This window comes from Candidatus Hydrogenedentota bacterium (assembly GCA_019695095.1).
In the GTDB taxonomy this organism is placed as follows: domain Bacteria; phylum Hydrogenedentota; class Hydrogenedentia; order Hydrogenedentales; family SLHB01; genus JAIBAQ01.
Genome location: JAIBAQ010000001.1, coordinates 1 through 57671, shown reverse-complemented (window position 1 = coordinate 57671; position 57671 = coordinate 1). Strand labels below are relative to the sequence as shown.

Annotated in this window: 45 protein-coding genes (1 of these 45 running past the window's edge); 33 read left to right on the top strand and 12 right to left on the bottom strand. The window is 58.0% G+C overall.

The annotated features are described in order from the left end of the window. Positions 1-1681: the 5' portion of an alpha-galactosidase gene (locus K1Y02_00225; GenBank protein MBX7254752.1), read on the bottom strand. 329 nt of this gene lie to the left of the window's left edge; the window shows 1681 of its 2010 coding nt (coding positions 1-1681); the start codon lies at positions 1679-1681; its stop codon lies off the left edge, out of view. A 162-nt stretch (positions 1682-1843) separates the two neighbouring features. Between K1Y02_00225 and K1Y02_00220 the strand changes: the two genes are divergently transcribed. The 8 genes from K1Y02_00220 (at position 1844) to K1Y02_00185 (ending at position 11522) form a co-directional block, all read left to right on the top strand. Further along, on the top strand, positions 1844-2740 hold the full coding sequence (locus K1Y02_00220) for a CPBP family intramembrane metalloprotease (protein MBX7254751.1): 897 nt from the start codon (positions 1844-1846) through the stop codon (positions 2738-2740). Positions 2741-2893: 153 nt separating this feature from the next. After that, complete coding sequence (locus tag K1Y02_00215) at positions 2894-3577, top strand: hypothetical protein (GenBank protein ID MBX7254750.1); 684 nt, start codon at positions 2894-2896, stop codon at positions 3575-3577. A gap of 326 nt (positions 3578-3903) precedes the next feature. Then, the gene (locus K1Y02_00210; protein ID MBX7254749.1) at positions 3904-4254 is read left to right on the top strand and encodes a hypothetical protein; all 351 of its coding nucleotides are present in this window, start codon (positions 3904-3906) and stop codon (positions 4252-4254) included. Position 4255: 1 nt separating this feature from the next. Then, complete coding sequence (locus K1Y02_00205) at positions 4256-4762, top strand: hypothetical protein (protein MBX7254748.1); 507 nt, start codon at positions 4256-4258, stop codon at positions 4760-4762. Between the two features lie 225 nt (positions 4763-4987). Further along, on the top strand, positions 4988-7210 hold the full coding sequence (locus K1Y02_00200) for a regulator (protein ID MBX7254747.1): 2223 nt from the start codon (positions 4988-4990) through the stop codon (positions 7208-7210). Between the two features lie 60 nt (positions 7211-7270). After that, complete coding sequence (locus tag K1Y02_00195; GenBank protein MBX7254746.1) at positions 7271-9958, top strand: PAS domain S-box protein; 2688 nt, start codon at positions 7271-7273, stop codon at positions 9956-9958. Then, positions 9958-10341: a response regulator gene (locus K1Y02_00190; protein ID MBX7254745.1), complete on the top strand. Its 384-nt coding sequence runs from the start codon at positions 9958-9960 to the stop codon at positions 10339-10341. Before K1Y02_00195 ends, K1Y02_00190 begins: the two co-directional genes overlap by 1 nt. Continuing rightward, positions 10338-11522 (top strand): SpoIIE family protein phosphatase, encoded by a 1185-nt coding sequence (locus K1Y02_00185; GenBank protein MBX7254744.1) that lies wholly within the window; start codon positions 10338-10340, stop codon positions 11520-11522. The genes K1Y02_00190 and K1Y02_00185 overlap by 4 nt, the downstream gene beginning before the upstream one ends. A gap of 32 nt (positions 11523-11554) precedes the next feature. On the opposite strand, the gene K1Y02_00180 is transcribed toward K1Y02_00185, so the two are convergent. Then, entirely contained in the window at positions 11555-12925 is a 1371-nt protein-coding gene (locus K1Y02_00180; GenBank protein MBX7254743.1) for a sulfatase, read from the bottom strand. 274 nt (positions 12926-13199) lie between these two features. Here K1Y02_00180 and K1Y02_00175 point away from each other — a divergent pair, with 274 nt between their 5' ends. The 7 genes from K1Y02_00175 to K1Y02_00145 all read left to right on the top strand — a co-directional run bounded on the left by K1Y02_00175 (position 13200) and on the right by K1Y02_00145 (position 22465). Then, positions 13200-14624, top strand: coding sequence for an L-fucose/L-arabinose isomerase family protein (locus tag K1Y02_00175; GenBank protein ID MBX7254742.1), 1425 nt, complete (start codon positions 13200-13202; stop codon positions 14622-14624). A 19-nt stretch (positions 14625-14643) separates the two neighbouring features. Then, complete coding sequence (locus K1Y02_00170) at positions 14644-15672, top strand: Gfo/Idh/MocA family oxidoreductase (GenBank protein ID MBX7254741.1); 1029 nt, start codon at positions 14644-14646, stop codon at positions 15670-15672. 21 nt (positions 15673-15693) lie between these two features. Beyond that, entirely contained in the window at positions 15694-16659 is a 966-nt protein-coding gene (locus tag K1Y02_00165) for an ABC transporter permease (protein ID MBX7254740.1), read from the top strand. Positions 16660-16819: 160 nt separating this feature from the next. Further along, positions 16820-17689, top strand: coding sequence for an ABC transporter substrate-binding protein (locus K1Y02_00160; protein ID MBX7254739.1), 870 nt, complete (start codon positions 16820-16822; stop codon positions 17687-17689). Positions 17690-17826: 137 nt separating this feature from the next. Then, positions 17827-19068, top strand: coding sequence for a putative glycoside hydrolase (locus tag K1Y02_00155; protein ID MBX7254738.1), 1242 nt, complete (start codon positions 17827-17829; stop codon positions 19066-19068). Positions 19069-19283: 215 nt separating this feature from the next. Beyond that, the gene (locus K1Y02_00150) at positions 19284-21269 is read left to right on the top strand and encodes a 2-oxoisovalerate dehydrogenase (protein ID MBX7254737.1); all 1986 of its coding nucleotides are present in this window, start codon (positions 19284-19286) and stop codon (positions 21267-21269) included. An 8-nt stretch (positions 21270-21277) separates the two neighbouring features. Beyond that, positions 21278-22465 carry a 2-oxo acid dehydrogenase subunit E2 gene (locus K1Y02_00145; GenBank protein ID MBX7254736.1) on the top strand — a complete coding sequence of 396 codons (1188 nt, stop codon included), beginning with the start codon at positions 21278-21280 and terminating at the stop codon, positions 22463-22465. On the opposite strand, the gene K1Y02_00140 is transcribed toward K1Y02_00145, so the two are convergent. The 6 genes from K1Y02_00140 to K1Y02_00115 form a co-directional block, all read right to left on the bottom strand. After that, a complete protein-coding gene (locus tag K1Y02_00140) occupies positions 22462-23748 on the bottom strand; it encodes an MFS transporter (protein MBX7254735.1) in 1287 nt (428 codons plus the stop codon). The two genes, K1Y02_00145 and K1Y02_00140, sit on opposite strands and share 4 nt — an antisense overlap. A 270-nt stretch (positions 23749-24018) precedes the next feature. After that, positions 24019-25290, bottom strand: a complete 1272-nt coding sequence (locus K1Y02_00135) for a Gfo/Idh/MocA family oxidoreductase (protein ID MBX7254734.1) — start codon at positions 25288-25290, stop codon at positions 24019-24021. A gap of 160 nt (positions 25291-25450) precedes the next feature. Then, positions 25451-26164, bottom strand: a complete 714-nt coding sequence (locus K1Y02_00130; protein MBX7254733.1) for a single-stranded DNA-binding protein — start codon at positions 26162-26164, stop codon at positions 25451-25453. 92 nt (positions 26165-26256) lie between these two features. Continuing rightward, positions 26257-26733, bottom strand: a complete 477-nt coding sequence (locus K1Y02_00125; protein ID MBX7254732.1) for a hypothetical protein — start codon at positions 26731-26733, stop codon at positions 26257-26259. Further along, a complete protein-coding gene (locus tag K1Y02_00120; protein ID MBX7254731.1) occupies positions 26730-26993 on the bottom strand; it encodes a hypothetical protein in 264 nt (87 codons plus the stop codon). Before K1Y02_00120 ends, K1Y02_00125 begins: the two co-directional genes overlap by 4 nt. Further along, positions 26971-27666, bottom strand: coding sequence for an RNA polymerase sigma factor (locus K1Y02_00115; GenBank protein ID MBX7254730.1), 696 nt, complete (start codon positions 27664-27666; stop codon positions 26971-26973). The genes K1Y02_00120 and K1Y02_00115 overlap by 23 nt, the downstream gene beginning before the upstream one ends. A 510-nt stretch (positions 27667-28176) precedes the next feature. Here K1Y02_00115 and K1Y02_00110 point away from each other — a divergent pair. The 6 genes from K1Y02_00110 to K1Y02_00085 all read left to right on the top strand — a co-directional run bounded on the left by K1Y02_00110 (position 28177) and on the right by K1Y02_00085 (position 35542). Beyond that, positions 28177-28719: an NUDIX hydrolase gene (locus tag K1Y02_00110; protein MBX7254729.1), complete on the top strand. Its 543-nt coding sequence runs from the start codon at positions 28177-28179 to the stop codon at positions 28717-28719. A 12-nt stretch (positions 28720-28731) separates the two neighbouring features. Next, positions 28732-29307, top strand: a complete 576-nt coding sequence (locus K1Y02_00105) for a nicotinamidase (protein MBX7254728.1) — start codon at positions 28732-28734, stop codon at positions 29305-29307. Continuing rightward, positions 29304-30770, top strand: coding sequence for a nicotinate phosphoribosyltransferase (locus K1Y02_00100; protein ID MBX7254727.1), 1467 nt, complete (start codon positions 29304-29306; stop codon positions 30768-30770). Before K1Y02_00105 ends, K1Y02_00100 begins: the two co-directional genes overlap by 4 nt. A gap of 90 nt (positions 30771-30860) precedes the next feature. Further along, positions 30861-32786 (top strand): NAD(+) synthase, encoded by a 1926-nt coding sequence (nadE, locus tag K1Y02_00095; GenBank protein ID MBX7254726.1) that lies wholly within the window; start codon positions 30861-30863, stop codon positions 32784-32786. A gap of 115 nt (positions 32787-32901) precedes the next feature. Beyond that, positions 32902-33378: a DinB family protein gene (locus K1Y02_00090; GenBank protein MBX7254725.1), complete on the top strand. Its 477-nt coding sequence runs from the start codon at positions 32902-32904 to the stop codon at positions 33376-33378. Positions 33379-33790: 412 nt separating this feature from the next. Next, a complete protein-coding gene (locus K1Y02_00085; GenBank protein MBX7254724.1) occupies positions 33791-35542 on the top strand; it encodes a sodium:solute symporter in 1752 nt (583 codons plus the stop codon). A 71-nt stretch (positions 35543-35613) separates the two neighbouring features. Here the strand turns inward: K1Y02_00085 and K1Y02_00080 are convergent, their stop codons facing one another. Then, on the bottom strand, positions 35614-37389 hold the full coding sequence (locus tag K1Y02_00080; GenBank protein MBX7254723.1) for a hypothetical protein: 1776 nt from the start codon (positions 37387-37389) through the stop codon (positions 35614-35616). A 207-nt stretch (positions 37390-37596) separates the two neighbouring features. On the opposite strand from K1Y02_00080, the gene K1Y02_00075 reads away from it, so the two are divergent. The 10 genes from K1Y02_00075 (at position 37597) to K1Y02_00030 (ending at position 51333) form a co-directional block, all read left to right on the top strand. Beyond that, positions 37597-40065, top strand: coding sequence for an alpha-galactosidase (locus K1Y02_00075; GenBank protein ID MBX7254722.1), 2469 nt, complete (start codon positions 37597-37599; stop codon positions 40063-40065). A 725-nt stretch (positions 40066-40790) separates the two neighbouring features. After that, positions 40791-41471: a hypothetical protein gene (locus K1Y02_00070; protein ID MBX7254721.1), complete on the top strand. Its 681-nt coding sequence runs from the start codon at positions 40791-40793 to the stop codon at positions 41469-41471. Between the two features lie 160 nt (positions 41472-41631). Then, a complete protein-coding gene (locus tag K1Y02_00065; GenBank protein ID MBX7254720.1) occupies positions 41632-43008 on the top strand; it encodes a hypothetical protein in 1377 nt (458 codons plus the stop codon). Positions 43009-43336: 328 nt separating this feature from the next. Further along, positions 43337-44668 (top strand): Gfo/Idh/MocA family oxidoreductase, encoded by a 1332-nt coding sequence (locus tag K1Y02_00060; protein ID MBX7254719.1) that lies wholly within the window; start codon positions 43337-43339, stop codon positions 44666-44668. A gap of 103 nt (positions 44669-44771) precedes the next feature. After that, positions 44772-46658: a Flp pilus assembly complex ATPase component TadA gene (tadA, locus tag K1Y02_00055; GenBank protein ID MBX7254718.1), complete on the top strand. Its 1887-nt coding sequence runs from the start codon at positions 44772-44774 to the stop codon at positions 46656-46658. 12 nt (positions 46659-46670) lie between these two features. Beyond that, entirely contained in the window at positions 46671-47702 is a 1032-nt protein-coding gene (locus K1Y02_00050) for an HDOD domain-containing protein (protein MBX7254717.1), read from the top strand. Positions 47703-47869: 167 nt separating this feature from the next. Beyond that, positions 47870-49267 carry a cysteine--tRNA ligase gene (gene cysS, locus K1Y02_00045; GenBank protein ID MBX7254716.1) on the top strand — a complete coding sequence of 466 codons (1398 nt, stop codon included), beginning with the start codon at positions 47870-47872 and terminating at the stop codon, positions 49265-49267. 157 nt (positions 49268-49424) lie between these two features. Continuing rightward, complete coding sequence (locus K1Y02_00040) at positions 49425-50003, top strand: sigma-70 family RNA polymerase sigma factor (GenBank protein MBX7254715.1); 579 nt, start codon at positions 49425-49427, stop codon at positions 50001-50003. Then, positions 50000-50626, top strand: a complete 627-nt coding sequence (locus K1Y02_00035; GenBank protein MBX7254714.1) for a hypothetical protein — start codon at positions 50000-50002, stop codon at positions 50624-50626. Before K1Y02_00040 ends, K1Y02_00035 begins: the two co-directional genes overlap by 4 nt. Next, a complete protein-coding gene (locus K1Y02_00030) occupies positions 50623-51333 on the top strand; it encodes a hypothetical protein (protein ID MBX7254713.1) in 711 nt (236 codons plus the stop codon). Before K1Y02_00035 ends, K1Y02_00030 begins: the two co-directional genes overlap by 4 nt. A gap of 486 nt (positions 51334-51819) precedes the next feature. Here K1Y02_00030 and K1Y02_00025 read toward each other — a convergent pair whose 3' ends face one another. The 3 genes from K1Y02_00025 to K1Y02_00015 form a co-directional block, all read right to left on the bottom strand. Further along, positions 51820-52602: a hypothetical protein gene (locus K1Y02_00025; GenBank protein ID MBX7254712.1), complete on the bottom strand. Its 783-nt coding sequence runs from the start codon at positions 52600-52602 to the stop codon at positions 51820-51822. A 155-nt stretch (positions 52603-52757) separates the two neighbouring features. Next, on the bottom strand, positions 52758-54086 hold the full coding sequence (locus K1Y02_00020) for an ammonium transporter (protein MBX7254711.1): 1329 nt from the start codon (positions 54084-54086) through the stop codon (positions 52758-52760). Positions 54087-54348: 262 nt separating this feature from the next. Then, complete coding sequence (locus tag K1Y02_00015) at positions 54349-54690, bottom strand: P-II family nitrogen regulator (GenBank protein ID MBX7254710.1); 342 nt, start codon at positions 54688-54690, stop codon at positions 54349-54351. A 651-nt stretch (positions 54691-55341) separates the two neighbouring features. Here K1Y02_00015 and K1Y02_00010 point away from each other — a divergent pair. Together K1Y02_00010 and K1Y02_00005 are read left to right on the top strand one after the other, a co-directional pair. After that, positions 55342-55947, top strand: coding sequence for a hypothetical protein (locus K1Y02_00010; GenBank protein ID MBX7254709.1), 606 nt, complete (start codon positions 55342-55344; stop codon positions 55945-55947). Beyond that, on the top strand, positions 55947-57380 hold the full coding sequence (locus K1Y02_00005) for a hypothetical protein (GenBank protein MBX7254708.1): 1434 nt from the start codon (positions 55947-55949) through the stop codon (positions 57378-57380). The genes K1Y02_00010 and K1Y02_00005 overlap by 1 nt, the downstream gene beginning before the upstream one ends. Positions 57381-57671: the final 291 nt, after the last annotated feature.

Below are 57671 nucleotides of genomic sequence, written 5' to 3'. Positions count from 1 at the left end.
CCGTTCGCGCGATTGCTTCCGGCACTACAGTTTCGTCGAACGTCTCCGGCGTTCCTACGCCCAGGGGACCGAGGATATTGCCTGCTGTCATCGCGCTTCGGAATTCGTAGCTGGGCTCAAGCGCGAAGTTGCCGCAGCCGTGGAACGGAATCCACCGCCACAGGCCCGCGTTTTGAAGCTGGTCCGCCGCAGGAGCAGGCTTCCCGGAGCATTGGAGGTCGCTGTGCCACAGCGGCAAACCGCGCATGCACGTCTCAAGGTCGATACGACGGCCTCCGCTGGCGCAATTGTCGATGACCAGCCCTGGATGCCGGCTCCGCAACTCGTCCCACATCCAATAGAGTCCCTCAATGTAGTGGTTTTCGGTGATCCCCTGCCGATTGGCTTCGTCCTTTGCCCGCCAATACGACAACGGTTGGATGTTGAAATCGCAGCGGAACCAATCGATTTGGGCCTCAGTGACCTGCTTATCGATGTACTCCATCAACCATTGGCGCGCTTCCGGGTCCGCGAGGTTGTACAAACCGCTGCCGTCGCCCTTGGTCGAGATTACGTACTGGGGCTTCGTGGTGGCGATTTTCGTGCCGGGAGCGACGCGTTCAGGCTCGAACCAGAGCAGATATCCGAGTCCCGCGGCGCGCGCCGCATCGCCGACGGGCTTAAGTCCGCGCGGGTACTTTGCGAGGTCCGGTTCCCAGGTTCCCGTACCTTCGGGAAAGCCCTTTGGATACCACTGTTGCGGGTCCATGTCCGACCAGAAGACTTCCGCACCTCGTTTGGCGATGACGGGCATGGTCCGGACATGGGGTCCTTCGTACGAACCGTCGGGGTCGGTTACGGTAACGCTGGCACAGATCGGCGGGAACACGAGCTTGTCTCCGCGCCGTGGAACGTAGTGAGCAAGCAACGTTCTTCGCAGCAGGTTGTTCCCCAATAGAGGGTCATTGCCTTTCCAAAACACAAGCAGCATGCGCGGCGTGCGCACCGACTCGCCGGGGTGGAGAACGAACTTGGTGGTCTGTTGACCTGCCTGAACGCGAAACGTGCCGTCCGAGTCCCGAAGGAAGGCGGCATTCCATTGGCCCGACCAGCCAACGGCCAACGTGACGCCATGTCCGTGGGCGTCCAGCGTGAAGAACGGAAGATGGTCTTCAGACGAACGGCCGGCGCTGGGAGAAAACGCCAGCGGTTCGCGGCGGTCTGGGGCGAATACGTCTTCGACGGGAGCAAAGCTCTTGTCTGAATTGCTGTCGCCAAGCGAATGATGGACGGTGACTTCGCCGTTCATGCCCGCAAACGCGGCGTCGAGGGGAAGCAAATCCTCGATAAGGGGCGTATCGGCATTCCCGGTGTTCGTTACACGAGCGACCCATTCCACAACCGGGAGCTTCTCGAACGTGGTGATTTCACAGGTGACGCGCAATCCCGTCTTGGGGTCGGTGAAGACGCGAGTGACGCGGCCGTGCTCCTCCGATTGCGCATGATCCCACGAAGGCAAGAACTCGCTGGAAGGTTTGTGTGCGTAACGGAATGCAAACGCCGTATCTTCACCGGTGCCACGCAGCAGGTGAGTGTCGGACCAAGTAACCATCGCCGAAATATCAGCCGTACGGGCAACCGTATCTGGGTACACCGGCAAGCTAAGTGCCAGAAGAGCGGCAAAAGCACGAGCTATCGTCATTCCCTATCCCCCCTTTTCAATCGAAGGTATACGCGTGGTTGCCTGATTTTGTCCGATTCGGACGCTAGTATACGTTCAACCTATGCAACGTTGTTACGTCCGATTGCATCCAAGGATCAGGCCGCCATACACCGTTGCGGGGGAAACTCGGGGGCAAGAACTGTGAATCGCAGGGGTCTCGTCGCATTTCTGCTATTGACCTTCGGAATGACCTATTTCTACGAAGGGTGTCTCATTGCCGCCGGGGTAGGGATGAATTTCGGGGCGTCATCCAAACTTCCAATGGCCCCTCCATACGCCGCGCTATTGGTTGGCTTGGCCATGTGGATACCTGCATTGTCTGCGGCTGTCGTTGTCCGTCTTGTCACCCGTGAAGGGTTTGGAGCACTGAATCTTCGTTTCGGATCCTTAAAGCCCTATCTCTTTAGCATGCTCGTTGTGCCAGCCTGTTTCTTCATAATTTACGCAGTATCCAGTGTTTTTGGCATCGCCTCTCCGGATTGGCAATTGACTGTATTCAAAAGCATGTTGACGGAGCGGGGTATGAGTGAGCAGGCGTTTCCGCCGGCAACCGTCATTCTCCCCGGAATCTTGACGGCGAGTATCCTGATGGGGCCAGTTCTCAACGGTCTCTTCGCTTTTGGCGAAGAGCTTGGCTGGCGAGGTTACTTGCTGCCTAGGCTCATGCCGCTGGGTAAAAGGAAGGCCTACCTGATCGTAGGCGTTATCTGGGGCCTATGGCATGCTCCGCTCATCTTGGTTGGCTTCAATTACCCCGGATACCCAATTCTCGGAATAGTTGCCATGGCGTGCATGACAACCTGCTTTGGCGTATACGTCAACGAATTGACGCTGCGCCACAGAAGCGTCTTTCTCGCGGCTTGGATTCACGGGGCATTCAACGGGCAAGCCTATGGCATATGGCGGTTACTCTTCCCCGACGTAAACCCGATCATAGGCGGTTTTACAGGCGTAGTGGGCATGGTCACTTGGCTTGTGGTTGGAGTCGGTTTGTTCTACATCGCGAAACGGAGAAACGCTAACGAATTGCCGCGCTAACGGGCGCGACCGGGAACGCTGTGGACCTCGATTCTGTTTAAGCAGCTGGCAGCTATTCAGGTGTTTGGGGGCTGGAGTGATTGCCGATTGCAAAGGATTCAACCCTGTGCTAGATTGAGGCGTCCGAGGGGATTCAAAAGGAGGCGTAGGGTTATGGAATGCCTGGTATGTCAGATCCGGAGTTCGGTTGGGTTCTGCGCCGAATGCCAAGGGTTGCTTTGCGAGACGTGCGGCGTTCCTTGCGAGCAATGCGGCAGTCCGTCATGTCCCACCCATATTCATGAGACGCGTAGCGGTAGAAAGCTGTGCATAAAGTGCTATGAGGACCGTCAGGCGAAGCGCGCACAGGCCAAAGCCGCGGCAGAACGCGCCCATGACGACGAGGCAGTCCCCGCCCAGGTTACCCCGGAGGTTGCCGAGGTGGCCTTGGTCGGCAGTGCCAGAAAGATGCCGCAACCCTGGCAAGTGAGTCTGTATATCGCCTCGGCCGGTCTGCTTGCCGTATTGTTGATGTTTGTCTTCCCCTCGTTCCGGCGCATTCCCCTTGGTCCTACCTCCTACATCCCGACGCCGTACGTGATGCTGCTGATTCCGCTCATCGCGGTGGTGTGGGCGACAGTCGGGATTATTCGAGTCGAGTTTTTCCGTGACCGTTCGAAGTGCTTCATCGGAATTGGGCTGGCTGTGCTGACGCTGATACTGTCGGTAGTTGCCGTGCGCACCGATCCCGCAGCGGCCGCTCAAGCGCAGGTCAAATCCATGGAAGAGGTCCGCAAGCAAATGACGCCAGACCAACTGAAGGATTGGCGCGAGAGAACGCTGAAACGATACGAATAGGTTCTAACCATGATCGGTCTCGCCGACATCTACATCTGGGTACTGCAGAACAAGTGGTGGTTGGCAGGGCTGGTGCCTTTCGTCATCGTTATCCTGCTTGTGCGATCCGCCAGTGTGAAGTAGTTGCGGCGAAGCGCCGGCTGGCGTAGTGCCCGCGCCTCATCTTTTGCATTATGCCCGCCCGCACCGTAGGATCATGGGCAGAAGTTCAACTCTGGAGAATTGCCATGAGGTTTGGAATAGCATTTCTATCCGCAGGGCTCGCATTGGCGGCTTTGCTGACCCCCGGTTGCGCCCGCAAGCTCCATTCGGAGCAGGAACGCAACATGACACTGGGTATCGTGCAGAAAGAGATCCACATGGGCATGACGTCGGTCGAAGTGGCCGAGGCGTTAGGTTCGCCCAACATGGTGCGTCGCGACAGCGAAGGCAAAGAAACCTGGATCTACGACAAAATCGCGACCGAGGCGTCGTACAAGAACTCCAGTTCGAACGCGGGCGCGGGACTGAATGCGGCGGGCGTGCCCGGCAACGTGCTGGTACTTGGCAACGTCAACGCGGGACGCTCGAAGAATCGCGGTTCATCCGCAACGACGCAGAAGACCTTGACCGTCATTATCCGCTACGACAAGGACGACAAGGTCGAGTACTTCACGTACCATTCGAGCACCTTCTGATATGCGCAGCCGAATCGTATCAATCGCCGCCCTTGTCGGAACGGTGCTGGCCGGTGCGGGTTGCCTGTCCGACGGAGGAAGTCCTCCCCCGCCCACGCAACTTGAACTGCGCGGTTTCCAGACACGCGAGTACGACACGCAGGACATGCGCCTGGTCATGAAGGCTATGGTGAATGTGCTGCAGGACATGGGATTCATCATCAACAACGCGGACACGCAGCTTGGCCTGCTATCCGCAAACAAAATGACCGACATCGCCCACTCGAAACGGGAAATCAAACGCGCGCAGAAGAAAGAAGAGCTATTGTCGAAGACGCTTGTGTTGGACTGCACGGCCAACGTGAGTGCATTCGGCAAGCAGTCGCGCGTTCGCGTCAATTTCCAGCAGCGTGTATTGGGCACGAACGGCGCGACGATGTCTGCCAGCCCCATCACGGACGCCGCCTTCTACCAGCAGTTCTTCGCGCAGGTCGACAAAGGGATCTTCCTGCAGCAAGAAGGAGTGTGAAGGGCCCGTCCTGATTCTCGACGCTCGTGTGCCACAATCCCGCAATTTGCGCCGGCGCAAATTGCTCACGTGCAAGATCTTGAGGTTATGCCATGAGGATTTCTCGCGAACTCGTTCCGTTTGCGGAGAACCGCCTAGTCTTTGACCGCAAGTCTCGCAAACGCTCTGGTTACGAGACAAGTTAAGTGTTCGTGAGAAATCCGGACTATCCAGGGAGGACTCCGCATGTCTCGATTCCCCGCGCTTTTTGTGTGCCTTCTCGCAATTACCATAACACCCCATTCTATGGCAGGAGGGGGACCCGAACCCGACGTGCCCTACGTACAGGAGTATCACGAGCGGTATCCCCTGGCTACTCCCGATGAGAACGACGTACGAGCCATCGCGGTCGACACAAGCGGCTCCGCGTGGATCGCCACCAAGATGGGTGTGCGGGTATTGCGCGATGGGGCATGGAGCAATATTGGCGGCAAGGGCGACATCGGAAAGACATTCGATGTCGCTGCCGGCACGGATGGATCCGTGTGGGTGGGAGCGTGGGATGGCCTGTACCGGTTTTCCAGTGAGACGGTCGAGAAGATCGATGAAGTTAAAGGCCCCGTTGCTGCTATTGGTCTCAATCAAGACGGTTTGATTGCCGCTGGAATCGATGTGATCTGGCGCTTCGACGGGAAGAAGTGGAAGCGAATTGAAGGACCCTGGTCCGGATCCCCGCGCGCCGTGTGCCCCCTCCCCAATAACGGTTTCCAACTGGGAACGACGCATGGCCTGTTCGAACGGTCGCTGAAGGGCGATTCGGTACTTGTCCGCGAGAACGAGTTGGTATCGGGTTTCGTACAGGCACTTGCGATGGGCGCCGATGGCCGTCTGTGGATAGGGCAACTCGGCGGCGTTGATGTCTACCGTAACGGTCAACGCCTCAAACACCTCACGGCTGCGGAAGGTCTGCCCAACTACAACGTGCGCGCGCTGGCTATCGCGCCAGACGGCGCCGTGTGGATGGGTACGGAACTGGGCGTTGTGCGCTATGACGGGACCTGGTCTTTGCGTCACGGACTCCGGTGGCTCGTGAGCAACGACGTCCGCGATCTTGCGGTGGCCTCGGACGGGGCCGTGTGGGTGGCCACGGACAAGGGCGTCAGCGCGATAAAGCGTAGAGACATGACGTTGGCCGCCAAGGCCGACGAGTTCATGAAAGTATGCCGGGCGCGGCATATTCGCGAGCCGGGAATCGTGCGGCGTTGCGCATTGAAGGTACAGGGAGACGTTTCGACTTCGCAGTTCATCGACGACGATAACGACGGTTCTTATACGGCCTACTATTTGGTCATGCAGGCATTCCGCTATGCCGCGACGAAAGACCCCGATGCACGTGCCGAGGCCAAGCGGGCCTTTGATGTACTGGTCCTGTTGCAGCGCGTCACGGGTACCGAGGGTTTCTTCGCGCGCACGATCGTGCCCGTCGATTGGGGCAAGGTGAACGATGCGAATGAAGAAGTGACCGGGGACGTGATTGCCGAGCGCAGGGTTCGGGAAGCCCGCTGGAAGCAGGTGGACGAGCGCTGGCGGCCCAGTGCGGACGGGAAGTGGCTGTGGAAGGGCGACACAAGCTCGGATGAAACCGTTGGCCATTATTTCGGCTACTTCTTCTATTACACGCTGGTTGCGGACGATGCCGAGAAGGAATACGTCCGCCAACACGTGCGTCGTGTGACGGACCACATCGTGGATGGCGGCCTGGTGCTTACGGACATCGACGGCACACACACGCGGTGGGGCGTTTGGGCGCCCGAACGGCTCAACCACGATCCCAATTGGACTGCGGAGCGCGGGATCAATTCCATGGAGATTCTGTCATTCTTGAAAGTTGCTCATACGATAACGGGTGACGCGAAGTACGACCGGGTATACCGCGAACTCATCGAGAAGCACGGCTACGCCAAGAATGCCAGCAACTGCAAGACATTCATTCTGTCACAACGAACGCATATCGACGATGAGTTGTTGGCGATGACGCTGCCAGGATTGCTGCTTAGCGAGAAGGACCCCACGTTGCGGGAGTACTACCTTCGCGGTCTTGAACAATGGTACAGCGGACTCAAGGACGACCAGAGCTATTGGTTCGACTTTGTATACCGTCTGTGCTCCGGACGCGACACGGACGTGAAGCAATCTGTCGAGTACATGCGCGACGCGCCACTCGACCTGATCGAATGGACCATGGACAACACCTCGCGCGAGGATTTGCGCCTGGTGCGCCGTCCGGAAATAGACCCGTTGCAGACCGATCGCCTGGTGCCGCCCAGTGAACGGGCCGTCGCGCAATGGGACCGCAATCCCTGGATCGCTGTGCAGGGAATGGACGGCTACTCCGAGGCCGAAGGCGTGGCTTGGCTAATGCCGTACTGGATGGGCCGCTGCTACGGGTACATCGCCGAGCCGAAGTAGTCTGGCACTGCTTCGCAAACTGCCGTGAATGGGGTACAATACCCGTTCTTAGGCTGCCGAATGAACGATAAGGCTGGTATTTTGTCTAGCGATTCACACATTTCTAAAGATAGCCAGGCGAGGGCTCATGCGCTCGCGTTGGAGCAACGTTTACGCTCGCAAAACAGCGCGCTGGTCGAGTTGTCGAAGGTCAACGTGTCGGAAGACAAGGATCCCGAGGCAACGTTACGCGCCTTGGTTGAAGTGGCCGCGCGGACCCTGGATTGCGATCGCGTCGGTATCTGGAGATACGAACGGACTGCGGGCCAGCTCTACCAAATGGCTCTGTTTCAACGCTCCACGGGTGAATTTACTTCGGGGGCGGTGCTTCGCAGAACAGACTACCCCGCGTACTTCGCGGCAATTGATGAGGACTTCACGATTGTCGCGCATGACGCACATGCCGACCCCCGGACCGCGGAGTTCTCGGTCTCTTACCTGACCCCGCTCGGCATTTCGTCCATGCTTGATGTGCCCATCTGGGATCGCGGCGAAGTCATTGGCGTCGTGTGTCACGAGCACGTGGGGGCGCCACGCGAGTGGCAATCCGACGAGGAGAACTTCGCGCTCGCCATCGCCAAGTTTGCGGCAATCGTGCTCGATACGGCCTCGCGGGTCGGAGCGGGGTCGGTTCGACTGCGAGAATCCTTGCAAGAACTACCGGATCAGGCGCTCGACCACACGCTGGTTGTCGATCACAATCATCGAATTACATATGTTACGCCAACTATTCAGCGCGCCTTGGGCTATCGAACCGAAGAGATGCTGTACAAGCACCTCGACACCTACGTACACCCCGATGACTACGCAACGCTGAACTCGGCGCTGCTGCCTCGCCTCGAAAGCCCGGCCACCTCGCATTTCCTGGAGTTCCGCCTTCGACACCGCGAGGGAACCTGGCGGCACATCGAATCCGTGAGCGTGAACCTCATGGGTGACCCGGATATTCAAGGCATTGTGCTGCACTTCCGTGACGCCACGGAACGAAAAGTGTGGGAGAAAGCCATTCGCGAGAGCGAACAGCGGAACAGTGCGGTCATTGAGAATGCGCTGGACGCATTTGTGTCGATGGATGAATCGGGCATTGTAACGGGCTGGAATGGGCAGGCGGAGGTTGTGTTCGGATGGCCAAGGGAGAGCGCCATCGGCAAGGATCTCAGTTCCCTGATCGTGCCGGAGCGCCTACGTCAGGCGCACGTCGACGGTTTCAAGCGATTCTTGCAGACGGGGAACACGGAGCGGATGCGCCGTCGCGTGGAACTTACCGGGCTGCATCGCGATGGTCACGAGTTTCCGGTCGAATTATCGGTCACACACAGTCTCGTGGGCGGATCGCACACGTTCAGCGCGTTTCTTCGGGATATCTCGGAACGTAAAGCGACGGAGAAGGCTCTTCACGAAAGTGAAGAGCGATTTCGCACTCTAGTCGAGCATGCGCCCGAGGCCATTGTGGTGATTGACGTGGAGACACTGAAATTCGTCGATGCAAACCACAACGCCGAACGGCTGTTCGGACTGAGTCGTGAACAACTCATGACGGTGGGGCCGCTGGAAGTCAGCGCAACCGAGCAATCGGTTGGAACGTACAATAGTGAGTTGGTGCACGACCGGATTCGCCAGGCTTTGTCGGGCGAAAGCCCGAAGTTCGAATGGAATTGCAGGAATGCGAGTGGCCGGGGGATCCCGTGCGAAGTCAGACTCGTTCGGCTGCCGGCCACGGGGCGACAACTGATCCGCGGCAGTGTGACCGATATCAGGGAGCGCAAGTGGGCGCAGGAGTTGCACAAAAACTACAGCCTCACCCTGGAAGAGCAGGTAGCTGCCCGGACACAGGAAATCGAGGCGAAGAACCTTGAACTCGAAGCCACGCTTGAGAAATTGCGCCAGACGCAGAGCCGCATGATCATCCAAGAGAAGATGGCTTCCTTGGGCGTACTGACCGCGGGAATTGCACACGAAATCAAGAACCCGCTTAACTTCGTGAACAACTTCGCCGAGCTCACGGTCGAGTTGGTCGACGAAGCGCGTGTGCTCCTGGAGAAGCACGGAGAAAAGATCGCCGGTACGGACGGCGAAGCCTTGTTCGAATTGTTCAACGACATTTCGCAGAATGCGGCGCGAATTCGTGAGCACGGCCGCCGTGCCGACGGCATTGTGCAGAGCATGTTACTGCATTCTCGGGGCAAGACAGACCAGCGGCGCCCCGCCGATTTGAATGCGATCGTGACCGAGTTCGTAAAGTTGGCGTATCACGGTATGCGCGCCCGAGATGCTTCGTTCCGCGTGAAGATCGACATGAGACTCGACGATACAATTCCGCCGATTCCCGTCGTGTCGCAAGACATTAGCCGCGTCGTGCTCAACCTCGTCAACAATGCGTGCTATGCGGCCTATGAGCGAAAGCGCGCCACGGGCGGTGAGTTCGCGCCCGAAGTCATCGTGCAGACGACGAACAAGGCCGACAGCGTGGAGTTTCGCGTGCGCGATAACGGCGTGGGGATTCCGGAGGACATCCGGGAATCCGTGTTCACGCCGTTCTTCACAACAAAGCCCGCCGGTGAGGGAACGGGCCTTGGACTGTCGATCTGTTACGACATCGTTGTAAGCGAACACGGAGGACAGATCGCGATCGACTCGGAAAAGGGATCGTTCACCGAGGTTCGCATCACGCTGCCGAAAGAACTGCCCGATGTGGGAGGGGGGATATGATTAAGGTACTGGTTGTCGATGACGAGCACGACATCGAGACCCTGTTTCTGCAGCGGTTTCGCAAAGAAGTGAAGTCTGGAGAAGTCGAGCTGCACTTCGCGTTTTCGGGCGAAGGCGCGCTTCAGTATCTGGAACAAGACGGCATGGCGGACCTGGTGCTGATTCTCTCGGACATCAATATGCCGGGAATGAACGGCATTGAACTGCTTCGCCGTATCAAAGAAACGAAACCCCACCTCACGGTGTATATGATTACCGCGTATCATGACGATACGAATTACCAGGCCGCCATGACGGCAGGCGCGGACGGCTATATAGCCAAGCCGATAGATTTCGATGGTTTGAAAGTGAGAATTCACGAACTGATAGAGCGACAGGGATGATAGCTGACTCTACACCCATGAGAATTCTGGTCGTCGACGACGAACCGGATCTGGAAACGCTGATACGGCAGCGGTTTCGCGGGAGAATCCGCGAAGGCCGCTACGACTTCCTCTTTGCGCGAAACGGAGTCGAGGCGTTGGATAAATTGCGGGACGACGAGTCCATCGAAGTCGTGTTGACCGATATCAACATGCCGGAGATGGATGGATTGACCTTGCTGTCTCACTTGGCGGAGTTGGAAGCGGTCCGCAAGTCGTTGATCGTGTCCGCGTACGGCGATATGGAGAACATTCGCGCCGCCATGAATCGCGGCGCTTTCGACTTCATCACAAAGCCTATCGATTTCAAGGATCTTGAGATTACGCTGGAAAAGACGCGCCAGGAACTGCGAACAATGAAGCTTGCGCGCGAGGCACGCGAGAACCTTTCCGCGGTGCAGCGCGAATTGGATGTGGCGGCGCGCATTCAACAGGCTATTCTCCCGCAGATATTTCCGCCCTTCCCCGACCGAACCGAATTCGATATCTACGCGGAGATGATCCCCGCGCGACAAATCGGCGGTGATTTCTACGACTTCTTCTTTATCAACGAGCACCGGTTGGGGATTGTCATCGGCGACGTGGCGGGCAAGGGGATGCCGGCGGCACTGTTCATGGCGGTCTGCCGCACCTTGCTGAAGGCGACGGCTGTTACAGGGATGACCCCAGGCGACTGCCTCCGGCACGTGAACACGCTGGTGTGCGCCGACAACGGCGCAGGACTTTTCGTGACGTTAGTCTACGGTATTCTCGATACCCGAACGGGGATCGTCGAGTACAGCATTGCGGGCCACTTGCCACCCATTCTGATTGGCGGAGGCGGCATGGCGCGCGAGTTGCCGCGTACCGGCGGTCTTGTGCTCGGAGTTGCCGGCGACGCGGTCTATGTCACAGACACGATCAAGCTCAAGCCACATGAAGGTCTGTTGCTCTACACGGACGGCGTGAGCGAGGCCATGGACAAGTCACACCGGTTGTTTTCCGAGTCCCGTTTGCTCGATACCGTGACGCGTCTTCAGGCGCAGACACCGGACGTACTCATCGAGGGCATCGTGTCGGAAGTGCGCGCCTTCACGGACGGTTATCCGCAATCAGACGATATTACCTTGCTTGCCCTGAAGTTTCTTGGCACGCAAGGCTAGGCGGGCGAAGCTGCGCTGTGACTATCGGTTTGTCAAGCGTCTGGTGATTCGGATTCATTCCAAAGCCCGACGGGACGCACGTTCTTGCCCACCGTGGCGGTACGGGCGTCTCCGAGATCTTCGCGGGCTTGCTGCAGAAGACCTCGCAAACGCTCTGCGATTTCAGGGTGATCGCTAATGACCGACTTCTGTTCGCCGGGATCGGTGCGCAGGTTGAACAAGGCTTCCGGGGATTCGATATCCTTCGCAGGCAATCCCCGGATTTGTTCTTCGCGGAGAGGAGTTGCCACGCGAAGCTTCCAATCCCCGCTACGCACAGCATCGAGCTGGTTACCGTTGTAATAGAAGAAGGCTTCGTGAGGCGTCTTGGCGTTCGCCTCTCCCGATATGAGAGGCAGGATGTCCTTACCATCGATTGTGCGGTCGGTTGGAACGGCCGCGCCTGCAATTCCTGCGAATGTAGGCAAGATGTCCATAGTTGTCGCGAGTTCGTGACAGACGGAACCCGCCGGAATATGTCCCGGCCAGCGCATGATGCAGGGCTCGCGCATGCCGCCTTCAAAGGTTGTCCCCTTGCCCGCGCGGAATGGTGTCGCGTGTCCACCGTCTTCGCCTTGTGAATACCAAGGACCGTTATCCGACGTGAACACAACCAGCGTGTTACCGTCAACGCCTGCTTCAGTCAGCGCGTCCAGCACGGTTCCCACACTCCAATCGATCATTTCTATGACATCGCCATAGAGCCCACCCGCAGACTTGCCGCGAAACCGATCCGAAACGTGCAACGGCGTGTGCGGCATGTTATGCGGCATATACAGAAAGAATGGACACTCCTTGTTTTCCCGAATGAAGCGCACGGCCTCTTCGGTGTATCGCTCGGTGAGCGTGTCTTGGTTTGCCGGTTCCTCGACGGTCTCCTCGTTCCGCATGAGCGGACTTGGCTTCATGTCGTTGCTGTAAGGAATGCCAAAGTACGAGTCAAAACCATTACGTGTGGGAAGGAACGGCGGCTTGTGTCCAAGATGCCACTTGCCCACGCAGGCCGTGGCGTACCCCTTGCTCTTCAGAAGCTCGGCGATAGTGACCTCATCAGGATTCAGTCCGCAGGTCATGTCTGGGAAGATGACGTGTCCGCGGCCTTTCTTGCGGGGCATTTCCGCCATGCCGACACGCTGCGGGTAACACCCGGTCATGAGTGCCGCGCGTGACGGCGTGCATACGGGCGCGGCGGAATAGAAATCGGTAAACCGCATGCCTTCAGTGGCCATCCGGTCAAGGCGAGGTGTCTTGATGTCCGGCGCGCCGAAACAACCCACGTCCGCATAGCCCTGGTCGTCTGTAAAGATGATAACGAAGTTTGGCGGTCGTTCTGAGGCGGAAGCCTGGAGGAGGCTTGAAATCATGGCGGTACCGCAAGCGGCCCCCGCGACACGGCGTAGAAACTCGCGACGAGGCATTTCAACGTTATTGGTAGGATTCATGTCTCGGGGCCTCCTGTCTCGAACAAAGAGCATAGCACGCGAGGTCCGGGAATGCGCGTGGGAGGGGGTGGCGGCAATGCCGGATTACCTGTCCGGTCTACAAGTTGCCTGGGGAAGGTTCGGCGGATACAATGCCGGGATTGGGCGTGCGGAAAGCACAGGGGAACCCACCCGGGTCGGAAGGAGATATCTCACCATGCCAGGCAAGACCAACGTCACTTTCGGTTTGATCGTCGGAAACCGGGGATTCTTCCCGGATGAGTTGGCCCGCGAAGGCCACGCTTTCATGACTAAGTTATTGAAGAAGCTGGGCTACGGCGTCGTTGTCCTGTCGGACAAAGATACCAAGTACGGAAGCGTAGAAACGTGGGACGATGCCAAGAAGTGCGCCGAGCTTTTCAAGAAGAACAAAGACAAGATCAACGGTGTAATCGTTACCCTTCCCAATTTCGGCGATGAGCGCGGGATTGCCGATTCGTTGAAGCTGTCCGGACTGGATGTGCCCGTCCTTGTGCATGCGTGGCAAGACGACGCGAAGAAAATGTCGCTGAAGCACCGTCGCGACTCCTTCTGCGGCAAGATGAGCGCGTGCAACAACCTGCGGCAATATGGCATACCCTATTCGCTGACGGCGCGTCATACGCTAAATCCGGAGACGGAAGAGTTCGAGAACGAATTGCGCACGTTCGCGGCGACGTGCCGCGTGGTGTGCGGATTGCGCAACTGCCGCGTAGGCGCGGTGGGCGCACGGCCTGCGGCATTCAACACGGTTCGCTACAGCGAGAGACTGTTGCAGGAATCGGGTATCAGCATCGAGACACTGGACCTGTCGGAAGTGTTCGGGCGTGCGGCGCGGCTTAGCGACACCGATGCCAAGGTGAAGGCGCGGATCGAGGCCATCAAAGGCTACACAAACACGAAGGGCGTGCCGAATCCTGCCCTCGTGAAGATGGCGAAACTGGCACAGGTCATCGACGAGTGGAAGACAGCACTCGACCTTAACGTGACGGCGCTCCAGTGCTGGACCAGCATGGAGGAATTCTACGGTATCGTCCCCTGTACCGTGATGAGCATGATGAGCGATCAGCTTTCGTCGTCCGCGTGCGAGACGGACGTGGCGGGCGCCATCAGCATGCACGCGCTGGCGCTGGCATCGCAGACCCCGAGCTTCCTGCTCGATTGGAACAACAACTACGGCGACGAGCCCGACAAGTGCGTGTGTTTCCACTGCTCGAACCTGCCCAAGAGCTGCTTCCACGAAACGAACACCACGATGATCTACCAGGATATCATCGCCGGTACGGTGGGCAAGGACAATACCTACGGTTCGCTGCAAGGCCGTATCAAGGCGCACCCGATGACCTATTGCCGCATGAGCACGTTCGATACCTACGGCATGATCCGCGCCTACGTCGGCGAAGGCGCGTTCACCAACGACGCGCTCGACACCTTTGGCGGATTTGGTGTCGCGCAGGTGCCCGATCTGCAGGGTCTGCTGCAGCACATCTGTCAGAACGGCTTTGAACACCACGTTGCGGCCAACCACGGTCAAGTGGCCCGCGCTGTCCATGAGGCATTCACCGTCTATCTCGGTTGGGACTGTTACTGGCACCAGGCTTAACGGAACAGGAGCGCGAAGCATGAGTACTCTCGGCGTTGGAGTTGTTGGTGCAGGGTGGGTCGCGGGCGAGTACATTCGCGCGGCAGACGCCAATCCCGATACGAAGCTGATAGGCATCTGTGCGCGCAAGGAACGGGCCGCGCGCGACAAGGCTGCGGAGTGCGGAGCGAAGTGCGACATCTTCACCGACCTTGACAAGATGCTGGCGCTTCCGGACATCGATATCGTCGTCGTCGCCACACCGCCAAACGTGCACCGTGAGCAGGCCGTGGCAGCCGCGGATGCCGGCAAGCATCTCGTGCTCGAGAAGGCCATGTCAACGACGCTGGAGGACGCGCGCGCAATTCGCGACGCCGTGGCCAAGGCGGGCGTTAAGTCGGTCGTGAGCTTTGTGCTGCGTTGGAATCCGTTGTTCGAAATCATCAAGACGCAGCTAGCGGACAACGCTATCGGCAGCGTGTTCCTGGGCGAAGTGGATTACTTCCACGGCATCGGCCCCTGGTACAAGCAGTTCGCGTGGAATGTGAAGAAGGAAGTGGGCGGAAGCTCGCTGCTTTCGGCGGGTTGCCACGCGATGGACGCGCTTCGTTGGTTCATGGGCGGCGACATCGTCGAAGTGTTCCAGTATTCGGGCGGCGGTAAGTATGGCGATTTGGCAGCCTACGAGTACGACCCAACCTCGGTGACCATCTGCAAGTTTGCCGATGGGCGCATGGGTAAAGTGGCCTCGTGCATCGAGTGCATTCAACCCTATGTGTTCAACATCAATCTCGTTGGCACGCAGGGGACGATACGCAACAACCTGCTCTACTCGAAACCGAAGATGCCGGGCCAGACCGGTTGGGCCACGATTCCAACCATCATGCCCGACAGCGGCGATGTGACACACCATCCGTTCCAGATCGAGTTGAGTCATCTGCTTGACTGCATAAAGAGCGGCAAGGAATCCCACTGCAACGTCGCTGATGCATACAAGACGCATGAGGTGTGTTTCGCGGCGGATCTATCGGGCAAGGAGGGGCGCCCGGTGAAACTGCCGTTGCCGTAGAAAAGCCCAAATCGAAAGAATATGAAGCGATTCATTTCGAAGAACCTGTTGATCCTTGTCATGGGGGCGGTGTGCCTCGTGCTGGCATGGTACTCGCCCAAGTTCATTACGGAAGGAAATCTCCTGAACCTGATTCGGCGCATCAGCGCCGAGACTGTCACGGCGGTTGGTGAAACGCTCGTCATTCTCACGGGGGGAATCGATCTGTCGGTCGGCAGCGTGGCCGCGCTTTCGGGCGTGGTGTCCGCCAAGGTGATGCGCGATATGCCGGGCGCGCCAGTGATTGTGGGGATTCTCGCTGGAACATTGATGGGACTTGTCTGCGGAGGCATCAACGGCGGGCTGGTGACCAAAGGGAAGATCCCTCCATTCATCGCTACGCTGGGCATGATGCTGGCAGCGCGTGGCGCAGCCCATTTGCTCACCGGAGGTAGCAGAATCTCCGGTCTTCCAGCCGGCATCGATCTGCTGGGTGGTAGGCCGGTGGACTGGTTGCCACTGCAACAAGTCTCGTGGTTTCCGTTCCTTGTAACGTTGCTCTTTGTTGCCCTTTTCGCGGTTGTGCTATCTCACACTCGGTTTGGACGCCAAGTGTATGCCGCTGGTGGCAACTTGGTCAGTGCCCGTTTGTCCGGGGTACCCGTGGATAAAGTGCGATTTGCGGTGTACGCGTTGTGTGGAGCGCTCGCAGGATTTGCCGGTGTCATGATCGTCGCGCGGACCGGCGTGGGCGACCCCACCATGGCCGAAGGTATGGAGCTGGATGCCATTGCCGCGTGTGTCGTGGGTGGAGCGAGCTTGATGGGCGGTGAAGGAGGGGCTTTCGGAGCCCTATTCGGCGCGCTCATCATTGGGGCGTTAATCAATCTGTGCCAATTGAATGGCATGAGCGACGAATGGCAACGCATTGTTGTCGGCACGCTCATTGTCGTTCTCGTGTTTTTCGACAACATGCGAAAGCGTCGAAGCGGAAAGCTTATCGACTAGCAGCCGACTTCGCTGACCGGGAGGCGATACGATGAAACATCTACTAACCGTCGTGGCAATTGGTTTGGCCGTTCTTGGGTGCACCCCGCAACAACCGGGCAGCGACGCCGGCTCTGTCGCCCCTTCGCAACCTGCCGGCGGCGCGGAGAGCACCGGCGAGATGAATTTCGCGGTAGTCCCAAAAGGTCTTACCCATCAGTTCTGGTTGACGGTCAAGAAGGGCGCCGAAACGGCTGCCTCCGAGCGTAACATCAAGATGACGTGGCTTGGACCCGAGAAAGAGACGGACGTCGTCAAGCAGATCAACATTATCGAAGACATGCTCGGCAGCGGCGTGAATGGGATTGTCATGGCGGCCTGCGATCAGGATGCGCTGGTGGATGTAGTCAAGCGCGCCTCCGAAAAAGGTGTCACCGTCGTGACAATCGATTCGGGTGTCAACTCGGACATCCCCGTGTCATTCGTCGCGACCGACAACACCGCCGGGGCCTCTGCAGCCGCCAAGGAACTTGCTCAACTCATTGGAAATGAAGGCGAAGTTGGCGTCATACCGTTTGTAAAGGGAGCCGCGACGTCTGAATTGCGCGAGCAGGGTTTCATGAAAGGTATCGCGGAGTTTCCGAACATCAAGGTCGTATCGGTGCAACATTGCCAGAGCGATGTCTCCAAGGCCATGAATATCACCGAGGATATGCTCACGTCCAACCCAAATCTTAAGGGGATCTTCGCCGCCAACGAACCAGCAGCCCTGGGTGCGGCTCAGGCCATCAAAGCGGCGGGGAAGGCCGGTCAGATTAAGATCGTTGCTTTCGATGCGTCGGACGACGAGATTAGTGCGCTGAAGGAAGGGACGATTCAGGCGCTCGTAGTTCAAAACCCGTTCAAGATGGGCTACGAGGGCGTCAAGGCCGCGTATGACTACATCAAGGGCGAGAAGGTGGAGAAGCGTATCGATACCGGAGTGACCATTGTCACGCAGCAGAATCTGAACGATCTCGAGGTTCAAAAGCTGCTGAATCCGCTCGGTTAGCGTTGGAATAGGTGGTAGCCGTTACATTCTGGTGACGTAGTGTCTCGTCCCCGCTAACGGCCCGCGATAAACCTATGCCAACTTCAGGCTTCACAACCCGCGAGTCGTGCGCTTTCTGGCGTTGCGTTTCATGTCTCATGCTACTCTTCGCTGGTATTGCCCTGTCCGCATTAGCGGAAGATACGGTTCCTTTACCGAAGACAATCCCCGATCCGTGGGGAATGCTGGTACTGCCAGCGCCGTGGCTCTTGCCGGAACCCGGGTCTGTTACGGACATTCCCGGCAATCCATTCCCATGCCTTCCGAAAAAAGCCTCTCCTATCGCAGTTCGTGCGCTGTATCTGACAGGCTGGACCGTGGGAATCCCCTCACAGCTCAAGCACTATGCGGAGCTCGCCGACAAGACGGTGCTGACTGCGTACGTGGTGGATATCAAGGACATGGACGGTCACGTTGGATACAAATCCGCCGTGCCCAAGGTCGTTGAATACGGCGCATTCGAGAAACGCTATGATCCGCTAACAGTCATTGAGACCTTTCACGCGCACAACCTGCGTGTGATAGGCCGCGTGGCCTGTTTTCGCGATCCGGTTGCTTCCGCGAAGGAACCCGACATGGCCCTGAAGACGAAGAACGGCAAGTTGTGGACGGATGTCAAGAAGTCGAGCTGGTTGAATCCGTATAACGAAAAGGCGTGGGAGTATCTGGTCGACATTGCGAAAGAGGCGTTGACGCTTGGCTTCGACGAGATTCAGTTCGACTATGTTCGCTTTCCGAGCGACGGCCCGGTGCATACAATCGACTATGGAAAAGACCCAGGCCCCAAACACGAGGCCGTAAACGGCTTTCTCTCGTATGCGCGCGAACAAATGCCCGACGTCGTCATTTCGGCCGACGTGTTCGGGATCATGTGCGTGAGCGCCGGGGATACCGAGGATATCGGGCAGTACCTTGAATTGGTCGCGCAAAACGTTGACTACCTCTCGCCCATGGTGTATCCGTCGCACTATGCCAAAGGGCAGGTGATTCAGAGCAAGAAGTACGCGTCGCCTGACAAGAGTCCATACGCAGTCGTCAAGGGAACTTTGGATACGGCCCAGGAACGTATCAAGGCCGTTCGCTGGTGCGAGACTGCTCGCATGCGGCCTTACCTCCAGGATTTCACGGCGTCATGGCTGGGCTCCGGTCACTACATGAACTACGGTGTTGACGAAGTCCGAGCGCAAATCAAGGCAGCAAAAGACGCGGGTTATGCCGAATGGATCTTCTGGAACGCCCAGAACCGTTACACGGAAGCCGCCTATCTTCCCGAGAAAGCAAAACCAGGCGAGAAGACGGCGGAGATCGATACGTCATCCGCGAGCCGCGAAACCGAATAGCCGTCGGCTCGGCAGGATGTCTGCATGCAATCTGATGTAAAATCCATGGATGATTCCAAGGGGCGTTCTGTCCTGCGAGAATCATCACGGTACTAACGATTGACGCGGGAATCGTCGGCGACAGATTGAATCCAATGTGCGGAGTGGTACCGAGCACTGGATACACATGCCTGCACCCAAGAATTCGCAGGCATTGACCATACGACAGGGGAGTTATGCAGACGAAACCAACGGGGGATCGCGGGGAGGGGTTTCAGCGGCTGGACTATCTACGCTTGATGGTCGAGTCGCGCGAAGGCGATCGGCGAGAAGGCCTCCTGATGCGCCAGAGCAGGGGGTGGTTTCAGGTCTCCGCGTGGGGTCACGAGGCGCTGGGCGCTTTAGCGTGGTCGCTGCGGCCGGGTGACTATGTGTTTCCATACTACCGTGATCGCGCGATTGCGCTCGCGCGCGGGATTACTACGCGAGAGCTGGCCTTCGCCTACTTCGCGACGGCGGATTCCAGTTCGGGCGGACGCACCATGCCAAGTCACTTCAGTTCGCGCTCGTTGAACGTGTTCAGCGTCGCGACGCCGACGGGTTCCCAGTGCTTGCCTGCCACGGGTGCCGCGTGGGCGTTGAAACGTGCGGGTGGCGGGGGAGTAGTGCTGTGCACAATCGGCGATGCCGCCACGCGTCAGGGGGAGTTCTACGAAGCGGTGAGCATGGCCCTTCAAGAGAATCTGCCCGTAGTCTTTCTTGTGGAAGACAACGAGTTTGGAATCAGCACCCGAACAGCCCCCATGAATCCCTACACGCTGCAAGCGCTTGACATGGCGCATTGCAGGCGAATGGATGGCCGCGACCCCGATGCCGTGTACGCGTTGGGGCAGGAAGTCTTTGAAAATGCCCGAAGCGGCAAAGGGCCTGCGGTGCTGTGGCTCGAGGTGGACCGGCTCTGTTCGCACACCTGTTCGGACGATCAACGAATCTACCGATCCGCCGAGGAACTGGAGATCGTCGCGCAGCGTGATCCAATAGACACATTTGCCGGCAAGCTCATGGCTGAAGGTGTTGTTACCGAGGGCGCGTGGGCTGACATGAAACGCGCGATCGCCGAATCCGTCGACCGTGATTACCAGGCTGCCGAGAAAGCCGCGCCGCCAAATCCCGCACAGATTTGCGATCATGTGCTTGCTCCTGCCGCCACGAACGTTCCCGCGCCTCTCGCGCCGCTGGATGGTTCCGCGACGATGGTGTCCGCTATCAATCAAACGTTGCGGCAGGCGCTGAAGCAAAACGTAGAAGTCGTGTTGTTCGGCGAAGACATCGAAGACCCGAAGGGCGGAGTCTTCGGTCTGACAAAGGGTCTGTCCACCGAGTTCCCCGGTCGCGTTGTGAATTCTCCGTTGGCCGAGGCAACCATCGTGGGACTGGGCATTGGCATGGCGGCGGCCAGAAGTCGCCCCGTCTTTGAACTGCAGTTTGTCGACTTCATTGGACCGGCATTGAACCAACTCACGGCGCATGCGTCGTCGCTTCGCTGGCGCACGATGGGAGAGTGGACCTGTCCGTTGGTCGTGCTTGCACCCTACGGCGCGTATCTGCCCGCAGGCGGCATGTGGCATAGCCAGAGCAACGACGGATTGCTGGCGCATATCCCCGGTCTATGCATCGCGGTTCCAAGCACACCTGCCGACGCGTCTGCTTTGTTATGGACTGCAATCCACGGTGAAGACCCAACGCTCGTGCTGTTGCCCAAACATCTGTTCCGGGCGCGGGCCGCGCTTCCCTTGACGCCGGAGCATCTTCCGTTTGGAAAAGCAGCCGTGCGCCGCGAAGGCAACGATGTGTCGATTGTGACATGGGGCAATTGCGTCGAACTGGCGCTCGAAGCGGCGGAACGCGCCGCGCCCCAAGGTGTTTCCGTCGAGGTTGTAGACCTGCGTACGCTCGTCCCGTGCGACTGGCCGGCGATTGAGGCAAGTCTCGCAAAGACAGGCAGGCTCGTTGTAGTCCATGAAGACACTCGCACTACCGGCTTCGGACAGTCGATCATCGCGGAAATGACGAGCGCCACGGAGCGATGGGAGTTGTTCTTGGCCCCGCCGCAATTGGTCACCAGGCCGGATATCCCGGTTCCGTATCATCCAATCCTGGAAGAGGCAGCCTTGCCGAGCATCGAGCAGGTGCTTGATGCCGTCCATACAACCATGACGTGAGGTGCATTGTGTCGCTGTACGAACTGAAGATACCTCAATTGGGCGAGGGCTTGCGCGAGGCGCGCATCGTGCGGTTGTTCAAGAAGCCGGGCGACCGCATCCAGCGCGACGAACCCGTGTACGAAATGGAGACGGATAAAGCCGTTTCGGAGATCGAGAGCCCGGTCAGCGGCGTGCTGGAATCGTGGTGCGTGCAGGCCGACGATATTAAAGCCGTGGGCGATGTGGTGGCGCGCATCCATGTCGAGCAGGCCGAGCAAGCAAACGTGGCGCCCGAACGGCCTTCAGCGTCCGTGTCTGCAGCGGAGCCGCAATCCAAGTCTCTGCGAAACGCAATTCCTCCGAGGACGCGCGCCTACGCACGCGAAAAAGGACTTGAGGAAAGCGAGCTGGCGCAGATTCCATTCGCGGGAAACAGGTTGTTGCCCACGGATATCGACCAGTATCTCTCAGAGCGGAAGAGCGAATCTTCCGTTTCATCTGCCGGGCCCGAATACGAAGAAGTCCCCATGTCCACGCGGCAGCGAACGCTGTTCTACCGGTTATCGCGCGCTCAGCAACAGGTTGTACCCGGGACCATCGAAGTCATCATTCCATGGCAGCCCGTTGAAGATACCTATCAGCGATTCAAACAGGATTCACAATCCTCTTCAGATGAACGCCCGACGCGTTTCCTGCTGGTCGCGTGGTGTGTTACGCAAATCATTGCGAAACATCCGAAGTTTCGTTCGGTGGTTGTTGACGTGAACCACCTGCGCCGTTACCGGCATGTGAACTTGGGAATTGCCGTAGCCTTGCCCGACGACGAACTCGCGACGGCCGTCGTCGAGAAAGCGGATGCGCTCAGCTTTGCGGCATTTGTCCGGGAAAGCCGTATCCAGATTGCGCGCGCACGAGCAGGGAAAGACCAAGCGGCAGACTCGGTCGTGCACATCTCCCTGTCGAGCATGGAAGCCTACGGCGTCTACACGGCGGCGCCCGTGGTCGTGCCGCCGTCCGTCGCGACTTTGTTCCTTGGAACACCACACATGATGATGGTGGAGCCCGGGCCCAAAGGACCCTCTTTCGAGCGTGTCGCGCACATGACGATGACGTTCGACCACCGGATCATCAACGGTGTTGCCGCCGCGCGATTTCTCAACGAGATTCGGGATCGTGTCGCCGCGTTGCCGAACGCGGGTCTTTCCTTGAGTTAACGCGACGGGGCTTGGCGGATGTTGGGCAGTTTGAACTGAAAGACAAGTGCGCCGATAAGCCCGCCCACCGCGCTAATCCACATGGTCGGATTGTAGTCAAGCCATTGCACCAGGAATACACCGGCCACACTAATGAATATAGACGGGGGTGCGGACAACAGCGAGACTGTGCTGAAGTAGGCAGTCCGGTCTCCGGGGGGCGACATCTTCAGAAGAAAAGTCGGCCATCCGTTATTGATAAGACTGCCGCCCAACGACAGTATCGGGATGCAAATCACAAAGAAGGGCACGCTGTAGCACTGCGTGAGAAATGCCGCGCTGAATGCGACAAGCAGTGACGAGAGCACAAGCGCGGGCTTTGACCCGAAATGGTCGATGATTCTACCTGAGACGTAATTGGTCACCATGTCCGAGACGCTAAACAAAATAACGGGCAGCCACATCAGCGAGTCCGTCAAATCGCACCGAGCGATAAACATGGCCGTGATGTAGGTTCCCGTGAAGAATCCAAAGGATCGAAACGTGCGGCCGAGCACGATCCACCTCACGCGCGTATCTTCTCGCCAAATCTGCAGAGTCCGGACCCATTCCTTGGCGAATCCGGTATTAGGAGCCTCCCGGGTCGTGGGTGTCATGACCTCTCGAAAACGCGACACGCCATACAATGAGCCGAACAAGAGGAGCACGCCAATCCATCCGAGAATGGTGTAGTTGTTGGGATACGATGAAATCCGATTGACGCCCCATACCAGAATTGTTGCAACCAACCCCGACGCGGCTCCAAGCAAGCTGCGCATCCCCATCAACCGTCCCCACCAACGTTCCCGAGTCCCGTTGGTGATCATCACCATGAACGTCGGCGTGGCAATCCCGCCGATAAAATTGCTGGCCAGCCACACGGTGGCAAGAATCCACAACAACGGAGCGGGTTTCCCGTGAAAGAACATTACGCCAAGCGGGACCATCAAGAAGACGAGTCGCTGAAAAATGCCTACTGTCACGCAGAACGGCAACATTCGGCGTTGACCGGACATTAACGTCGCGCCAATGGGTCCGCTAAGAGCAACGATGAGCGTGGAGATGGTAAACAACCCCAAATAGGAACTGTCGATTCCCGTCTGCTTGAACAAGAACGGAATCAACGTCATGGGGCCGATCATATTGGTGGCCATGATGTAGAGGGCGCATTCGAAGGAACTTATCCAGTAGTTCCAGCGGTGCACCGAGAGCGGAATCGTGTCCATCGTGGAAGGACTGGGAATGGAATCTTTGTCGTTGCTCATGTCGCGTTTTGCTATCCCGGATTTCTCACGAACACACTTGAACCTATCTCGTAAGCATTGTGCTTTCGAGACTTATGGCGAAAAACAGAGAGGTTCTCCGAAGACAGTGTGTGTTCGCGAGAAATCCTCATGGCATAGCCTCAAAGTCATGCACGTGAGCAATTTGCGTCGGCGCTCAATCGCGCCGGTGCAAATTGCGGACTATATGGTTCGGGGGCGCGACGGACTTACCCGCTCGCGCCCCCAGTGTGTGTATTCGAGATACCCAGCCTAAGCCAGCACTTGCCGGTTGCGGCGAGAGTCCCAACGCACCATCCGGTGCTTAAACCAGGAAAGATTGCCCATGTTCACGGCCACCACGCCGTAGAGTCCAAGCTCGGGCGGGCAGTTCAGCGCAGCGCCGCTGCGGATGGCCGCGTGATGATTCTTGTGATGCGGCACAATGTCCTCGCCGCCGGTTTTCTTGTGCGATTCGAGTACCTTACCCGATTTCTCCTCGATGATGTCCCAACCGGTCGATGTGAACACCAATGTGGCTGCGTGGCCACGAATGCAGTGCGGGTTGGCGTACTGATTGGCCATGGTCCCCAACACGTGAACCGACATGCCGGGCGTAATCCCTTTCACGGCGGGATACTCAAGCAGCATCTCGAAATTGTCAGGCAGATCGCGTCCATCGGGCCACAGGTAGATTCCGCCCATTCCCACGGCTCTCTCTGGGAAGGTCAAGTCGCACGCGCGAATCAATCGCGTGATGCGGTGAATGAACAGGTCGGTGGCAATCCCGCCGGAATACTCACGGTAGCAGCGCCAATCGTGATAGCGGCGCGCGTCCCACGGACGCTTCTTCGCAGGCTTCAACCACGCGTCCCAATCGAGATCGGCAGGCTTTGGATCGTCGGAACTAGCGCCCGTGCGCCACGGGCCCGCTTCCTTGGCGTAATTGCGCACGTAATCGATTTGCGCTTCAACCACCGGTCCGAGTTTCCCCGCTTTGATGGCTTCGTTTGCGCTCGAATAACTGTCGTCAGCCGTCGCCTGCACACCCACCTGAAGCTTCAGACCAGTCTCCTTCGCCTTCTTCACAACCTTTAACGCGTCTTCAATGGTGTGGGTCAACGGCTTCTCGCAATAGACATGCTTGCCTGCTTCAAGCGCCGCGAGCGTAAGATAGGCGTGAGCATGTTCCGGCACCGCGACCAGCACATAATCGAGGTCGCTCATGGCCAAAACTTCTTGGTAGTCCTGAGTGATTTTCGGCTCGCCTGCTCCTGCCTCCTTGAGTTTGCGGCTGAAAGTCTCGGCGCGCGTCTTGTAAATATCGCACGTCGCCAGGAATCCCAGATTCTCCTCTTCGCGAAGCGCGATCAACGCGCCCAGATGTGCGCTGGCCATACCGCCGCAACCGATGAAGGCCATGTTCAGCCGGTCATTTGCGCCGACAACCCGCGCATAGCTCTTGGCGGAAAGTGCCGCCGCCCCCATGGCAATCGCCGTGGTCTTCATAAAATTACGACGAGACAAAGCGTTCTTAGTGCTCATTGAATTCAAACCTTTCGTGCGGCTGGTTCGTTCGTACACCCCGGAATATTATTGCGCGCTGTGCCGGGGGATACAAGTGAAGAAGACTGGTCCACGATTTCGTTCGGACTCAATCATGGTCCTTGACGCAAATTGCGGGTTAGCGTGCGTGACCCTTTCGTCAGCCGAGCCATATCCCGTCCGCAAGCAACGCTTTTGTTACTTGTTCCGCCCAGCCCCGGTTTGCAGCGGGACTTGCTGGACTTGGGTGGGGAATCCTGCCAATCGTAACGTTTGCGCCCGCCAAGGCTTCCCGGGCCCTCGCTTCCGCAAAGGCGCCGACACCGTAGACACGGCCTGGACCTAGTGCTTCCACAACGTGCCGAAGCGCTCGGTCGCAGGCCGCATTGACCGCAGCACGCTCCGGCGCAGGCAACTTGTCCGGGGTGAAGTTCCGTCCGCTCTCCTCCATGAAGCAGAGGGGGCAGTAGTTCCACACAAAGAAGCGGGCAAAAAAGGACTCAGGCGCACCGAATGTGTCTCGTGCCCACCCCCATAGGCGCGACCCACTCACTTCCCTTCTCCTGCAGGCAAATCCGTCGATAGGCCGCTTGGGGTGCTCGCGTACAGGCTTACCCACCGGCTCGTCGATGCCCATCCAGTCGCGCACAAGCACGACATCGCCAAACGGCACCCCGGTCTGTGCCATCCCGAATGGACCCGGATTCATGCCCAGAAAGAGAGCCTCTTTTGGCGCGTTTCCGTAGCGTTCAAGATAGCGATTGTGCGGTGCGCGGGCATATTCGAGTGGATTGTAGACATGTGTAATCGGCGCGGAGAACCGGAGTTGGCGCAGGTCATCGGTCAGGGTATTTGAGATGTCGGGTAGTCGCATGGCGGGAACTCTACCAGAGACGGTACTTCTGGTTCGCCTCAGACCCAGGAGAGGCGATGCACGAGACGGGAGACGAAAGGAAGCACTGACTATCAATGCGGAGGAGGGGGCGGGCCAAATGCATCCGGTGGCAGAAGGAAGGGTGGCATTAGTCTGCTGTGCATTGAATCGAATTTCTCTTTCCAAACGGCAGCTTGTTTTTCGTCAAGTACGGCGGCGATCTCATTACGAACGGACTGCCAATGGGCTTCCATCTTTGGCTGGCCTTCCGAGATGAGTTGCATGAATTCCTGCCGTTTCTTCTCAATTATTTCTTCGACCTTCGCGCGCTGCTCCGGCGTCAAGTGCACGTCGCTATCGATGCGATCCACGACTCTTGCATACGCATTTTCGGGGTGCTTGAAACGGTAGGTCACCATGGCGTGGATCGAAAGTACCGCTCCACCCGCCCCTACCAGCACGCCCGATGCGAAGATGACGAAGCCCAACAGCAAAGAAACAGCTCGTCGCCCGCCCTTACGCGGCAAGGCTGCCGATGGGATAGACTCAGGTTTGGATGCCTCGCTCATAGCGCCGCCTGTATCGATCCGAAGAGGACCGTCATTGGGCTAACCAACGTCTGCCATGCGCTCAGCGCGGGCAGAACCACCAGCGCAGCCACGGCGACTGCGACGATGGCTTCCCACGTCAGATCGCGTTCGATGCCTCTGCGGCTAACCGGCGTCTGGGCGCGGATGCTCTGCATTACGCGGCCGCTCACGTCGAATGCGGGAGGAGCCGCGCGACGCGACTGCTTCACCATCTCATCAAATGAGTCCGGGTGTTCCATCTCGCTTACTCCTCTCTCGCGATTCCAACAGCTTCTTCAGCCGATTTCGCGCTCGAAACGCCTGAACGCGCACCAACGAATGACTCCATCCGGTGACCTCGGCAATCTGACGCGTGTCCAGTTCCTCAAGATATAGTAACGTAAGTACCAGCCGATCGCGCGGACTTAATCCGTCGAGAATTCGGTGAAGCTCATCGCCCTTATCGTCAGATTCCGCGCGGACTCCCCGCGACATTGGCAACGAATAGGCATATTCTTCCGCCTGAATCCGGCGGTGCGCCCGCTCTCGGGCCTCCCGCTTCCAATGATGATAACCTACCCGCGTGGCAATCTTGCGCAGCCAGTGCAGGAATGGAGCGCTCGCCCGAAACGTATGCAGACTGAAATACGCCTGAACGAAGGCCTCGTGCACAAGTTCTTCGCACACGGACGGATTCCGCGTGAAGCGCCACATGTAAGCCGCCAGCACCCCTTGGTAACGGCGTACTATCCGCTCATAGGAGTCCGCGTCGCCTGCCAGCACGGCGGCGATATCGCGCAGGTCCTCTCCGTCTACAGGCCTGACTTCGCTATTCGTGTCCAGACTCTCCACAGAGGTTTCAGCCCGCGCCGTTTTGTCGCACCGGCCCCATCCTTGCGGCGCCCTCACTGCAATCTGGCCAACACTATACATGGCCATTCTCCGACTTGACCATTAGCAGCCCGTAAGGTGCCCCGGCCCGCTACGCCTTCCGGCGAGTCCGGCATGAATCCCATGCACGACACCTCAGGTCATCTTGTCTGTCCGGTACGGGAATCATCCCATCACTCGGCACATCCTGTCTGCGCACCTCTTACGCTGTTTCCGCTTATTCAGGTGGAAACTGGGCGGCGACGTGTTACAGGGCAGAGTGGCAGCCCGCTGTAACAACTCCTGGAACTCCTGCCACTCGTATAGGCAGAGGACGGTAGCAGTCAGCCGCCCCAGGTGAACGATTACAAGGGCTTGTACCGACGAGGGATAGCGCCGGATACAGGCTTGATCGGGCCTACATCCCGCTCCATACCCAAGAAGCGCCGCCAGCCGCGGGTGGAAACCCTAGCCTATCCAGCCGATGCAACCGGTCGGCGGCGCTTCCCCATTCTCCCATTCGTATTTTCCCTGTTGTATACTCCGGTAAACCGCAACACCACAGGTTATCCGATGTATACGTATTCCCATCCACGCCCCATCATGGCGGCCGATTCCATCGTTTTCACGCTCAAGGACGGTGCCGTCCAGATCGTATTGATTCGGCGCGGCCACGAACCCTATGAGGGATGCTACGCCCTGCCGGGCGGGTTTGTGAACGAATACGAACCGCTGGACGTTGCCGCCGCGCGCGAATTGCGTGAGGAAACCGGGCTGACGGGAATCCCCATGTGTCAATGGAGGTGTTTCGGCGACCCTGGTCGTGACCCGCGCGGCTGGACGGTAAGCGTGGTGTATATCGCCGTGATCGACCACCGTGCCCATCCATTGCAGTATGGCGACGACGCGGTGGCGGCGGACTGGTATCCCATCGCGGCAATGCCACCGCTCGCGTTTGACCACGACGGTATCGTGCGCTACGCTCTTGATTGGCTGCGCATAAACGCGGATCGTAATGAATTCATGACAACCTATTGGCCATCGAGCTTCGGTGCGGGTGAGACGTCTGCTTTCCGGGACTGCCTCGAAATCGCATCGCAAGCCTTGGGTCAATGAGCGAGGTGATTCATGCGTATCGGTGCAGAAGACGCCCTCATAGTCACTGACATCCAAAATGACTTCTGTCCCGGCGGAGCACTGGCTGTCGCGAATGGTGACGCCATTGTGCCGGGCGTGAACGCCCTCCTGCCGCGATTCAAGTATCTTGTGTATACACGCGACTGGCATCCCGTGGATCATTGCAGTTTCAGCGATGTGCCTCAGTTTATGGATAAGAGCTGGCCTGTGCATTGTGTCCAAGGCACAATCGGAGCTGCATTTCATCCCGCCCTCGAGGTGCCGTCGCGCGCATGGATCGTCAGCAAGGGCCACAGGACCGACAAGGAAGCGTACAGTAGCTTCCAGGATTCGGACTTGGCGAACCGCCTCAAGGGGAAGGGCGTCACCAAGGTATTCGTATGCGGAATTGCGACGGATTACTGCGTGAAGGCCACGGCGCTCGACTCCCGAAGAAACGGTCTGGAAACCATCGTGATCGAAGACTTGTGCAAGGGTGTGGACGTGCCCGAGGGCAGCGTCGCCACCGCGCTTGAGGAATTGCGCGAAGCCGGTGTGACTATATGCCGCTCGGAGGAACTCGAATGACGGAATCGCCGGATCCCTGGTTGCGGCGCGAAGGTATCGCTTTACTCACCGATCTGTATCAACTGACCATGATCGCGGGCTATCGCAAGGAAGGCCGCGCCGATCTTCCCGTTTGCTTCGAGTACTTCTTTAGAAGCCTGCCCACGCATGCCGGGTTCGGCGTAGCGGCGGGCCTGGGGCCCTTTCTCGACTATCTTGAGAATCTGCGCTTCACCGACAGCGACATCGCGTATCTGCGTTCGTTGAACATCTTCGACGAGGACTTCTTGGGGTATCTGCGCGAATTCCGGCCCACGTGCACGGTGCGCGCCGTTAGTGAAGGTACCCTTGTCTTCCCTTCGGAGCCAGTCGTTCAGGTTGAGGGCCCCATTTTCGAAGCGCAACTGCTCGAAACGGCGTTGCTGAACTTCTTCAATTACGAGACACTCATTGCGACGAAGGCCGCGCGCGTTTGCCTTGCCGCCAACGGCGATCCCGTTATGGAGTTCGGCCTGCGGCGAGCGCACGGTCCCGACGGCGGCATCAGTGGTTCGCGCGCTTCGTACATCGGCGGATGCAGCTCCACGTCGAACGTACTTGCGGGCAAGACCTACGGTATCCCCGTGTCGGGCACGCACGCCCACAGTTGGGTGATGAGCTTCTCCAACGAGTTGGAGGCTTTTCGGGCATTCGCGCGCAACTATCCCGAGCGCTGCGTTCTGTTGGTCGATACGTACGACACCATCGAGTCCGGTGTGCCCAACGCCATAACTGTCTTTCGCGAACTGCACAGTCAAGGCAAGATGGTGCGGCCTGCAATCCGGCTCGATTCCGGCGATTTGGCCAAGCTTAGCAAGGCTGCCTACAGAATGATGATTGAGGCCGGGCTTGAGAATCCGCTGATTGTCGCCTCAAATGACTTGGAAGAAGACCTGATCGCAGACTTGAAGCGCCAAGGCGCGAAAATCAATGCGTGGGGCGTGGGAACACATCTCATCACTTCGAACGATTGCCCGTCGCTAAACGGCGTGTACAAGCTAGTCTCGGTCCATGAAGATGGACAGTGGATGCCGCGAATCAAGATCTCCTCCAATCTGATGAAAGCAACCGACCCGTGCAAGAAGAACATTGTCCGGTACTACGACACGGCGGGGAGTCCGCTCGGAGACGTGCTCTACGATTGCGATGAAACGTGGCCCGAGAACGGTACCGTTGTGGGACGCCACCGGCGTCTGCCGCACAATGAAGCCCGATTGCGAGGCGCAGCGCGTGCGGAATCCCTTCTGGAAACGGTTTTTGAGAAAGGGCGCATCGTCAAACCCACGCCGCCGATCGGGGTGATTCGCGAACGCGCCCTGGCGCATATTGCCGCTCTGCCCGAGGAGTACAAGCGTCTCCGTAATCCGGAAATTTATCGGGTCATCCTCTCGGAAAAGGTAGGGATACTAAAGGACGACCTTCTGAAAGGCCCTGACATCGAGTAGAGTAATTGGGGCGGATGCGAACTCTATACCGTAGTCTGATATCCTGTCACTGCGTTGGTCTGTACTGGACGGATATCGAGGAGTAACAAGGTGCGACTCATACGAATTGGCGTAGCGGCGGTGTCGGTGAAAGTCGGCGATTTTTCCGGCAATGCCGAACGGCTGCGCGCAGTCATCGAGGAGTCCAAGCGGCGGGGCATTCACCTGCTTGTAACGCCGGAGCTCTGCATTTCCGGCTACAGCCTGGAAGACCGAATTTGGTGGCCTGACATCACGCGCCGCAGTTGGCAAACGCTGCAGGAACTTGCGGAAGCGTGCACGGGCATCAGTGTATTCCTGGGTCTGCCCGTACGGATCGACTCCTTCATGTACAACGCTGCCGCCCTCATCCATGACGGTCGCGCGCTAGGCCTCATCTTCAAGAAGTATTTGCCGACATACAGCATCTTCTACGAGGGACGCAATTGGACGGCTTGGACTCAGGGCGTGACCGAAGTCAACGGCGTGCCCGCGGGCGACCTTGTGTTCAAACTTCCCTTCGGCAAGGTCAGTGCCGAGATTTGCGAGGACCTGTGGTCCACCAATTCGCCCGCATACGCCCGCGTGCGCGCGGGAGCGGAGATTATCTGCAACCCGAGCGCATCTCCGTTTACGCCTCTGAAAAACGAGCAGCGGCGCAGACTTGTTCTGGGAGCCGCAAACAACCTCGCATGTGTCTACGCTTATTCGAACATCCTGGGTTGCGACAACAGCCGTCTTGTGTTTGACGGCGGCGGTTTCGTCGCGACACCGGAAGGCGTGGTAGCCGAAGGCGAGGTCCTCTCCACGCGCTATTGGACGTTGTCTTCGGCAATTGTCGATCTCGACGATATCGCGCGGGTTCGTTCCGAAAACACCACGTGGCGGCAGGAGGCGTCGCGCCGCGACGAGAACTCCACCGTGCGCACGGTGGAAGCACCGCGTAGCGAGTTTCGCCCCGCACCGATGGGCGAATATGTGGCGCAGATGCCGTCCAGCTTCTTCTTGCCGGAGACGCCGCGTGTTGTCAATAGCGCCGAGCGCTTTCTGGATGAGTTGTTCGACGCCCTCGTGCTGGGCTTGCGCGACTATTTCGAGAAAGTGGGCGCGTTCGAGCGATTTCTGGTGGCGTTATCGGGAGGCCGAGACAGCGCGTTGTGTCTGCTGATTGCGGTCCATGCCGCCAAGGCAATGAAGGAAGGGCGCGAGGCAAAGCGCTATGCCGAGCGCGTCTCCACTGTCTATCTCCCCAACAAGGCATTCAGCAGCCAGGGTACGGAAGATGCCGCGCGCGCCGTAGCGGCGGAACTTGGCGTGCCGTTTCGTGTAGTATCCATCGGCGAAGAAGCCGAAATCGCGCTGGCGAAGGCGGCTGAGCTTATGGATGGCGCGGAGCACGTAACGCCTCTCGCAAAACAGAATCTGCAGGCGCGCGTACGCGGCAACATGATGCTGAATTGGGCCAACAGCGCCAAGGCGCTTCTACTTGTTACATCGAATTTGAGCGAGGCGGCTGTCGGTTACACCACTACGGGCGGCGACAATCAGGGCGGCTATTCGCCGATTGCCAATGTGCCGAAAACGTTGGTTTCTACGTTAATCGAGCATATCGCAAAACGTGACAATCTTGTCTCATTGCAGAAGGTCTTGGCGATTCCGCCCAGTGCCGAACTGGCTCCGGACCAAAGGGACGAAGCCGACCTCATGCCATACGTGGTGCTGGATGATCTGTTGTATCTGTTCGCGCGGAGGCGCATGTCGTTGAGCGATTGCTGGCGTGTGCTTGCGCATCGCCGTATCGAGCATGACACCGAACAATTACGGGCATGGACAGCAGCCTTCGGCAGACTTTTCGCATACAATCAATGGAAGCGGGAACAGCTTCCAGTGACATTAAAAGTACTCGACTTGGATCTGGATCCGAAGACCGGATTCCGGTTCCCGGTGACCCAGAGTATTCAAGACGAATTGGACGAACTCGCGAAAGCGGAAATGTAACGTCCATTCCCGGCGTTGTCTCGCAGGGCTATAAATTCGGCCCAGAGACTGCATAGTGCACACGAGGGTGAAGTACCGCCCACTTGGACACACCCCAATGGAAGGAGCCCAAGTTATGATTCACACCGCGACTATTGAGTCCCTCCGCAAATCGCGCGACGCCGTCTTGAATTACTTCGACGTGGCCGAAGTGGACCTTGCAAAGTCCTACGCACCCGGAAAATGGACCGCGCGCCAAATTCTGCTTCACCTTGCTGACGTTGAATTTGTCTATTTGTGGCGGCTGTGCCGCGCGTCCGCCGAACCGGGTAGCGACGTGGAAGGCTTCGATCAGGACAAATGGGTGGCCGCTCTGCAATACGATACCCGTTCGTTGGGAGTCGGCGAGTGCCTGTTCTCGGCGGCGCGCGATCGCGTGATCGAGCTGCTGGCGTCAACCGACGAGGCAGGCCTTGTTCGGGAGGTTGTCCATTCTGAGGCGGGGTCCATGACGTTGGCCAAGGTGGCGCACGTCCTCGATTTCCACACATGGCATCACATCGAGCAGATTGAGGCTGCCATCAAAGGCGAAGTCTGGACTCCAAAGAAGTGAGCGGATACGTAATGAATTGAGGTCCGAGCCCGTAGTATGATCGCCTGAAAGAAAAGGAGACGACCACCATGCTGAGCCTTCTGTACTCGATCATCTTTCTGATTCTCTACACGCTTTCGCCGCTGATTATCGCGATGGCGCCATAGCCTCGCGAACGCTTGTTTTTCGGTCCCACGACGGTGCGTCTGGATATTCGCTTTACGCACGCCGTGGGACTTTTTTCACGGTGACCTCCCGTTGGTGTCCGTGATACCCTCCTCGACATTCTCCGCCAGATTTGATAGGCCCTGATGTCTCGCGACGACGCTTTAGCGCCAATTCGACGCCGGCGTTCAGTCGCGCCAGAATGAAATGCAAGCTATAATGCCCGCCGGGTCAACAACGCGGATTTAGCAGGGGGAGAGGGCACACCATGCAACTGCTCGATTGGCTGATGATTGCAGGCTACTTCGGATTGCTCTTTGGATTGGCTTGGTGGGTAATTCGCAAGAGCAAGAACACGACGGACGACTACTTCCTCGCGGGGAGAAACCTCGGCTGGTTTGTAGTCGGAGCCTCGATCTTCGCGTCGAACATCGGCTCTGAGCACCTCGTGGGGCTTGCCGGGGCCGGAGCCACCGACGGCGTTGCGCTGGCCCACTATGAACTTCACGCGTGGTGTCTGTTGGTTCTTGGTTGGGTGTTTGTGCCGTTCTACACACGCTCGCAAGTCTTCACGATGCCCGAGTTTCTCGAACGCCGATTCAATGCCACCAGTCGCTGGATTCTTTCACTCATATCTCTCGTTGCTTACGTGCTCACGAAAATGGCCGTCGGTATCTTCGCGGGCGGAGTAGTTTTCGCCGTCCTCATCCCTGAGATGCGCCTTGGACCGCTGGACAGTTTCTGGATTGGCTCAATTCTCGTCATCGTGCTGACCGGCCTGTATACAATCTTAGGTGGCATGCGCACAGTCGCGTACACGGAAGCCTTGCAGACGGTCATCCTCATTATAGGTTCTGCGCTGGTAACGGTGTTCGGAATTAGAGCCCTTGGCGGTTGGAATGAACTGCGCCAGATCGCAGGATCGGAGATGTTCAACCTGTGGAAGCCGCTCGTGCCCGCGGGCATTGAAGGGACGTGGGCTCCCGTTAAGGAAGCCGGGCGCATGGCCTGGTACTTCAACGACAACTACCCGTGGCTCAGCATGCTATTCTGCGCACCGATTACCGGCCTCTGGTATTGGTGTACGGACCAGTACATTGTGCAGCGCACCCTTGGCGCGCCAAGTGAACGCGAAGCCCGGCGCGGCACGATCTGCGCCGCATATCTGAAGTTGCTTCCCGTCTTCATCTTCATTATCCCCGGTATGATTGCCTTTGCTCTCGCTGCCAGCGGCAAGGATGCCGGAATGCGGGAGGCGCTCTTCCAGGGAGACCAACTCAACCGCGACGCCGCGCAACAAGCGTTCCCGATGCTCGTCCGAGAGGTATTGCCCGTCGGCATTCGCGGTATCGTCGTGGCGGGTTTGCTTGCAGCGCTTATGAGTTCGCTCGCAGGCGCATTCAACGCCTCGGCAACGCTGTTTACCATGGACTTCTACTCTCGCATGCACAAGGGAGTTTCGGAAAAGCAACTCGTTTGGATTGGCCGAATGGCCACCGTGGTCATGGTAATCATCGGGCTGCTATGGATCCCCGTTATTCGCGGTGGCCGCGGCCTCTACGATTACCTCCAAGGCGTCCAGGGATACCTCGCGCCGCCGATCTTCGTCGTGTTCTTCCTCGGCCTTTTCCACAAACGATTGAATGGCCCCGGATGTGTCGCGACGCTCATTGTGGGCTTCCTGCTCGGGCTGTTCCGCCTAGCCGTGGATACGCCCGTAAAGCTCAAGATGGCCGGTTTCGAGGGAGGATATCCCGAAGGGTCTTTCCTCTGGATCGTGAACAACATGTTCTTCCAATACTACAGTCTCGTGATCTTCCTCGTCTGTTGCGTGGTCATGGTTGTCGTCAGTTACATGACCGCGCCACCGGCATATGAACGCCTCGCGGGCCTCACGTACGCGACTGTTACCGACGAGCACCGCGCTGAGTCTCGCCGCAGTTGGGACTGGCGCGATCTCATCGCCACCATCGGTGTGCTTTGCGCCATACTCGCCGCTTACGTGTATTTCAGCGGATAGGCAATCCTAGACGTAGGTTCTTGAAGCGCCTGCTTTGTCAATCGCTTCCGACACTTGGGGCAAGGGCTGCTTCACTTCGCCAGGGTCTCTTTTGCCAGCGCGAAGAACGTGTACGGATCGGGAAACTCCCACTGATGTTCGGGATAGTCTTTCAACAAGCGATCCCGGATTCCGACGATGGTTGATGGGGTTTGAAGGATCATTCGAAAGATCAGGAACTGCGGCCTCTCTGGTTTCGCAAACCCAGCCATTTGTTGGGCGGCCACCTCAAGGTGTTTTGGATCGGGGTAGATGTCCGAAACGTGCCGAATGAACGGCGTTCCGTTGACAATTGGCTTTTCGAAACCAAGTTGCATGCCAACACCGTCTGGCGAAAACTTCGCGTAGGCTTCTTGCACACGCAGCGGCATGTCTCCGTGGAAACCGTTGATGACGAAACCGGTAATCGAGTAGTCGAACCGTTCGTACCACGCCTTGTTGTGTGTGACCCACAGATCGAGCGCATCGGGCACGCCACTGCCGAGCCGGTCGCCTGTCAGCAAATTGGGATTCAAGTATCCCGCGCCCGAATCGCCGCCGATGAACCAATCGTTCGCGGATTTCGTCCGCATGATCGTGTCGAACACATAGGGCACGCGGTCTGCCAGGTTCGGATTAAATGCCCATGCAATCGGCATCTGCCCGCGCGCGGGGTCGTCCCATGCCGCCGGTATCTGCCTCGAAAGCCACGCCGCCGAGTCGTAGTCGCCCATATACACCAGGACATACGTCTTGTCTTCCAAGGGCGGCAGCTTGGGTTTGGGATTCTGCGTGTAGTGTTTCGCCAGCGGGTAGTGCATATACGCCGACGCATTCGCCAATCCAACGAGTCCCAGCGCATCCGCGTCCATCACGGCGTTGTGCGCCGAGAGAATCGCCGCGTACTCCCACTCCGTGGGCACGGCGCCATGCTTGCCGCCGGACAACGCTGCATCCGTGTACTTCAGATTCCATGGAACGAAACCGCCGACCGTCGTGAAGGACTTGCCGTCGTTTTGCAACACCTGCGCCTTGAGAATCGCGCACAATGTAGCGCGGTCCGTCCCGAGCGGCTGCTTCGGATCGTCCACCGGGGCTTCATCAGCCCATGGCCCCAGATCGAACACGAAAGCCTTGCGCGCGATGTAATAGTCTTGATTCGCAATGCCCCCGTTGCTCAGATCGTTGTATTGAATACCCGGCAGGTCGGGCCGGTGCGTATAGCCATCCAGGTAATAGGCCATGAGCGCGTTGTTGCAACGGCCCGTTTCAATGTACGTATGCATCGCCCACAGATAGGCGTCGCATTTCGCGCTGCCCGATTCCGCACCGGTGAATTTGCCCGCCAACGACAGCTTTACCGGCAGCTTTGGCCCCGCATTGACCAACTGCGCATACAGTGCACCCCCCGCGCGCACGGGCAGCCAGCCTTCAACGCCGCAGACCGTTGCCGCGACGTTGGCCGTGGCAGGGACGGTCTGGTCCCACACCACGACGCCATTGCGCGCCTCGGAATAGCGCGCAATGAGATCGTCCAGTTTGGAGGTCCGTTCGACTGTGCGACCTTTCAGCCACTCCGCGCGCATCTTCTCGAACCAGTAATCATCGACGTTGATGGGGCCTGTCGGGCTGCTGCCATCGAAGAATCGCACAATAAGCCGAGGGCGTTCGCGATTGACAAGTCCTTGCAGGGCCGCCACGAACTTCACCGTGTCATAGCGCAAGACTGAATCGTCCGGAAGTGAAGCCACGCAGGCCGCCAGGTCGAAGTACACGATTGGCTCTTCCACTTGCGCGAAGAGCGCGGCCAACGCAATGAAACACGCCATGACAAATCCCCCTCGGTTAACGATTCTCCGATCATTGCAGGCCCGGTCTCATGTGTCAATTCAAGTGCTCTCTGGGTTCTCCGCGCCTTCGCACCTTTGCGTGAGGCATTGCCGGTTGCAAGGCTTTCGAGCGTGACTACCTTCCGCCGTTTTGAGACAATTGAAGTCGTGTCCAACGTCATTCGTATTGCGTGAGGAGGGGAAGCAATGCGCTCGTATCTTTCAATCGTCTTGGTCGCGCTTGGCACAGTCTATTTGTACGGGACTCAGGCTTTCGCACAAAGCGATCTGTCCATTTCGTCGGGCTCATTGCGAGTCAAGGCGGGCTCCACGAGCGGCGCACTCACGCTCTCGTCTCCCGAGTGGAACGCGTTCCACGCGGACAACATGCTGCCGCAACTCGTCGTAGACGGCGCGGCACTGACGCCCACGGTGGCCGTTGTCCACCGCGAGGGGAAATCCCTTCGGATCCAATACATCTTTGCCGATCGCGCGGTCGTGACGATGATTATTGAGCCTAGTGCCTTACCCGGTCTGCGTATTCAATCTGCGTTGCGCAATGTTTCTGCAAAAGACGCCGTCCTGAATCATGTCATTTTGCTTCAGACCGATTCGGCGTGTCTCGGCGCAGATCCTGCTGCCGTACGCGTTCTCGAACAATCAAATTACTCAGGCCGCGTCGTGCCTCTCACGGAAGCGCCGGCCAAGGAGAAGAAACAAAGCACGGAACCTGGCGGCGCGCCCGAGACGCCGCCGCGCACATCTACGTTTGCTTGGCTCGCGTACGACCGAAACGAGAAGCGCGCTTTCTTCGCGGGTTTCGAATCATCGGAGCGCTGGGTGGGCACGGTGCAATCGCGCGTAAATCCGAACACAGTCACACTGACGGCGGAATTCGACGGCGGCAATCTGATGATGAAAGCGGGTGAAGAAATCCGGTTGGAGACCATGCTACTCGCGACGGGCCAAGACCCTTGGCACATGCTTGAGTCCTACGCCGACGCGGTACGCGCTCGATTCAACCCGCAATTCCCCGCGACTCCACCGGTCTCGTGGTGCAGTTGGTATCCGTATCGCCTGGGCGTTACCGAGGATCGTGCCATCGAGACTGCGCGCATTGCCGCGAAGCGCCTGAAACCGCTGGGGCTGAGCGTGATCGAGCTTGACCTCGGCTGGGAGAAGGAGCAGTTGCCCAGCACCTTTGAGGAGAACGAGCAGTTTCCCCACGGGCTGAAGTGGCTTTCCGAGCGGCTCGCCGAATACGGGTTCGATCTCGGCGTCTGGAAAGCGCCGTACAGCATCAGCGAGTTTGACCCGCTTGCGCGCGAGCACCCGGAGTGGCTGGTCGCCGGCGAAGATGGCAAACCCTTGCCCAACGGACAGTGGTTCTGGGAACCGCATGGAAACGTGTACATCCTTGACCTTACCCATCCTGGAGCGCAGGAATGGCTTCGAAGTAAGGCAGCCAGTCTGCACGAGCGCGGCGTGAAATACCTGAAATCCGACTTCATCGGCTGCGTTTCCGGCGGTGCGGCCAAGCGCCGTTACGACCCCCGCATTGTTGGAGGGGGCGGGGTGGAAGCCGCGCGCATTGGAGCGCGCATCATCCGCGAAGCCATGCCCGACGCCTTGCTGCTGAATTGCGGCGGTCCTGAAATGCCAGGGACCGGTTATTGGCCGTTGCTCTACACATGCAGCGACACCGGCAATAGCGGATTCATCACCGCGGGTTTCCAACGCGACAACTACCAAACTGTCGCCTGCCATCTCTTTAAGAACTTCCGATGGGGTGTATTGCAGCCATCGTGCCTCTGTGTCGGCCTTCCCGGAACCGTGGAGGACGCGCGGCTGCGAGCCACGATCGCATTCATGGCCGGCGGACAGGTCGATATCGGCGACACGCTCACGACGTTACCCGAAGATCGCTGGCACATCCTTACGTCCACGCTGCCCACCCTCGGTGTCGCGGCTAAACCGGTGGACCTCTTTGAGCCGGTGTATCGCGCGCCCGCTCACTATGATCCCAACAAAGCCCAGTCGGATGAAATCCTCGCCGAGCATACTCCCGGTTCCGTGTGGCACACGCATGTCAAGACGGACTGGGACGAATGGGACCTCGTCGCTGTGTTCTCCTACGACACGGTAGTTCCGGGTCAGGACCCCGAGATGAGCCGTTTCGTTATCCCTCTTGAAAGGTTGGGCTTGGCTCCCGGCGTGAAACGGTGGGGCTACGAGTTCTGGTCGGGAATGGCGCTTGGCGAAGTCCCGTCGCGGCGCACCAACCCGCGCGGCTACCAACACCCCGGCGATTATCAGGACTTGATGACCGGAAACGACCCGAGCCGTCTCGACATCGCCTTCTACGGCCCCGGTGTGAAATTGCTCTGTTTACGGACTGCGCGCGAACATCCTTGGGTTGTTGGAACCAGCTTTCACCAAAGTTGCGGTGCAGAACTGAAACGCGTCGCTTGGGACGCGCAGCGTTCAACCTTATCCGGCGAGGTCGCTCGTCCGTCGGGAGAGCAAGGCTACCTTGTGATCGACACCGGCGGAAAGGAACCCCGTCTGGCGGAGGTCAACGGCAAAGCGGTGGCCATGACGGCTTCATCCAAGGGCGCCTGGCTACTGCCCATAACGGTGGGCGAAGAGACGTGCACGTGGCGAGTGGCCTTGTAGCTGCGCAAGTCGAGTAGCTTCGTGCTTATGATTGAATCACTTAGCTCTGGACGGGGAGAGGGGCATCCCTCTGCCTTTTTGACGGGGCAAGGGCCTGTCTTGCGGCACGTGTTTCCACAGCAGGAGTCCATTTGTCGATTCAAGGGTATGCCGGAGGGGTCAGGGACTCGCGCCGAGGAGCAGGGAGCGGTCTGTCGCTCGCGAGTATACGGCTTGGAGTTCAGGGATTCGGGCACGGGTTTGTGCAGACATGGTTGTGGCTCTCGAATGTTGCGCCTCATATATATGCGCGAGTTTGTTGCACTCGACAGAAGCGGCGGGGAGGGGATTGGTCGGTTGATGTGCGAGGCGAACACGTCGCGGTGAATGAGACATAAGCCGATCCTGAGAGAAGGCTGTTGACCACGATATACACGAACTATGCGAATGAGAGAGATCAATCCGGCGCATATGATTTCAAACCAAGGGGAGCACGGGGGAATACGTGACTCTTTAACGATCTTGAGGAATAGGGACCTGGGGGCGTGCCCCCGCGTGATTTTGATGGGGCCGTAGCTCTGCGCGAGTTCATGCTACTTCCGGCCGCCGCCAGACCGTGCACCCCCACGCGCCTGTTCTGCGCTCTCAATTTCCTCTATTCTCCTTTGATTTCTTTGAGTTCTTTCGCGGTAAAACCGCCCTTGCAGTGCAACGGACTTCCCCATATATATGAGGAGGTAATCCCAATGGACACTCTCACCGATACCCAACGGCCCAAGCGCGTCGGCGCTGTGATGGCTATCCTCGGCATGTGGCTGAAGGAAACCAACGACGATCTCACCGGCGCGGAGAAGACCCGCGCCAAGTTCCATTGCCGCAAAAGGCTCCGGGAGGCCCGCGCCCATTACGGCGGCACGCCGCCGCTGGAAGTGTTATTCGCCATCGACGAGGCTGTGGCCCTGGACATCCTCGCGCACCGCGAGACCATGCAAGCCCTGCAACGCACCAGCCCTATGCGTGTGCTCGACGAGACTCCGCCGGAACTGGCCGGAGGTCAGAACGGAGACACGCCCGGCCAAGACGGCAGCGATTCTGTGCCCACTCGCGGACAAAGCAAGACGAAGACGCCGAAGGCGTCTGCGGCGCGCGGACGAACAACCGAAAACGATGCGTTGTACAAAGCGATTGAACACGCGCGGAAAGCGCGAAAAGACGTGGGAGACCTCGTTGGAGCCGGGCCCAAGCCGACGAATAAAGGAAACGGTTGCGGCATTTCGCCGGAAGTGCTCACTATGATCGACGAATGCGACGAGCTGATGAAGGAAGTCTACGCGCTCGGTGTCAAACGAAACGCGACCTACACCGGCCCTCCGTCGCCTGGCGCACCCATCCACGTGCCGGACTCAATGGAAGACGTCGCACCGTAGGCCGCGGCCCCCGTAGACAGCGCCCGCTTTCCATGGTGGGCGGGATCACCTACTTCACATAGGCGCAGGATACCTGATAGATTTACCATGTGATGGACAAGTGAATGTTGGGTAAGGGGGCGTAGGTACTACGGTTGAAGTGAAGAAGGGGTGATCGCGTATGCGGTACCGGAATCGGACGGCTTGGGAATTCACGCGGTTTAGAGGCGTAGAGGTGGTTCTCGTCGCGATTCTTTTGGCGGCATTGGCTGGTTCGTGTCAGAAGGAGAAGAGCAACGCGCAGCAGCTTGAGGAGCGGCTGGCGGCTATTCGAGCGGTGGGCGAGCCGGTGACAATGGACGAGTTGAGGGCGACACTGCAGAAGGTGACTGACGCGGACAACGCCGCGCCGATTCTTCAGCAGGCGTTTACCAAGTTCGATGCCGGGCCGAATGCGGAGACGACACTTCCGTTCTTTAACCTGCAACTGCTTACGATTCCTGGCGAGGCTATCCCGGGTGAAATGGTTTTGGCAGCGAAGACGCTGTTGGATAGGAACGCGGAATGCCTTTCTTTGCTGGAGAAAACGCAGGACAAGAAGGATTGCCTCTTCCCGTTGACCTATGAGAGGGGGGCGGGAATGGACGTCTCCCACTTGTCGAAGATGCGGGACATGGAACGGTTGTTGTGCCTGAATTCGTTGGTCTGCGCTGCGAAGGGCGATGCCAACGGCGCCTACATGTCGCTGCGGGGGGCGTACAAGCTTTCCGAGGATCTGCGTAGCGATCCCATGATGATCAACCTCCTTGTACGCATCGCTCTGCGGTCTATCGCCTCAACGGCCACGGAACAGGCGCTGAATCGCGTCCGTCTTGACGCATCGCAGTTGACGGCGTTGCAGTCAATGGTGGCAACTATGCGCGAGCCCGGCGAGTACCGCCGCGCGCTCATTAGCGAACGGTGCCTAGGGTTGACGATAGCCGACGCCGTGCAGCAGGGGACGTTGCCGCTGGATAAAGAGAACGAGGCAGTATTCTTGGCGATCAAGGATGATCCGGATGTCATGGCGCGTGAACAAGTAGCGTTTCTGGACGCGATGGAGAAGGGGATTGCTATCGCGGCGCAGCCGTTCCCACAAATGCTGGACGAGGCGGAGGCACTTGCCGATGGTGTCGATCTGGCAAATCAGTCCAACGTGTCAGGAAATTCCAAGTTGGTTGCATCCACTCTGCCGAGTCTAATGAAGTGTTCTCGCGCCGTGGCGCGGGATACGGCGACGCTGACTGTAACGGAGACGGCGTTGGCATTGCGGCGGTTTCAACTTGCGGAAAAGAAATTACCCGTAAAGCTTGATGAACTCGTGCCTACTTACCTCAAGGCTGTTCCCACGGATCCCTTCGACGGTCAGACACTGCGATACGTTGCGAAAGGTGATGGCTTCACCGTATACAGCACTGGTCTCAATCGTTCGGACGACGGCGGAAAGAAGTACTCGGATTCGGGTCAGCAGAGTGACTATGGTGACATCGCGTTTGTGTTTGATCTGGCGAAGCTGTAGGTGAGCGGCGAAAGAGCGCGACAAATGATACCCGGCTGTGGAAGGGAGTGTCGGCGGAGACCCTCTTCTGCAAAATCCGCCCGGCACAGAGACCGGCACTACGAAATGCAAAATGTCCTTTATGGGCATCGGAGTGCATCGGCGTTCATCGGAGGTTGAATTCCGCAGACCCGAGAACCTGCGACCAACACCGCGCTCCCTGCGTCTCCGCGCCTCTGCGCGAGAGTTCTCTCTTCCGGGACACCCCCTTGAACCGTCAAATTCCGTAGGGGGTGATCACCCCCTGCGCCTTTCTGCATAATGCGGCCAAATGACGGAGGTGCTTATCATGACCGAGTCCGGGCAAACCCTATCACGGCGTTCGTTTATTCAATCCACGGCAGCGGCGGGAGCCGCATCCATCCTCCTTGGCCAAATGTCTTCCGCGCAGACCGATCCGAAACCTCCCCTTGATCGTGTTCGCGTAGGCATCGTAGGAGTTGGAAATCGAGGTACGGGATTGCTTAACACACTCTTGCAGATCCCGTATGTGGACGTTCTAGCGATCGGCGACTTGGTTCCAGACCGCGCCGTAAATGCTCAATCGCTGGTTGAAAAGGCGCGCGGCAATCGTCCGGACACGTACACCAACGGTGAACGTGACTACGAGCGTCTCGTAGCCCGCGACGACCTCGACGCCGTCGTCTGCGCCACCTATTGGGAATGGCACACCCCGGTTTCGGTCGCCGCCATGCGTGCAGGCAAATACGCCGCCACCGAAGTACCCGCCGCGTTGACGCTCGATGAGTGCCGCGAATTGGTCCGCGTTTCGGAGGAAACCGGCCTGCCGTGCATGATGTTGGAGAATGTCTGTTACTTTCGCGAAGCCCTGACCTTACTGCGGATGGTCCGCGAGAATGCCTTTGGCGATCTGCTGCATGCCGAAGCGGGATATCAACACGACTGCCGGTTCCTCATGTTCACCGACTCGGGCGAACTCACGTGGCGCGGCAAACACGCCGAGGCTTTGAATGGCAATCTGTACCCTACCCACCCCATAGGGCCCATCGCTCAATGGTTCAACATCAACCGCGGCGACCGGTTCACGCGCCTCACGAGTCGCAGCACCAAATCGCGGGGCATGAACAACTATGCCGCAAAGAAGTTCGGTCCCGATCATCCGTTAGCGAAGAAGACGTACGCTCTGGGAGATATCAACACGACACTTCTCGAAACGGCGAACGGCCTAACCGTGGTGCTCTACTTCGACCTGTGCACGCCGCGTCCCTACGATCTCATCCTTCGCCTCGACGGAACCAAGGGAATCCACTTTGGTTCTTCCAGACAAATTTACCTGGAAGGAGTGTCTCCACAAGCCGACGCCTATGAACCCTTCGAGCCATACATGGAGAAATACGCACACCCGCTCTGGACGGACCTGGAGGCGGAAGCCTCGAAAAACGGGGGCCACGGCGGGTCCGATTACATCACAGTCTACGAGTTCGTCAAAGCGGTGAAGAATCGAACGGCACCTCCGCAGGATGTCTATGACGCGGCGACATGGAGCGCGATCGTCCCCCTTTCGATCCAATCGGTCGTGGAGTCCAATACGGTCGACTTTCCGGATTTCACATCGGGCCAATGGTCCTCGCGATCCCCGGTTCCCATTTACGGAGCGTGACGGAAGTCTCAAGGTTCCGGAGCGCGGCAGCATTTTTTGCATTGTCTACGATCACTATTTGTTATGATATGTAGGCCGTGGATATGGTGAGGGAGGACTTTGCATGGGGGTTCCGAAAGAGTCACACCATCGGCCGTCTCTCTTGGGAGAGGCCCTGCTGCGCGAAGGTGTGCTCAATGAGCAGCAACTGGAACGCGCATTGCGCGTTCAAAGCCTACTGGAACAACCCCGCCAGCTCGGCGATATTCTCATCGAACTGGGATACGCCAGCAAGCGCAACATCTCCGATGCCATCAAGAAACACGGCAGCGGCATGCGCCTCGGTGAGATGCTGGTCGAACAGGGCCTGGTTAGCAAAACAGACCTCGACACGGCTCTCGTTACACAGCAAGAACGGGGAATCAGACTCGGAGCCGCTCTCATTGCCACCGGCGCAATCAACGAACGCACTCTTCTCCGAAACCTCGCAACGCAAGCCGGCGTACCCTATATCGAGCCGGAATTCGCCATCATCGAAACGGGACTGCTCCGTGGTGTCTCTCCAGACTACCTGCAACGCAATCAAATCCTCCCCTTTTCCAGAAGCGATTCGGGAATAACCACAGTCGTCGTCACGGATCTGCAAGACACCGCCGCGCTCTCCGCGGTACAAGAGCTGTATAAGGAAAGTTTCTCGCTGGCCCTGGGACCCGCCGACGCGATACGGCAAGCCATCGAGGACTTCAGGCAGTTCCGCACGGACAAGGACAAAGGCCGCGGACAATCGATTGAGGTCGCCGAAGATTCCGTAACAAAACTCGTCGATCACATTGTCAGCCAAGCCATTCAGGATCGAGCCAGCGATATCCACATCGAGCCGATGTCCGACCGCATCCGGTTGCGCTATCGCATCGATGGGGTGCTTGTGTACAAGACGGATCTTCCGCGCGACCTACTGCCCAAGATTGTGTCGCGCATCAAGATTCTTGCGGAATGCAACATTACAGAACACCAGCGTCACGAGGGGGGACGATTTCTATTTGAGGTTGGCGGACGCGAATACGATCTACGGCTTTCCGTCTACGTTACCGTACACGGCGAGTGCGTGGTACTGCGGCTGCTTAGCAAGCAGTCCGGCTTGGTAAGCCTGGATGAGTTGGGCATGAATCCGAGAATGATGGAGCGCTTCAGGGACGATGTCCTCGACGTGCCCACCGGCGTCGTGCTCATCACTGGCCCCACGGGTTCGGGTAAGACAACCACGCTCTACAGCAGCCTCGAATACAGCAACAAGACCGACGTAAAGATCATTACCGCCGAAGATCCGGTTGAATACATGATCGATGGTCTTGTTCAGTGCTCTATATTCGACAAAGTCGGCAGGACCTTTGAGAGCACCTTGCGTGAAATCGTCCGCCAAGATCCCGACATCATCGTGCTGGGCGAAATCCGCGACCGTATAAGCGCCGAAACGGCCATCCAAGCGGCCCTCACCGGACACAAGGTCTATTCGACTTTTCATACGGAAGATACCATCGGCGGCCTTCTGCGACTGATTGACATGGATATCGAGACCTTTCTCATTTCGTCTACGGTCATCTCCGTGTTGGCTCAGCGTCTGCTCCGGCGCATTTGCTCCCACTGCACGGCGCCCTACGTTCCGCAAGTCCGCGAATTGGACCGATTGGGATTACGCGTCGAAGATGTGCGCGAGTTCGAGTTTGCGCGCGGCATGGGATGCAAGCACTGCAATTACACGGGATACCACGGACGGATAGCCGTTTACGAGTTGTTGATCCTCAATGAGGATGTGCGCGCGGCAATTTTGGCTAAACGCCCTGCGTTCGAAATCCGCAAGATCAGTACGGACACCACGGGGCTCATCAGTATGCGTGAAGACGCAGTAGCGAAAGTCATCCGCGGATTTACCACATTTGAAGAAGCGCTGCGTCAGACGCCTCGCGTGTTCGAGATGCGGCCTTTACGCAATATTCTTGCCATGACCCACTGAAAGATTGTCACAATGCTTATCTGTCCCTACTGCAATGCCGAATTCGTCGAAGAAGCAAAGGGCGGCACTGCCCATCGGCTGGTGGTCTGCCGTACCTGCCTGAATCCCCTTGTGGCGGAAGGCCTATTGGACGAGACTGCGGCTCCGATCGCGGGATGGGAAGACATCCGCAATTTCGCCCAGCCAGATTCCATGACGGGAGCCATCCTCGCCGAGATGCCCAGGGCTATCGAGAGTCTTCCGGTTCTCCCCGAGTTCTCCCAGCGAATTCTGACTTTGGTTCGCGACATCAATGTATCGCTGTCCGATTTGTCCGCTGTTGTTAGTGAAGATCAGACCCTGACTATCAAGCTCTTGCGGCTTGCCAATAGCGTCACCTTCGGCGGCTTGCAGCCGGTCACGGACATCAAGGCCGCGTGCGCGCGTCTGGGGCTTAAGACCATCTCGAACGCGGTACAGGCTGTAGCCAACGGGAAACTCTACATAACGGGCAATGCGCTCTTCCGCGATCGCATGCGCACACTCTGGCGGCACGCTCTGGCCACCGCGTATTGCGCGTCGGAGTTGGCACACATTCTTGCCTTGCCCCGGTCCGAATCGCTGTTTGTGGCAGGACTCGTTCACGATGTCGGAAAGCTTGTAATACTTGAAGTGGTCAGCAATCGCTACAAGGGGCCTTTGGCCGGTTTGCGCGACAACCCCAAGCTCCTGCTCGAGGTCGAATCGCGCTTGGCGCCCTTCATCGGGCTGCACGTCACGGCCAAATGGAAACTGCCGCCGGAATTCGCGTTCACGACCTTCTTCCACAAATCCCCGGCTTCGACGCCATCGAAGGATCTCCTTCCGATGGTCCACACGGTTGCATTGGCAGAGCTCATCGCCGAAGTCTCCGGATTTGGCACACGAGAGCCCGCAGTTTCCGTGAGTGCGCACCCCTCGGCCCATGCGCTGGGACTGAACGACATCAAGCTCGCGGCCTTGCGCGTCGACATCGAAGAGAAGCTCGCGCCTATGCTGGAGATTAGCTCCGCTGCCGAGTCTTAGGCTCGCCTCCGTCTAGTCAACGACTCTGCCCCCGGGGGGGATTGACCGACGCCCTCAAGGCACTACCTCAGCGTCTTGCACGTGGGCAATTTGCGCCGGCGCAACTTGCGGGCTAGAATTCGCGGATTCACGCAACGATTTCACGATCAGGAGTCTCGGGGTACGTTATGCCGATTCGTTATCACAACACGCTGACACGCACGAAGGAAGTCTTCACGCCCCTGTCTCCGGGCGAGGTGCGGATGTATACCTGCGGCCCGACGGTCTACAACTTCGCGCACATCGGCAACCTGCGCACGTTCCTCTTTGAAGACCTGCTGCGCCGTCACCTCAAGTACCGCGGTTTCAAGGTCACGCACGTCATGAACCTCACCGACGTGGAGGACAAGATCATCCGCACTTGTCGCGAAACCGGCGAATCGCTCAAGGCCCTGACCGGCCGCTATACACAGGCGTTCTTCGAAGATCTCGACACGCTGGGCATCGAGCGCGCGGAGCATTATCCGGCGGCAACTGACCACATCGCGGAGATGGTGGATATCATCAAAACGTTGCGTGAAAAGGGTTGCACCTATGAAGTGGATGGAAGCATCTACTTCCGGCTTAGCACGTTTCCACACTACGGACAACTCAGCAAGTTCGATATGCAACAGCTCCAGACTGGGGCCAGTGGCCGCGTCGATTCCGATGAATACGAAACCGAAGACGCCCGCGATTTCGCCCTCTGGAAAGCCTACGACGAAGACGACGGCGCGGTGTTCTGGGAAACTGAAATTGGCAAGGGCCGGCCAGGCTGGCACATCGAATGCTCCTGCATGAGCATGAAGTACTTGGGCGAGACGTTCGATATCCATTGCGGCGGCATCGACAACATGTTTCCGCATCACGAAAACGAAATCGCGCAATCGGAGGCGGCAACGGGTAAGCCCTTCGTGCGCTACTGGCTGCACAGCGCGCATCTGTTCGTTGAAGGCAAGAAGATGTCGAAGTCGCTGGGGAACATCTACACCCTGCGGGACTTGGTTGAAAAGGGTCACGATCCCAAAGCCATCCGCTGGGCTCTGATTCAGACCCACTACCGCCAACCCAGTAATTTCACGTTCGACGGATTGGAAGCGGCCGGCGAAGCGTTGCGGCGGATCCGTGATTTCCGTATACGACTCGAAGAGGTCCGCGGCGAAGGTTCCGACATCGAACAAGAAGCGGCCAACTGCGAGCTCGCATTTGGCGAGGCATTGGACGACGACCTCAACATCTCCGGGGCGATTGCTGCCGTTTTCGATTTCGTCCGCGAGGTCAACCGAATTCTGGACAAACACGAACTCGGCGCCGGCGGCGCCCAGCGGGCGCTAGCCCTCCTGGACCGGCTTGACCGGGTGACAGGATTGTTCGCCGCCCCCGCCAAGGCGGAGACACCGGCGTGGGTACTCGACCTGGTCAAAGAACGTCAGCAGGCCCGCCGCGATAAAGACTTCAAGCGCGCCGACGCCATCCGCGGCGAATTGACCGAAAAAGGTTGGATTCTCGAAGACACGGCGGACGGCCCCCGGGTTAAGCCCGCGTAAAATAACGACTTCATATGGCGCCGGTTTCCTGTTGCCTGTGTTAGACTCTGTTCATTGGGGAAGGGTGCCGCGTATCCGGTAGGACCTCCCGGCGCACGGGGCGGAACTTCACACTCTCCTTGGTGTTGAATACGTTGAGGTCGAGGCGCCGCGACGGATGAGTGACCTGACAGACTGGGAATTGGTGGCGCGAGCGCGCTCGGGCGACATGGACGCCTTTGGGCAGTTAGTCCATCGGTACGAACGTCCGCTGGTACATTTCTGCTACCGGATGGTTGGCTCCCAACAAGACGCCCAGGATATCGCCCAGGATAGCTTTGTCCGGCTGTACCGCTATCTGCAGCGGCTCACCCCCGATGCCAAATTCTCGACGGTCCTCTTCGGAATGGCGCGGAACCTCACACTGAACTTTCTGCGCGACTCGGCTCGCCGAGGTCGCGGCAGAGTTCTCTCGATGACGCGCGAAGACGATTCGGAAGTGGTGGTCGAGGACGTGGGCCACCGCCCCGACGCGGTCGCCCGGCACAAGGAAATTGAAGGATTAATCGAGCGCGCACTGGAGGACTTGTCTCCCGAACACCGGGAGATTCTCATCCTCCGGGAAATGCAAGGGATGGATTACGAGGCGATTGCTTCAGTTGTCCAATGCCAGAAAGGTACCGTGAAGAGCCGGTTGGCGCGCGCTCGTGAACAACTCCGGCTCCGATTGATTGAATTGGGGGGTGAACTCCTATGAACAACGATTTCATCAACGAAGAATTGTCCGCCTACCTCGATGGCGAATCCGACGATCCCGCCTCGGTAGGACAAGTCTTGCGGGGAGACCCGGAGGCGGCGCAACGTTATGCCCAGTTCGCTGCCCTTTCCGAGCACCTGAGAAGCCTGCCCGCTCCCGAAGTGTCCCCGGCCTTTGCAACCCGCGTGCTGGCCCACGCGCGAGAAGAGGCCGAGGCCTCGGGAATCCCGTGGTTTAGCCCACGACGAGTAGCATGGGCATTGGCAGGACTCGGGTTTATCGTCGTCATGGCCGTTGCAGTGACGCTCTTCGCGCGTATGGGGCAATCCAAGGACAGTCTTGACGGGAATCCGCACTTGGCGCGCGTCTCGACGGAACATGGACCGCTCCCGATTGAAGGCGCCGAACCCGTACCGCCGGACGATCCCGGAAGTCTATACCCTGACAGTCCCCAGATTGACTATGAAGACACGCTAGCCAGCGTCGAAGTACTCGAACAAGAAGAAGATTCATACACTGCCAACGCGGATTTGGATTCAATGCTGAACTCGCTGAGCGATTCCGAGTTGCAGGCTTTCAAAGCCTTGCTTGCCGAGTATGCGGAAGGGAGCCGATCGATATGAGTAAACGGGGAACGATATGGATAGGCATTCTTGCCGCATTCGTCCTAGCGGCGGCGGCAGTACATGGGCAACAGCCTGACCAACCTAAGCCACCCCATAGGGCGCCTGCGGACAAGGCGCCCGGACCCGGGTTGCCTTCCGACTGGAATGATCGCGACGTCAAGGAACTAGTGCACGCGGTAATGATGGCGCGCATTGCCCGGGAGTTGAATCTCACGGACGAGCAAACCGTGATCATGATGCGGCGCTTCGGAGAGCACAGGGAAGCGATCGAAGGAATCATTGCCGACAGAAACCGCGCGTTCAAAGAACTCAAAGAGGCTATCTCAACGAACGCGGCGGACGATGTCCTTCAGAAAAAGCTCAGCGCGGTAGTTGAACTTGATAAGAAACAGGCGGAAATGCGTCAGAATGCCTTCAAGAGCGTAGCCGAAGGCATGACACCCAAACAGCAAGCCCAATTGTATGTTTTCATTATGGATTTCGAAAACCACATGAAGCGCTTGATCCAACGCGCCAAGGAATTGGGCAGCGAACGCCTCATGCGTCTGCGCGATGAAGGAGGCGACCCCGCTGGCTTTGGACCGGACCGCCGGCCCGGCGAGCGGCCACGCCGCATCCGTGGTGAAGCGCCGGATAACGGTCCGCCGCCACAACCGCTACCCAACGAAGCGCTACCCCCTCCCCCGCCGCCCAAGGGAGAATAGGGTTTGGGGTCTGGGGTCTGGGATTGACAAACCGCAGGCTATTGGTCTCTATCGAGTTCTGATGTCTCTCGTCTTTGGGTGTTGACGCCGCAGAAGGTTATTCTTCGATACACTCACGTGCAAGACTCTGAGGTAATGCCGTGATACTTTGTGTTGGCTGCGAGTTTCACAGCGCAGCATAGCCGTAACCAAACGGAACTCAACCACAGATGAACTCCGATGAACTCCGATAAAAGGAACAATCAGGCTCGAATGACTTCAAACCACGGGGAACACTGGGAGCACGGGGAACTGCGGACGAGTCCATATTTTGAAGAGACGGAAATGAATCGTATTGGAGACCAACTTCTGCGAAAAAACAAAGAAAATGACTGGTTGTAGTACGAATTGGGCATTGATGGTCCGAGAAGACACAACCACGCCCTCACCGGCACGAGCCTCAAACGCAACTCGCCAGACCCCAAACCCTAAACCCTAGCCCCTACCTCACAGGCCCAGGTTGTCCATCGCGGCTTGCTGCTGTTGGTCATGCTCCTGACCGATACCGCGAGCGTCGCCCCGAACACGAGTACCGACCGCGCTTGAACCGGCTGAACTCATGTTGTCGAGTTGGTTTGAGATACCGATACCCGTCATGGTTTCGGCCATCGGTCCGCCGCCACCGCCCATCGGTTGACGTTGCAGCGATTGACCGCTCAGAACCTGCCTGGCGGCTCGTGCCTGGGCTGCCGAGTTCACCGAACCCGTGGACGGGTCGTACGTGAAATCGTTCCCGTTGGCTTCCTTGGGCAAAGAGGGGAGATACACGGGTACCAGTTGCTGCAGATTGCCCGGATAGAAACCGGTAGCCGCGGCGAACTTACCAATGGCTTCGCGAATCTGCTGGAGCTTCGCCTGATCGGAGGCGCTGCTGCTCGCAGAGGCTGCATTCATCATCGCAGAGGGTCCACCGCCAATGCGGCCGGTTGCCGGGTCGTAGTCAAATTGGCTTCCGTCGGGTTTGGTTGGAAGGACGGTGAAGTACGAGGGAACCAAATCCTGCAACGAGGCCGGGTTTTTCCCGTTCTCTGCTTGGTACGCCTGAATGGCCTTGGTCAACTCGAGCTCGGAAGTATCGCCCTTGACGTTGTCGAGCGTCTTCTTGTAGGTCGACATTTGCTCGGCCTGCAATGTGCCTTCAATGGCCGTCGAAGCCATCATGTCAACGAGGCAGCCGGATAGGCTCACGGCGAGGAACAGACCGCCGAGAGCGATCGCACACAAACGCATTGGAATACCCTCCTTTAGCCTTACACCAAGTATATCATAGCCCAGAGCTAAAAACCGGAAAAACGGGATACTCACCAGGCATTTGGCACTCAATGACAAAGGGCGGACGCCTTTCGACGTCCGCCCTTGTAGTGCTACTCAATTCGCAATTCGAGCTAGAGATTGTAACCAGCTTCGTTGTGGAGCGTAAGATCGAGACCCTGGGTCTCTTCCTGCTCGTCCACGCGCAAACCGATGATAAGGTCCACGACTTTCAGTATGACCGCACTCACGATTCCGCAGTACACGATGGTAAGGCCGGCACCCATCAACTGGGCGACTACCTGCGAACCGATATTGAGGCCGGCAACCTGACCGCCCAAAGCGTCGGACGCGAACACGCCGGTCAGCACCGCGCCCACAAACCCGCCAACTCCGTGCACGCCGAAGGCGTCAAGAGAGTCGTCGTATCCCAGTGCGCGCTTCATGGTGGTTGCCGCGAAGAAGCAGATGACAGACACGGCAAACCCAATTGCCAGTGCGCCCAGCGGGCCAACGGTACCCGAAGCAGGAGTGATGGCTACCAGCCCTGCGACCGCGCCAGTGACTGTACCCAACGCGCTCGGCTTACCGTGCTTGAACCATTCAATGAACATCCAGGTGAGTGCCGCCATCGCAGTAGCGGTCTGAGTGACCAGCATCGCCATGCCTGCGGAGCCGTTTGCGGCGACCGCGCTACCCGCATTGAACCCGAACCAGCCGACCCATAGCATACCGGCGCCAGTCACAGTCATGGTCATATTGTGCGGAGCCATCGGCGTCGTCGGATAACCCAGCCGTTTGCCTATCAGAATACAGGAGACCAGTGCCGCAATACCGGCGTTGATGTGGACGACTGTGCCACCCGCGAAATCAAGCACGCCCCAGTGGCTGCCTATAAGAGACCCGTCACCTGCCCACACCATATGACAAATTGGTACGTAGACAAAGGTGAACCACAGCGTCGTGAAGACGAGGACCGCGGAGAACTTCATGCGTTCGGCGAATGCCCCCACGATAAGGGCGGGAGTAATGATCGCGAAGGTCAACTGGAAACAGGCAAATACGGTTTCCGGGATCGTCAGCGTCACGCTGCTTGCGTCAATGCCCTTCATGAAGAGCTTGGAGAATCCACCGACAAGCGAATTCAGATTCATGACACCCTTCGCCATGCCGGTCGTATCAAAAGCCATCGTATAGCCATAGATGACCCAAAGCACAGTCACGAGGGCCGTAATCGCGAAACACTGCATCAGAACGGACAACACGTTCTTTGTCCGGACCAAGCCTCCGTAGAATAGCGACAGACCGGGTATTGTCATGAATAGGACGAGCGCAGTCGACGTTAGCAACCATGCCGTATCGCCGCTGTCAATTGTCGGCGCAGGCGCGGCCTCAGCCGCGGCCGCCTCCGCGGGCGGAGCTTCCTGGGCAAACGCAATCATGGGTCCAGCCACAACGGCCATGAACAGCAGACATACTGCCACGAACCGTATCATGCCGACGCCGGTGAACGGGTGGATTCTACGCATCGCTAGACGACCTCCTCCTTCTTCTCTTTTCCTTCGTTCTGTGCTCAACATAACTCCTCCTTCTTGACTCCGCGTCGCCCGGCCACGCTGGGCGCAAGGGGAACGCCTCCTTCTCGGTTTTTTCTCAGTCTCTCAGCACTTAATGTCCGCGAATGTGAGTCTCGGAAACGCGAAGCATCACGAGGTGAGTCCGGCGCTAGCTAAGCGCCACATCTCCCGATTCGCCCGTGCGAATTCGGATTGCTTCTTCGATCGGGACGATAAAAATCTTCCCGTCGCCGATTCGACCCGTGGACGCGGCCTTGGAAATCACGGCAACGACATCCTTCACCTTGTCGTCGGAGACAACGATTTCGAGCTTAACCTTGGGCAGGAATTCCACGACGTACTCGGCGCCGCGGTACAACTCCTTGTGCCCTTTCTGACGGCCAAAGCCTTTGACTTCGGTCACGGTCAACCCCTGGATGCCTACACCCGAAAGAGCTTCCTTAACCTCTTCCAGTTTGAACGGCTTGATAATGGCTTCGATTTTGCGCACAGTGAGGCCCTCTCCGTTTCTCTACTACTTCCCTTTGTAGCGTCCCTCCGCAGGGCGGGAACGCTCAGACACTATGGGGGCTCCGATATGCAGTCGCTGTGCCAAATTACGTTCGAATAAAGGCACAGCCCGCCTCACTGAGGTGGCGCCTGAATAGCTAACCCATAGTCCCTCGCGAAGTTGCGATAGAAAAGGCAGATGTGTTTAACGTCACCGCTTGTTCTAGCGTACGGGAGACTTCCACCGAAGCAACCCTACAGAACGGTAACTTCCATGCAGGTGTTCTCTACCAGACTGTACCTAAATGTAGGTTTCGTCAGTTGAGGCTACGCGAATGCATCCACCGGTCCCTTGGCGATGCCTATCAGAAGGACTGCGGCCCGAGATAGGCTATGCGCCTGCTAATTCCCGGTCCTTGCCGCGTCAAATGGGTCGGTGTCGTTGTCAATCGAGTACTTGTGGATAACTTTGTACTCAGAATCCGAATCGATTGGCGCACATTTGGAACTAAAGGCGCGCCAAGAAAATACAAACGATCTTTATTGTTGACATGATTGACTACCAAGAGTATACTTTTGTCAAGATCAAGCGAAACTCGACAAATAAGAACAAAACAACGCCGTTCAGAATCCACATAAAGCGCACGTTAGAATGCCCGCTGAAGCGATACAGACGACCATCGACGAGAGCCTGACAGCCCTATTTGCCTCAGGTGCGAGGATCACGGTGCTGTGGTTGTTCATGGTCGATCCCACGCGCGCGTACTATCAACGCCAAATCGAGGCGGCGACAGGTCTTCCCATTCGCGCTGTACAGCGTGAGCTAGAACGCCTCTCATCTATCAATCTGTTGTACCGGCATGCCGAAGGCAATCGAACGTATTACCGGGTCGACACGCAATTTCCTCTGTTCTCGGAATTGCGCACGATGATCTTGAAGGCAGGCACCGAGATTGACCGGCTGCGAGGTTCGTTGGCGCTTGAGCCCACGGTGCAATTGGCGTTTCTGAATGAGGCGATGAAACGGGTGCTGGTGGTCACTGCCAGCACGGCCGACGGGAATCTTGTCCTCCCGGATGGCTTCAAAGCGGAATCTATTACTCGCGAAGAGTTCCTGAGACTCTTGTCGGATAAGGGGGTAACCCTCGACCCGTACCTGCGGGAAGGGGTTGACATATTGGGTAGACGGGACGATGTGATATGGCGGCGTATCGAAGCCGCCGGGTACCTCGTCCGCAAAGGCAAAGGCGTGGCGTGATGCAACCGACGAACGGAATTCAGAGGCTGTGCGAATCGTGGTGGGAGAATCTCTCGAAGTCCACTCGGGACGATCAGTACCGGTTTGCGGAGAAGTTTTTGTCGCTTCTGGGCTGGTCTGACAGTCAGGACATCGAGCCGGCGGCCGTGCCCGGTCAACCCACGACTATCTCGTATGTATTGCGGCACAATGACCAAAACGCCGTGATCTGCTACTTCGTGCTTCCGGGTGTGCTCGATCCCCCGGGCGCAGTGGTAAAGCGAGGCCTGGATTTTTGCGAGGTCACGCGAGCCTTGGTCAACAACAACCGTCTGTTTCGCGCCCCCTACGCGTTTATCACGGACCTGTTCCGTTCGTACCTGTACGACGCGACGACCGACGATCTTCTGGTTTATGCCGATACGCCGTCCCAGTTTGTTCAGGAATTCGGAGACGTGTTGCACCGTTCGAGCGTAGCCGACGGTGAACTCGACGAAATCCGGCGTCAACCCCGCAGTTACGCGGCCCGCTTGCTCCGCGAGTGGATTCAACGCTGGTCTGAGACTCTTGAAGTCGAATGGCAAGCACGACCCGATGTCGTTGGCGTGGCACTTGACCGGCTGGTTGCGTTGCGTTATTTGATAGAGCATGACGTATTGCGAGGACCCGACTGGTCGCTGGCAGAGAAGTTCGACCGCGTCGTTTCGAGCACGGCAGGTGCGCCCGCACCAGGATGCGGCAAACGTCTGACCGCTTTCTTTGCTTCGCTGCACCGCGATTGGAATGCCGCGCTATTCGCACCGTACTCGCCGGTCGAAGCCCTTTTCGAACAGGACGCATTGACCGCGCCTCTGTTGCGTGAATTCGGATTGCTGTCCCGCGCAAAGTTCACAATTCCCACGATCCTGGAGAGCTTCAACTACGGCGACGCTTCGGAAAAGGCGCGCGTCCGTATGATTCCCGAAGAGAATGTCGAGCGGCAGGCCTATTTGGCTCAACAGAAGTTCGACACGATCGACGAAGCGCGCATTGAACTGGATGTCGAAGAAGAAGGTTATCGCGCCATCTTTCATTGGCTGGATCGATTGTTGGAAGTCTATGACCGGTTGGGGACAGAGTTCGAAATGAGTTCAGGCGCGCGACCGGAAGGCGCGAAGGACCTGGATCTATTTGGATGGTCGGAAATCGATTCGAAACGTCCCAAAGCGCTCACGGATAGCCTGCGGCATGCCATAGAAAGCGGGCTTGTAATTTACTGTTCCACGCAGCGACAGATGCGCACGGCGCGCCTGCTTCTGCATCTGGATATTGTGGCCCGCTACCAGAAAGCTCGCGCTCGATTCGACGGTTTTCCGAACATCGATACCGCCCTGCAGCAGCGTCCTCGCGTTCTGGAGTCCGATCGGCGCCGCATTTACGGAGCCGCTCATGAGAGCGAGTGGGAAGTCATCTGAGCGGCCAGGCTGCCGACGCCAACCGCACAACCGGAGACAGAGTAAGGCACGGGAGAAACGTGCTTCCGTTCGCTATCAAGCGCGCCTGTGAGAAGCCCGATAATCCACAATTTGCATGGGCGCGATAGAGCGCCGACGCAAATTGCTCACGTGCTAGAAGTTGCGGTTATGCCATGAGCCTTGCCGCATGAAGAGAGTCTGTTCCTGGTGTGGGGCACAACTGCCGGACATCCCGGCAGAAGCAAGACGTTCGCAGGAAATCAGCCATGGATTGTGCCTGGCCTGCTACAA

Bases quoted from the DNA above. Each gene is read 5' to 3' on its own strand.
- K1Y02_00215 (MBX7254750.1), top strand. From the start codon at position 2,894: ATGGAATGCCTGGTATGTCAGATCCGGAGTTCGGTTGGGTTCTGCGCC.
- K1Y02_00210 (MBX7254749.1), top strand. From the start codon at position 3,904: ATGACACTGGGTATCGTGCAGAAAGAGATCCACATGGGCATGACGTCG.
- K1Y02_00205 (MBX7254748.1), top strand. From the start codon at position 4,256: ATGCGCAGCCGAATCGTATCAATCGCCGCCCTTGTCGGAACGGTGCTG.
- K1Y02_00200 (MBX7254747.1), top strand. From the start codon at position 4,988: ATGTCTCGATTCCCCGCGCTTTTTGTGTGCCTTCTCGCAATTACCATA.
- K1Y02_00195 (MBX7254746.1), top strand. From the start codon at position 7,271: ATGAACGATAAGGCTGGTATTTTGTCTAGCGATTCACACATTTCTAAA.
- K1Y02_00185 (MBX7254744.1), top strand. From the start codon at position 10,338: ATGATAGCTGACTCTACACCCATGAGAATTCTGGTCGTCGACGACGAA.
- K1Y02_00180 (MBX7254743.1), bottom strand. From the start codon at position 12,925: ATGATTTCAAGCCTCCTCCAGGCTTCCGCCTCAGAACGACCGCCAAAC.
- K1Y02_00175 (MBX7254742.1), top strand. From the start codon at position 13,200: ATGCCAGGCAAGACCAACGTCACTTTCGGTTTGATCGTCGGAAACCGG.
- K1Y02_00170 (MBX7254741.1), top strand. From the start codon at position 14,644: ATGAGTACTCTCGGCGTTGGAGTTGTTGGTGCAGGGTGGGTCGCGGGC.
- K1Y02_00165 (MBX7254740.1), top strand. From the start codon at position 15,694: ATGAAGCGATTCATTTCGAAGAACCTGTTGATCCTTGTCATGGGGGCG.
- K1Y02_00160 (MBX7254739.1), top strand. From the start codon at position 16,820: ATGAATTTCGCGGTAGTCCCAAAAGGTCTTACCCATCAGTTCTGGTTG.
- K1Y02_00155 (MBX7254738.1), top strand. From the start codon at position 17,827: ATGCTACTCTTCGCTGGTATTGCCCTGTCCGCATTAGCGGAAGATACG.
- K1Y02_00150 (MBX7254737.1), top strand. From the start codon at position 19,284: ATGCAGACGAAACCAACGGGGGATCGCGGGGAGGGGTTTCAGCGGCTG.
- K1Y02_00140 (MBX7254735.1), bottom strand. From the start codon at position 23,748: ATGAGCAACGACAAAGATTCCATTCCCAGTCCTTCCACGATGGACACG.
- K1Y02_00135 (MBX7254734.1), bottom strand. From the start codon at position 25,290: ATGAGCACTAAGAACGCTTTGTCTCGTCGTAATTTTATGAAGACCACG.
- K1Y02_00130 (MBX7254733.1), bottom strand. From the start codon at position 26,164: ATGCGACTACCCGACATCTCAAATACCCTGACCGATGACCTGCGCCAA.
- K1Y02_00125 (MBX7254732.1), bottom strand. From the start codon at position 26,733: ATGAGCGAGGCATCCAAACCTGAGTCTATCCCATCGGCAGCCTTGCCG.
- K1Y02_00120 (MBX7254731.1), bottom strand. From the start codon at position 26,993: ATGGAACACCCGGACTCATTTGATGAGATGGTGAAGCAGTCGCGTCGC.
- K1Y02_00115 (MBX7254730.1), bottom strand. From the start codon at position 27,666: ATGTATAGTGTTGGCCAGATTGCAGTGAGGGCGCCGCAAGGATGGGGC.
- K1Y02_00110 (MBX7254729.1), top strand. From the start codon at position 28,177: ATGTATACGTATTCCCATCCACGCCCCATCATGGCGGCCGATTCCATC.
- K1Y02_00105 (MBX7254728.1), top strand. From the start codon at position 28,732: ATGCGTATCGGTGCAGAAGACGCCCTCATAGTCACTGACATCCAAAAT.
- K1Y02_00100 (MBX7254727.1), top strand. From the start codon at position 29,304: ATGACGGAATCGCCGGATCCCTGGTTGCGGCGCGAAGGTATCGCTTTA.
- K1Y02_00090 (MBX7254725.1), top strand. From the start codon at position 32,902: ATGATTCACACCGCGACTATTGAGTCCCTCCGCAAATCGCGCGACGCC.
- K1Y02_00085 (MBX7254724.1), top strand. From the start codon at position 33,791: ATGCAACTGCTCGATTGGCTGATGATTGCAGGCTACTTCGGATTGCTC.
- K1Y02_00080 (MBX7254723.1), bottom strand. From the start codon at position 37,389: ATGGCGTGTTTCATTGCGTTGGCCGCGCTCTTCGCGCAAGTGGAAGAG.
- K1Y02_00075 (MBX7254722.1), top strand. From the start codon at position 37,597: ATGCGCTCGTATCTTTCAATCGTCTTGGTCGCGCTTGGCACAGTCTAT.
- K1Y02_00070 (MBX7254721.1), top strand. From the start codon at position 40,791: ATGGACACTCTCACCGATACCCAACGGCCCAAGCGCGTCGGCGCTGTG.
- K1Y02_00065 (MBX7254720.1), top strand. From the start codon at position 41,632: ATGCGGTACCGGAATCGGACGGCTTGGGAATTCACGCGGTTTAGAGGC.
- K1Y02_00060 (MBX7254719.1), top strand. From the start codon at position 43,337: ATGACCGAGTCCGGGCAAACCCTATCACGGCGTTCGTTTATTCAATCC.
- tadA (MBX7254718.1), top strand. From the start codon at position 44,772: ATGGGGGTTCCGAAAGAGTCACACCATCGGCCGTCTCTCTTGGGAGAG.
- K1Y02_00050 (MBX7254717.1), top strand. From the start codon at position 46,671: ATGCTTATCTGTCCCTACTGCAATGCCGAATTCGTCGAAGAAGCAAAG.
- cysS (MBX7254716.1), top strand. From the start codon at position 47,870: ATGCCGATTCGTTATCACAACACGCTGACACGCACGAAGGAAGTCTTC.
- K1Y02_00040 (MBX7254715.1), top strand. From the start codon at position 49,425: ATGAGTGACCTGACAGACTGGGAATTGGTGGCGCGAGCGCGCTCGGGC.
- K1Y02_00035 (MBX7254714.1), top strand. From the start codon at position 50,000: ATGAACAACGATTTCATCAACGAAGAATTGTCCGCCTACCTCGATGGC.
- K1Y02_00030 (MBX7254713.1), top strand. From the start codon at position 50,623: ATGAGTAAACGGGGAACGATATGGATAGGCATTCTTGCCGCATTCGTC.
- K1Y02_00025 (MBX7254712.1), bottom strand. From the start codon at position 52,602: ATGCGTTTGTGTGCGATCGCTCTCGGCGGTCTGTTCCTCGCCGTGAGC.
- K1Y02_00020 (MBX7254711.1), bottom strand. From the start codon at position 54,086: ATGGCCGTTGTGGCTGGACCCATGATTGCGTTTGCCCAGGAAGCTCCG.
- K1Y02_00010 (MBX7254709.1), top strand. From the start codon at position 55,342: ATGCCCGCTGAAGCGATACAGACGACCATCGACGAGAGCCTGACAGCC.
- K1Y02_00005 (MBX7254708.1), top strand. From the start codon at position 55,947: ATGCAACCGACGAACGGAATTCAGAGGCTGTGCGAATCGTGGTGGGAG.